This is a genomic window from uncultured Kordia sp. (assembly GCF_947496985.1).
Taxonomy (GTDB): Bacteria; Bacteroidota; Bacteroidia; order Flavobacteriales; family Flavobacteriaceae; genus Kordia.
In genome coordinates this window covers 634,386-692,056 of the sequence record NZ_CANMEZ010000001.1, presented here as the reverse complement: position 1 = coordinate 692,056, position 57,671 = coordinate 634,386, and the positions used below count along the sequence as shown (strand labels likewise).

Below are 57,671 nucleotides of genomic sequence, written 5' to 3'. Positions count from 1 at the left end.
AAACAAAAAACATTGAACATACAAAGTCAACTCAATCTATTTGAACAGAAATTAAAACGACACAAAATTAATTTTCTGAAACAAGACGAGCGTATTATTATAAAAAAAGCGAGTATTGATGTACAGCAACTACTTATATACTTTACAACGCCATTAATTTTAGGTATTGGTATTATTATAGGAATTTTGTTATTCATAATTTTTTATGGAGTTTACCTTCCAAAAATTCGACTTTTATACGGATTAGCTTTTTTGAGTGGTTTTGGACTAATAGGTTTTGCGTATGCTAGTTTAGGTCGTATTCGAAAAAAGAAACAAGAAAATCATGCTTCCAAAATACTTTTCGGCAGAAAATTAGTAATTGAAACCAAAACAAAAGACACAACATATAGTGCTGATAATGTAATAACTATAAAGAATAGCATTGAAATTCATGGAGACAATATTTTAACGGGAACGGTTTTTTTAATAGATAAAGAAGGAAATAAAATCACGATTCTAAGCTTAGAAGGCTTCAAAAGTAATCACTTACGAGACGATTTGGTATGGTTTGAAAATTTCTTCAAAAATTATTTAGAATTGAAACAATAAACAATTGAATTTTAATCTTTCAATATATATAAAAAGAGTATTGCAATTGTTAATCTGTATAGCAATTGTGCTACACTTTACGATCAAAGATTATTTCTATATCTCCTCACTTATCTTTTATGCAACTCCGCTTCCGCTAATTGTACTCGGATTGTTGTTTTTAGTACTGTTTATAAAGGCTTTCGCCAGAAAATACTATGTGATACTTGCTGTTATTTTAGCAATAATTTGGGTGAAAAATAATTATGCATTTACAACAACGACAAACACTTCTGAAGGGTTAGAAATTGTATTGTGGAATGGTTATCGAACGCAAAATTTTGTAAAAGCATTTAAAGTAAGTAAAACGATTCCGGATATTATGGTGTTGATTGAATGTGATGAACATGCATATGAAAAAATCAAAAAAGAATACAGTGAATATCATTTTTACTTTAATGACAAAGCGATCGGGATTTTTTCAAAAACACCTTTAAAAATTCTCTCAAAAACAACTTCAAAAAAGAATACAACTGTTGTACATTTTACCACAAAAAATCTAAATTTTTATGCTGTTGATGTTTCTGCAAATGTGAAATATTTTCGAAAACCAATGCTGGAAAATGTCGTTTCTCAAATCAAAACAGATGACAAAACAATCGTTTTAGGTGATTTTAACACACCATATGAGTCTTTATTTTTTAAAAATTTCAAAAAAAAATATCAGCATGCTTTTACTGAAAAAGGAAATGGATTTCGTGAAACTTGGTTTTGGAATATTCCATTGCTCTCCTTAGATCACATCTGGGTTTCACAAGATTTAGAAATTATAGAAATTGAAAAAATAAGCACACAAAAATCAGATCATTCTATGTTGAAAATGTACCTCAAAAACGAGACTTCAAAAAAATAAATTTGGAAATTTGAAAAATGATCTTCTATATTTGCAACCATCAAAACGTGACAAAACAAAAAACAAATTAGTAACAAAAACAGATAAAGTGCAAAACGTAAAACTTACATATCGAAATGATGCCGGAAACACTCCGACATACGACTTGGGTTTTACCAGTTGTATCTTTAAATAATATAGATATCAATTCATAAAAACCCGAGTCAGAAAAGGCTCGGGTTTTTTTATGCATACATTTTAGCATATGATCAAAATAGAACAAAAACATATCGTAACAATACTTGGAAACACGAAGCTATTGTTCGCATTAGAACCAAAATATTCTTTGGGATAAAGAATATATATACAGCAGTATAAAAGCTCGGTTCTACCTAAGAATCGGGCTTTTTGCTTTTAGTAAAACTCAGTTTTGAGAAGTTTCAAAACGTATAATTTAACAACACAATAAAAAACTAGAAATCGTGCAGAAACACACAAACAAAATAGTATGAATGTAATCACAAAGCAGTAGACTGTAAGCCTTATAAAAAGTTTTCAGTCTCTTAAAAAAATAACAACACTAAAAATTAAGAAAATGGAAACTTTATTTGACTTAGATATACACACAAAACAAGTATACATACCAAAAAAGAAACGAAAGCAATCAGATTTTATAAATATTATAAACTGTTTGTATCAAGATGCGACAAACGTACTTCTAGAAATGGATGGGAAATTAACTTCCTTGTATGCATACTATTTTTCAAGATTAAGTACGCACAAAAACATTGAAAGAAGACAAACATTTAAACGTTTACTAATTCATCTATACAAACAACGTTGTTTTCAAATCATAAGAGACAAAAAAAGTGTAGATATTCTATTCAAAATCAGCCTTAACGGAGACAGATTTGTTAGAAATCCAGAAGGTTGGAAACGAGAAGGATTGAATGAATTTCAGCAAATGGAGTCGTTGCTAAAGCATTGTTTTGAGTTGTATCCGACAGCAGATTTTTTAAGAGAAACATTTAAGACCATAAACTATACGCACATTACATGGTATTTAGATATCGCGTTAGGGAAAAGTGTATTTGACTTAGCAGGTTTTCCAAAAATGATGACTAAAAAAATGGCGCATGAGTTTACAAAGGTTGATGAAAAATGTAGTATAGAAAAAGCATTATCAATAGCAATTATAAAATCATACAAACCATCGGAAATGGTAGCACGATTATTGCTAAACTCTTCTTTGGTTTCCCAAGATTTAACGCAAGACAAATTCTGGAGAAGTGCGATAGAATTCTTTTGTAAATATGAGCTTTTAGAGCAGTATGAATTTTATGGAGTGTTAGATTATTTACAGCACATCAAAAACGAAGATGCTGAATTCTGTTTAAAAGGAAGATCATTAAATGGTTTAAAACGATTATCAGATGAATGGCACAGCGTCGTATACTTACAAAAAGTTAAAAAGCGAAAATTAGCTTGGAAAGCTCAAGAAATGGAACCTTTTGAGTACACAGATACAAATGAAGAAAAAGAGAAGAAGTATAAAATAAAAGAGTTGTGCACTTCCGTAGAATTATACATAGAAGGAATGAATATGGGACATTGCGTTGCTTCATATGATAGCTATTGTTTGAGTGGAAACAGTAGTATATTTTCACTATATGAATTTGCAGAAGAAGACAAATTGATAGAAAGATTAGTAACGTTGGAGATTAGTCCTAAAGACAAAAAAATTGTTCAGGCAAGAGGGAAATTCAATCAAAAACCTTCTAAAATAGCGTTAACCATTATAAAAAAATGGGCGAAAGAAATGGAATATGCTATCAATGAATACGCATACTAAAAATAAAAAATAGAATATAAATTTTAAAAAGCATAACAGATATATACCGATGAATTTAATCAAACAAATGGAGCGACTGTAAACTCGGGAGTGTGTTTTCAGTACCAAAATAGAATTTTTAACGCATAAAAAAACTAACATGCAACAGCAAAAACAAGTATCGAAATTTTTTACTGAAAACAACATTCAAAAGAGACAGTCATGGAAACATCACATATATACAGAAAACACAAATCGAAGTCCAGAAGATTAAAGGAAAAGCTTGAAGAAAAAGCCAAAGAAGCTGCAATACAGAAAAGCTTAAAAGCGCATAACAAAGCTAAAAAACTATTGTTTCCAAAATTGGTAGAAACAATTTATGAAGGCAAAAGGCATCTTCATTTTGAGTACAATACGTTAGCGTATATCTTGGATAACTTTTTTAGTTCATTAAACAAAAAAAGACAATCAAGAAGACGCGATGCATTTAAGAAAATTCTAGATCATTTATACAAGCAACGTTGTACAAAGCTATTGCGAAGTCAAGAACATTTACAAACAATTTACAACATTGCATGGTTTAGTTTGTCTTATGTAAAAGACATAGAAAGTTGGAAACGAAACAGTCATAATCCTGAAAAACAACTAAAGGATCTTGTAAGACATTGTTTTGCAAAATATGAAGTTCCAACATTTATGTATGAAGCTTGGTTAGACAACAATCGTAAATACATGATGTGGTTTATAGACTTGGGTTGCGGTTTAAGTGTTCGAGATCTTTCAAAAGTTCCAGTTCGATTAACAAAAAAAGGCGCACACTATTTTTTACAAGCGCCATCAAGTTACACCGTAGAAATGGCATTGCGTAGAGCGCAAGCATTAGCATTTGGAACGGACGAATTGGTTGCAGAACGTATTGCGTGTTCAGCATTAAGCAGAAACAACTTTGCAAATGAATCTTTTTGGGAAACGGTGATTCAGTTTTTTATGAAGCAAGCCATGTTAGATTTCAACAAAATGGGTGAAATCATAGATTATTTAAGCAACAGCATTTTGCTTGATCCTGAATATTCTATCAAAGGAAGAACGATAACTTCATTAACAAGACAATCAGATGAATGGCACGTACAACAAGCAATTCATGAAGTAAATTCAAAAGAATTATACACCTGGAATCCTTCAATAAGTAGTTCATTAATCGTGAGAACAAAAGAAGAGACAAATGTGAAACGCTATCGATTATTTGAACTCTGTTCTTCTAAAGAACTAATTGCAGAAGGAAGAAGAATGAATCACTGTGTGGCTTCGTACGCACGTTCATGCTGTGTGAAAGTGACAAGTATTTTTACTTTACGATGTGCTAGTTTCTTAAAAGGAGAAGAAACCTTAGCAACCATTGAAGTGGACTTAAAATCACAAACAATAGTGCAGGCAAAAGCACGATTTAACAAGCCAATAAAAGCGGCTGCTAAAAAAATCATGAAAGATTGGGCAACGCAACACGATCTAAAAATCGGGAAATGGCTTTAAAATTTAAGTTATGGCAAAATTAAAATTACGAGGCAAAGACCTCATAGCAATAGGATATCCGCAAAAAGGAAAGGCAATCAGTATCGCAATTGATGTGATGTTGAGACACTTTAAAAAAGATCGAAAAGACAAAGTATTACAACGTCTCAAAACGATTCTTAAAAATCCTGATAAATATTTAGGAGATGGGATTTTTGGCAAAATCGCTGAAGAACTCACAACCCCTGTACAAATTGAAGCAAAACAATTAGAAACAAAACGAGCGCCGTTTACCATATTTGGAGAAAACGGAATACAAGAAGAAGCAAAACATCAATTATATACAGCGCTAAAGTTACCTGTAGCAAAAGCAGGCGCATTAATGCCTGATGGACATGCAGGATATGGTTTACCAATTGGCGGTGTATTGGCAACAAAAGATTCGGTAATTCCGTATGGAGTTGGTGTCGACATTGGTTGCAGAATGTGTTTGTCTATCTATGATATTCCAGCTTCGTATTTGGATGGTCACAAAGATAAATATGTGAATATGTTGCAAGAACACACCAAATTTGGTGGATATGAAACACACAGGCGTATCAATGATCATGAAATTTTTGAGCGAACGGAATTTAAAGATATTCCAACCGTGAAAAAACTATTCAAGAAGGCGTATGCACAATTAGGTTCTTCAGGTGGTGGAAATCACTTTGTAGAATTTGGAATTGTAACCATTTCTGATGTAAACAATGAATTTAATGTTCCTATCGGGAAGTATTTAGGAATTCTGTCACATAGCGGATCGCGTGGTTTAGGTGCTAACATTGCAAAACATTATACAAAGTTAGCAATACAGCAAACACCATTACCAGGAGAAGCAAAAAACTTAGCGTGGCTCGATTTAAATACGCACGACGGACAAGAATATTGGTTGGCAATGAATTTAGCAGGCGATTATGCTTCGGCATGTCATCATGATATTCACAAGCGTTTAGGAAAAGCGTTAGGCACAAGACCGTTAGCAATGGTTGAAAATCATCACAATTTCGCTTGGAAAGAAATTGTAAACGGAGAAGAACTAGTTGTACACAGAAAAGGTGCAACACCTGCGCAGAAAGGTGTATTAGGAATCATACCGGGATCAATGACAGCGCCTGGATTCATCGTTCGTGGAACAGGAAATGTACATTCGTTACAATCGGTTTCACACGGAGCAGGACGCGAATTATCAAGGCGAAAAGCCAAACAAACCATCACACAAAGTGATATTAAAAAACAATTAAAAGATCATGGAGTAACCTTAATTGGTGGCGGAATTGATGAAGCGCCAATGGCATACAAAAACATTCATCATGTTATGGCAAACCAAACCGAATTGGTAGAAGTTGTCGGAAGTTTTACACCAAAAATTGTTCGCATGGATAAATAGTACACTTCGAGTGCCTCAGTGTACTCAGAATATAACTTAAAAGGGATAAAAGTAATGTAGATTGAGGTACTCGAAGTCTATATTATGTAGAGTTGCGTCTTCACTATAATACTAGGGAAACTAAGGTTCTCAAGGTTTCTCTAGTATTTAAATGAACGATGTGAAAAAAGAAAATTTAAAAAATAAAAAAACATACAATGGCACTAAATATAGCAGATCAATATTACCTAAAAGCAAAAGGCGCAATGGCAGGTTTTTGTAGTGATTGGGAAGAAGCGTGCGAATCCATTGGGTATGCGATTTCTTATGATGAAAATCATTGCCCATCTTTATGTTTATTAGGAAAAATACAAGCACAGTACTTGAATGATTATGAAGCAGCTTTTGGAAATTTTGACAAAAGTATTGCGGCAGACATCAATTATGTACAGGTATATCCAGAATATATCAAAGTTTTAATTTGGGCAAATGAATTGGCAAGAGCAAAGAAGCTTTTGGAGTTTGCTCGAAAAATTAAAGGTGTAGATGTAGCAGAACTATACTGGTGTGAAGGATACATTCATGAAGTTGAAAATAATTATAAACTAGGTATGAAGTGTTTGAAAAAAGCAAAAGCAAACATTTATAATGATGATTATATGTATTTCATCGAAAATGAAGAAAGACGTATTGAAGGCAAGCTTAAAAAAGCAAAAAAGAAGCAAGAATCAAAACGTAAAAACAAAACGAAATCTAACATGAAGTTTAGTTCGTTGTTAGATTAAAAAATAGAAATTATGGACAATCAATTTTGGGTACAAATTTCTTCGGGATCAGGTCCTGAAGAATGTTGCCTCGCCGTAAAAAACTTGACAGAAAAACTAACACGATTGCAAGAATTTACTTTTAATGTTATCGAATTAGCGGCTACGAAATACCAAAACTATTCATCAGTTTGGTTGCGAGCAACTGGCGATGCCGAAGACTTTAAAAACAATTGGCAAGGAAGTATTCAGTTTATTTTTAGAAGTCCGTATCGTGCGAATCATCAACGTAAAAACTGGTTTGTAAACGTACGCGTATATGCTGAACCGAAGCAGGTTTCTTGGTCACCAAAAGAAGTTCAAGTAAAAACAGCTAGAAGTTCAGGAGCAGGCGGACAACATGTAAATAAAGTGGAAACAGCAGTAAGTATTACGCATATTCCAACAGGAATTATGGTGCAAGCAAGCGAAGAACGCTCGCAATTTTTAAACAAAAAACTAGCATTTGCACGTTTGGACATCGCTATAAAAGCACAAAATCAAAAACAGCAAAAAGCGATACAACAACAAAAGTGGATGCAACACAAACAGTTGCAACGCGGAAATCCTGTGCAAGTTTTTAAGAAATGAAATTAACAAAGCTGTCTAAGAAGTTGAACTTTCGTCAAGCCGAACTTGATTCGGTTTCTCATAATCATTGGAAATTAATATGATGAGATTCTGGATTAAATCCAGAATGACGTTTTTAATTACTTTTTAGACAGCTTTATCAATTTAACGTTGTGGCTGCGTAAAACAAATATCCTCTCCAATATGAATTTTAGTTACACATAATACTGAAATAAATGTAGTTGTTCCTGGTAATCCACCTTTTACTACATTGGCATTTAATGTTGAAATTGAACGCTTTTTTAACTGCATTTTTTTTACACTTTTTTTCATGATCTTATAATTTAAGAAGTTTTGATTAGTTCTTGAACCTTTATCGCTAGTCAAGACTCTAGCCACTTGCAACATACAAGCAACTCAAAGAAATAAGAAAAGTGTAAAATATCAAAAGAGTTCTTCTCTTGATTTATAAATTACAGTACAAATAGTATATATAAAATAGACGATCGCTTAATAAATTCATACAAAAACTAATTGAAACAATAATATTCTTGGTGGTTTTGATTTCTATTAAGATTCCTATAACTTTAAAACTGATTGAATTTCAATAAAATAATAGGAGTTCTATCAATACATACATTGGAAACAAACTAAAAACATTCCGAAAATGAGCGAAAAAATAGGTCTAAAAGAAGCAATTTCAATTGGAATAGGTGGTATGGTTGGTGGAGGAATATTTGCAGTACTCGGATTAGCAGTAGCTTTGGCAAAAGGCGGAACTCCAATTTCTTTTTTAATTGCTGGACTTATTGCTTTTATAACGTCTTACAGCTATGTTAAATTATCACTTAAATATCCAGATAGAGGCGGAACTGTAAAATTTATAAACCAAGGATTTGGAGTTGGAATTTTTAGCGGAGGAATGAATAATTTGCTTTGGATAAGTTATATTATAATGTTAGCATTATATGCTTCTGCCTTTGGTTCTTATGCACCAAACTTATTTCAACTGACAAGTGATAAAGTTTTAGATTCTCATATTTATGCTTCCTCGATTATTTTATTGGCTACTGCCATTAATTATTATAGTATTTCCGTTGTTGGGAAAATAGAATCTTATGCCGTAATTATAAAACTAGTGATTTTGTTATCATTTGTTGGTTTTGGCTTGTATGGACTATTTGGAAATCCACATTTAGAACAATTATCTCCCGAACATTGGGAATCACCATTTAAACTTCTCACTGCAGGTATGGTAATATTTGTGGCATATGAAGGTTTTGAATTAATAGCAAATGCTGCTCCTGATATTAAAAACCCTACAGTAAATATTCCTAGAGCCTATTATTGGTCAGTTGTTTTTGTTATCTTTCTGTACATTATAATTGCCGCAATTACAGTGGGTTCTTTAGAATTTAGTCAAATTGCAACAGCTCAAGATTATGTGTTAGCTGAAGCAGCAAAACCTATGCTAGGAAAAATAGGATTTACTGTTATCACCGTTGCTGCCTTAATTTCAACTTTTTCAGCAATAAATGCTTCACTTTACGGCGGAAGCAAAGTAAATTATGAAATAGCAGAAGATGATGAGCTTCCAAAAGAATTTACGCGTAAGCTATGGAACCAACCAATAGGTTTGCTTATTACGGCTATTGCAACATTAATATTGGTAAATACGCTAAAGTTAGAAAGCATTTCTACAGCGGGAAGCGTTGGATTTTTATTAATATTTGCTATTGTAAATTGTACAGGTTACAAACTATCAAAAGAAATTAATGGTAAAAAAAGTATTCCTTTAATTGGTGCAATATTTTGTTTTGTAGCAATGATCGCTTTACTCGTTCAGCATTATGCTGTTAGTAAATCGGATGTTTATATTGCTGTAGGGATTATCATTTTTTGTTTTGTGATGGAATACCTATACAAGAAAACAGAGCGACATGAGGTATCCTAAACATTCTCATGCATATGTTATTTTTTCAAAATAATTACTCAAAAAAGATATTGCTACAACAGTTTACTCCTGCCATTCTGCAATAAAAAGATTGGTATCTCTTCCACCACCATTATTTCGATTTGAAGAAAAAGCTAACTTTTTTCCATCGTTTGAAAATACAGGAAAAGCATCAAAAGTTTCACTATGCGTAATGCGTTCTAAGCCAGTTCCATCAATATTAATCATATACAAATTGAATGGAAAACCACGCTTGCTTTCATGATTTGAAGAGAAAATTATTTTTTCTCCAGAAGGATGAAAAAATGGACTCCAATTGGCATTTCCTAAGTCGGTTAATTGACGCAAGTCGCTTCCGTCGGCATTACAAATGTATAATTCCATTTCTGTTGGCTGTACCAAACCTTCTGCCAATAAATCTTTATATTCTTTAATTTCTTCTTTTGTTCTTGGACGTGATGAACGGAAAATAATCTTTGTTCCGTCAGGCGAGAAAAAAGCACCGCCATCATAGCCCAATTCGTCCGTAATTTGTTTTACATCTGAGCCATCAATATTCATGGTGTATAACTCTAAATCACCACTACGTGTTGAGGTAAATACAATTTTGTCACCTTTTGGAGAAACCGTTGGTTCTGCGTCATATCCTTTTTCATGTGTCAATTGTTTTACAATATTTCCATCCAAATCTGCTACAAAAATATCAAACGAGTCATATACAGGCCATATGTACTTTCCGTTTTTACGTAATGGAACTTCAGGACAGTTATCATCTATCAAATGAGTAGACGAATAAATAATATGTTTATTATCAGGCAAAAAATACGAACAGGTTGTACGTCCTTTTCCTGTACTTACCATTGGTGGAATGTTGTCTTTAAAAGTTTCATCAATATTCATTAAAAACATTTGATCACAGGAAACATTCCATTGTGTATTATTCGATTGGAAAATCAATTGTTTGTCATCAAAACTCCAATACGCTTCAGCATTATCGCCTCCAAAAGTAACTTGACGAATGTCTTTAAAATACTTTTCTTCAGGATAAATTAAAGAGTTGTCAGAAACAGCTTTGATTTCTTCTGTAGGTTCAGTTGTTGTTGAAGTGGTCTTTTCTTTTGGAGTTTCTTTACATGAAAAAACAATGCAAAGTAAGATTAAAACAAAAATACGTGTCATCGAGTGGTAATATTTTGATAATTTTACACAAAAATAACTTTCTTATGTGCAACAAACCATTATTTGGAATTCTTTTTTTATTGTTGTTATGTTCTTGTAAGACAGAACGTACTGTGAAAAACCGTATCAAGCATGACATTGAAGTCTTAGCGGATGATAAACTAGAAGGAAGAGCCACAGGAACGATAGGTGAAATTACAGCTGCAACATATATTAAAGAGCGCTTTAAAGCTTTAGGAGTTTCGCCAAAAGGAACAGAAGGATATATGCAACCGTTTACATTTACACCAAAAACAGATCCGCATGCAGAAACTGAATATATAACAAATAAAAAGGACGGAACAATTACAGGAAGAAATGTAATTGGTTTTATAGATAATAAGGCTGAAAACACAATTATTATTGGAGCTCATTATGATCACTTAGGTATGGGTGGCGACGGTTCGCTTCACAGGGGCGATCCAATGGTCCACAACGGTGCTGATGATAATGCAAGTGGCGTTGCGGTAATGTTACATTTGGCAGATAAATTACTGGAAGGAAATACAAAGAATAACTATTTATTTATTGCTTTTTCAGGGGAAGAAATGGGCTTGTTAGGTTCTAATTATTTTGTAAAAAACCCAACGATTGATATCACAAAAGTGAATTACATGATTAACATGGATATGGTAGGTCGTTTAAAGAAAAACAAAAATTTAGCCATTTATGGAATAGGAACATCACCAATTTGGCAAAAAACCATTGAGGAAGCAAATAGTGAACATACATTTGATTTAAAGACAAATACTTCAGGTGTTGGACCATCAGATCATACTTCTTTTTATTTACAAGATATTCCTGTGTTGCATTTATTTACAGGGCAACATGTAGATTATCACAAACCTTCTGATGATTTTGAAAAGTTGAATTATGAAGGAATGCTTCAAATCTCGGATTACATATCCAGAATTATTTCAATAGTAAATCCGCAAGGAAAAATAGCCTTTACAAAAACGGTGAACGAATCTGATGACACACCACGATTTAAAGTAACTTTAGGTGTCATACCAGATTATTTATTTGATGGAAAAGGTATGCGTATTGACGGAATTAGCGAAAATCGTCCTGCACAAAAAGCAGGTTTACAAAAAGGAGATGTGGTTATTCAATTAGGAGAACATGAAGTAATGGATATGAAAACATACATGAAAGCACTTTCAAAGTTTGAAAACGGAAACAAAACTACTGTAAAAGTAAATCGTGATGGTGAAGTGATAGAAGCTGAGATTACGTTTTTTGAAAAAAAGAAAAAATAAACAGTAATTATAAATAGTGTTAAAACCTCTATTTTTTACAGTAAAAGATTACATTTTGTTTTTTTGTTTTAGTATATTGATGTATAAACCAAAATTTACTAAATCATGAAAAAGAAAATTCTAAATGTACAAGGAGCTGTTAAGCTTACAAAAAAAGAACAAATACGCATCAATGGATCAGGACCAATTGCTATATGCGATATGTTTGGTAACTGTCCTCCAGGATCTACATGTATTGGAGATCTTTGCTACACAGACGGCGGAGGTGGAGGAAATCCAGGAGGCGGATGCAATGAACCAAAACGAGTTTGCCAACCTTGGGAAGAAGGATGTGGGTGTGTGTATTTTTAATAGAAATATAAAATAAATAAGAAAGAGGCTTTATGCCTCTTTTTTCTATTTAAATCATCATAAACTATGGTAATGTATTTGGTACACTTGGATTGGTAGCATCATGTCCGTCAATTGATGTATTGGTACACGGCATCACTCCTGAAGTACACGATTGTAAGTTAGATGGACAAGGGTCAGAAGCACATTCTTGTAAATCTACTGTGGTTCCCGAAGGGTCAACGCCTTTTCCTTTAATAGTTTGTGCGTTTATTAACTGAGCAATCTTTATCTTATTCAATGCAAAACGTTTCATATTTTTAGAGGTTTTAAATTAATATCATTCTCAAATATTATATTTTTTTAAAATAGAACCAGCTATTGATGGAGATAATTTATGAATTGTCACGACTATTCTTGTCCTGTACATCCAGTGCTTTTATACATGAAGTCGGATCCATTCCTGTGGCACTTTTAAATACTTTTGAAAACGTTTCTCGTCGTGCATAACCAAATTCATTTGCAATTGCTTTAATGGAATATAGCCTAATTTTCCTATTGTTTTTTAAGGTAACTAAAGCTGTGTTGATACGAAGTTCATTCAAATAAGCTGAAAACTTTTTCTCTTTGTATGTGTTAATTACATGCGAAAGATAAGCAGTATTTGTTTTTAGTTTTTTGGCAACAGATGCCAAGGTACAGTCTACATTTAAAAACAGTTGTTTAGCTTCAAAATTTTTCAAACCTTTTAAAATCTGAGCAACGCCTTCGTCATTAATTGCTAAATCTGTTTTTTGCGTACTTCCTTTTGTTTTTTTCTTTGTTGCTTCAAGGTTTTCTAGCTGAATCAATAACGCATTAAAGTGTTTTGCGTTTCTCTTCTTATTTTGTTTATACAATAGAAAAAAGAACACAGCACACACAATTAAAATTCCAGAAATAATGTATAAATAACTAAGCGTTTTCCCTTGTTTTTTGCTTTTGTCATTTACCTTCTTAAGCGCATCTTTCAAAGCCAAAATATCATGATCTTTTATGATATGCTGAACAGATCTATTGGTACTATCTTTTTGTTGTGTAAATTTTTCAAAAAAATCAAAATTACGCGTAGCACTTTCAATATCTTTCTTTTGCAAATACATTTTTGCCAATTGATAATATACTTCTTCCAATTCTGGAGAAGAAAACTCTTGTGTGATAGCTAATTGTTTAAATTTTTCATAATTCACAATCGCAGAATCTACATTTTTTAACGCTTGGTAACATTTTGCTTGGTATAAATATGAAGTGATAAACTTTTTAGATTGTTTTATCTTTTTAACTAATGAATCCAAAAAAACAGCGCCATCAATAGATTTTTTGTATTGTTGTTTTTGATAATACACAATAATTGTATTAAACAGCAAATCGGTGTGCAAAGCAGGATGCGTATCAAAAGTGGTTTTTGTCAATCCTTTTTGCGTATATACTAAAGCAGAATCTGGTTTTTGAATTCTGAGATATGTATCTCCTAAAGCCAAATAATTTCTAATTTCTAAACGATTGTACGAAGCGTCATGTATTTCATTTATCGTTTCTAAATTCTGTTTAAAATCACGAATCGCATCCGCATAATCTTCTGTTTGCTTATTGATTAAAGCAATATTTGTGGTAATAACCAATTCGTCTTTAATGCTATTCATTTGCTGTGAAACCCCTCTTCCTTTAAGATAGAAATGAGTTGCAGAAGGGTATGCTCCTTCTTTAAAATAGATGTTTCCTTTTTGTACGAGGTTTTGCAACAGTAATTCCTTATTATTGTTTGGCATATTTGCTAAGGATTGATCTGTAAACGCTATTGCTGATTGAGTGTCGCCCAATTTGAAATATACATTTCCTTTTCTGTAAAATGCTTTTGCAATGCGTTGTTTATTGCTCCGTTTTAGTGCTACAATAGACAATGCATCTACATATTTTTTAGCTTTTGCAGGAGATGTATATGTAGATAGGTATAGCTTTTCTAACTCCTCAAAAGATTTTGTCGTTAACGAATCTGTTTGTCCTAATACACAGTTGAAACTAAGCAATAACAACATAGATATGAAAAAAGGTAATTTCATAATTGATAAGGTTTAACTTTTGGGGGAATTCTATAAAGTATGAAAAATACTAAATTCTAACTGAACACTAAGAAAACTACTCTTGAATTTCAACTGAACGTGTAGCTTCATTTCCAAATTCGTCTACAACCGTGATTTTATGAATTCCTTTCTTTGGTAGTATTTCCATTTCATGAATCGTTTGTGTGGTACCAATAAAGGCTTCGTCTACATACCAAAATACTTTTGTTTCTGGTATTGAATGTGCCAATCGTAAAACCAACGGATTTTTCTCTCCATCAAAATCTTTCGGAAGAAATACTTTTACAGCTTCCGCAGGATAGATAAAATCCATGCTTTTTTGCCCTTCCGAAGTACAATCGTTTCGATAGGGTGGTAAGGTTTTATATAATGGATTTTTACCTTGATAATAATATTCCATTAATGGTGGCAGTACAAACCAACTTTTATGTGTCATTTCGCTTAAAGGCTGGCAGGACGAATTTACCTGAAAATGTTCGTCTTTATCCAAATGAACCCACACATGATATGGACAAGGTTTCGTTTTTAATCCACTTCTTGGAATGAATTGTTGCTGTGCGTCTTCACACAATTCTGAAGCTCTATATCCGCTTTTTGAACAGATGGCAACTTCTTCTAATTCATCATACGGAACAGGAAACCAATCGCTTTTTGGTAATATATCAAATACATCAAACAAAATTGGCGCAGCTGTTGTAGTTCCAATTAATCCAGGACGACCTTCGCCATCAGCATTTCCGACCCAAACTCCAACAATATAATCTTTTGTAGAACCTATTGCCCAAGCATCTCTAAAACCAAAACTGGTTCCTGTTTTCCAAGCAATTTCTTTACTCGAATCAAAAAACTCCCAATTTTCTTCACCTTCTGGTCGATTTACTTCTTTTAACGATTCATAAGTAAGATAAATAGAGCCAGCATCAAAGATTGTTTTTTCTGTTGTCAAATCTCCAAAATCTATTTCTTCATCTAACAAAAAGGAAGGTTCGCAAAATTCATTTGTATAGTATTGACTAGAGTTGTCACCAAAATGATTTAAGGTAGAAGAGAATGCCGCATAGGTTTTGCATAAATCCCATAAATTGCTTTCTGCGCCTCCAAGTATTAATGAAAGCCCATAATGATCAGCATTATACGATATATCTTTCAGTTGTAATTGTTTTAAGTAATAATGAAATCTTTCCAATCCAAATTGTCGCAACATCCGAACTGCTGGTACATTTAATGAACGTGCTAATGCTCGTTTTGCTGTCACAGCGCCATCATAAGATTCATTAAAGTTTTTAGGATTGTAGTTTCCAATTTTTGTAGGTACATCAATTACCAAAGTGTTTGGTAATAAATCACCTGCATCCAAAATTGCCGTGTATAGAAACGGTTTCATAATGCTACCTGTACTTCTAGGTTTATGAATAATATTTACATCTTTTTGATGTGCATTATCTGTTGGCGTATTACCAACATACGCTACTACTTTGCGCGTTTTTACATCCAATACTAATACAGACGCGTTGTATATTTGATTTTGCTTGAGTTCTTTGTAATGCTTTGCTACAATTGCATTTGTTTCTTGTTGTACATGTGATTTTACAGAAGTTTGTATACGTTTTCCTTTCTGTGTCTCGCTTATTTTATTGAGTAAATGTTTAGCAGTTTGTGGCAACGCATAAGGTTTTTGTGGAAGTGGCTCTTCTATTGCCAATTCATAGGTAAGTTTGTCTATAATTTCTTGATCGTATAGTTTTTTGAGTAAGCGATCCCGTTTTGCTTTCAGTCGAGCTTGATTTTTCCCAGGGAATATTAAACTTGGCGCATTTGGCAAAACTGCTAAAGTAGCATTTTCTGCCCATGAGAGTTGTTGTGGTCTTCTTCCAAAATAACGCCAAGAAGCAGCGTCTAATCCAACAACATTTCCACCGAAAGGTGCGTGCGAAGCATAAAAATTTAGAATGTCTTTTTTGGAGTGTCTAAATTCTAATCGTGTAGCAAGTATGAGTTCTTTTAATTTTTCTAAATAGGTGCGTTTTTGCCCTTTTCTAGAGAGTCGAATTACTTGTTGTGTTAGTGTACTTCCACCACGTTTTACTTCGCCTGATTCTATGTTTTGCCATAACGCTTTCGCGATGGATATTGGATTGAATCCAGGATGATTGTAAAAGTATTCATCTTCAAACTGAACAATACATATGTTGAACTTCTCAGGAACGGAATCGAGTTGTGGAAATCGCCATTGACCATCATCGGCAATTTTCGCGCCAAGCAATATACCTTCACGACTTTCAATTACGGTTGAAGTTGGAGCTTTGAAGAGTGTTTTTGGCAAACAAAAATAGTACGAAATTAATAAAACAACCAGAATAATAGTTTTGATTTTATGTTGTTTAATCTTCTGTATTATTCTGGTTGTCATGTATGTTTTTTTATTTAATATAATAGATATGTCCCTGACGAATTGAAGTTTAGATATAATTGTACAAGTTGGTCTACACCAGTACGTGTTATGTTTTCTCCTTGGTAATCAATAGATCCGTCTACTAAATTGTCTCCATAAGTTACATCTCCTATTCTAAATGTAACACCAATTGTAGAACTACTGCTACCAAATGGATTAAGAAATGCAAATAAACTATCGGTAGTTGTATCGTAGGTCATATTTACGCTAGAAAATGTGACATTAATTGACTGAATGGTATAGAATATTTGGTTTGAAAAAATTTGTATTTCAATTCTGTATAATCCGTTGCTTGGTACAACAAATGCACCTCCGTTTAATACTAAGTCTCCACTAGAAAATCCTTGTGCTCCATATACAACACTTTCATTCTGCGCTCCTAGTACTTTGAATTCTGTTCCTGCTGTAAAGTATTTAATTCCTACAAAACTGTTTTCAAAGCCAGGAAAACCATTTCCAAATTGTAGTGCAGTTGAAGCGTCCCAACCATTGAAACTTCCATATAAATATAATTGTGTTGGCGTCGTTGAAGGAGCATTAGAAGTAGGTAAAGATAATTGTCCATTATTATTTATACCTAAGTCATAAACGGTTCCATCAGGAGATGTAAGTTGTACGGTTGCTCCGGGTTGCGTTAGTGTAATGTTTCCACCATTGTACTCCAAACCATTAGGAGTTTCTGTAAACTTGCTTCCGTTTTTGGCATATAATGCATACGGAACACTTAATAGTTGACTGGTTCCCATAATAGTGTAGTTGGAGCCGCCAGCGATATCTATTTCGGTTTTTATAAAGTACGATCCATTACTCCAATCAACGGCAGAAAAATCATCTGAAGTTGATCCGCCACCAATCATAATTGCTAGTAATCCGTTTGTATCTGTAGTTACTGTATGTGTTTCTGTATATGCAGCTGTTCCAGTAGCTGAGGTTTGTAAAATGCTAATTCGCATTCCGACATTTACTTCAGTAACTAAATCTCCGTCTGTATTTCTAACAACTGCTTGGTAATTGATTAATTCAGGTGATTGTGCAAATGTGGTAAGCGTAATAAATAGTGTTACTATAAAAAGTATAGTTTTTTTCATTGGTATTGTTTTTAATCTCAAAATAATTGGTTTTAATGATTTGACACGAAGGTCGTGAAAAAATATATATGACCGAATGATTATCGTGTAAGCGTTATAAAAAAACTACAAGTGTATTATTTCTTTGTAAAATCATACTCACGCTCAACTTTACAGATTTTTACATTGTAATACGCATACCAGTTTTTGATGCCTTTTTGTTGTGCAATCAAGTGATTTGTATGTTGTTTCCATTGTTGAATGGCTTCCAGGCTTTCCCAATAACTTACCGTAATTCCGACAGCATTTCGAGCGCTATCAATACTGATAAATCCTTTTTGTTGTTTGGCTAATGTTTCCATTTGTTCTGCCATTTCCGCATATCCTTCTGTAGTTTCTGTTTGGATAGAGGTAAAGATCACCGCGTAATACGGTGTAAATTCTGAATTCATAGTTTGTGTATACTTATAGTTTTATCGGACTAGGGAAAAACTTCCTTTAAAGGCAAAACCGTCTGCCATTTCCATTTTGTACCAATACTCATTGCTTGGCATTTGTTTGCCTCTGTAAGTTCCGTCCCAACCTTCTGTTTGTCCTGGTCTAAAATAGTAGATGAGTTTCCCGTAACGATCAAATATATACATAATAGCCGTTTGCTGAACTGCTACGGAAATTCCGCGAACGTTCCATGTATCATTTGCGAAGTCGTTGTTTGGTGTAAAAAACTGAGGAAAATAAATATTAGTAATGTCTACAATAGTGTCATAACAATCTGGGTCTACATAGAAGTTGCTGATACTTCTACAGCCAACATCATTGCTAACAGCTACAAAAATTTCTTGTAAGCCACTATTTGCAAAGAAAATTGGATTGATGGCTCCTATGTTTGCTTCTGCATTATTTTCTGTGAGATAGAATATTAGTGTGTAGTTTGTATTTCCGTCCAAAACAACCTCATTGTAGATATCATTTAGGTTAAAATATCCGTTGGTATTGCTATCAATATAACAATCAGTAAGTAAACGTGCGCTTGGCGTATTGACAAATTGTGGCACTTGAGGATTTGCAATTATTTGTACTGTAAATTGAGTTGTTTCATAGCAACCATTAGAGGTGTTTTCTGCACGAATGTATAGTGTAGCCTGATTGGTTGTTAAACTATAATTTGGATCAATTTCGTTTGTATTATCCGTTGCATCCACCAATGAAGTATGATACGTTACAGTTGCAGTTTGTGTTACATTTTGCAATACTTCAGTTTCTACTAGTGTTAAATCGAATATATTATTATTTTCTCCTTCACATTGAATCAAATTGCTTGGTGTGGTAATTCCCAAACCTTGATTGATGGTAATTTCAAAATCTGTAATCGCAAAACAATCATTATTCGTATCATCTACTCGTACATATATGGTTTCCTGATTAGCACTTGGCGAGTAATTTGTACTAATTGCATTTGTACTTGCTTCCGCATTTGCTAAACTCGTGTAATAACTTACCGTAACAGTTTGAGTTGTGTTTGCTAATACCGTTGTTTCCACTTCCGTGAGATTGAAAATGTCGTTGTTTACACCTTGACATTGTATGATATCATCAGGTGTATTTATTTGTATGCTTCCGCCAAGATTGATATTAAATTGCGTTGTAGCAAAACAGTTATTGTCATTATTTTCTACACGAACAAATATAGTTTCTTGCCCTGGTAAAATTTGATAATTGGTAGCAATAGGATTCATACCCATCTCAGCATCAGTTAACAAAGTATGATACGAAACTGTCACAGCATTTGTATTGTTTTGAAGTAACTCTGTTTCTACATCTGTTAGTGTAAATGTATCACTTCCTTGATCTACACATTGAAATAAATCACTTGGAGTTTCAATCATTGGGCTTGTGCTGAGCAACACATTAAACTGTGTAGTAGAATAACATTCATTGTCATCATTTTGCACACGTACATAGATTGTTTCTTGCGCTGTAGTTAGTTCATAACTTGTACTTAATGGATTTATATTGTCATCTGCATTCGCTTGTGAAGCGTGATAGGTAACTGTAACCGAATGTGCTACATTTTGAAGCAACTCCATTTCCACATCTGTTATGGTAAACATTGGATTTCCATTTGTATCACAATCTGCTAAATTGGTTGGTGTCGTCAGATCAGGAATATTGTCATAAATAACAATATCTACTTCAATAATTTCAAACGTTCCAGTAAGTGTATTTTCAACTCTAATATAAATAGTTTGTCCGCCTTGTTGAGTATTAGTCCATGTGTCTGGTAATGGATTTTCGGCATTTGTAGCATCATCATTAGATGTATAGGAAGAAACTTCATAATCAAACGCTTCGTGCAATCCTGCAGCGCCATACCATGAACCATATTGAGAATTATTGTTTAAAACTGTTGTAAATGTAAATGTATCTAAATCAATTTCATATAATTCATTCGTAGAAACTCCATATAAAGTTCCTAGCTCACTGGCAAGACCAAAAGTTCCACCAGGAATTTGCCCTAAATCAATATGTGATACATAATTAAAATCACTATCAATAGTTACTTCATACAAACGAACTTGTCCAGAAATATTCCAAGAAATGTACATTTTACCATCAAGCACTACAAAGTCGCCACTTGGAGCGCCGTTTACAAAATTGTGCCAAACATATGCCGGACCTGATTCGTCACTATCATATCTGTATACAGAACCACTATTAAATCCACCATAATATAAATTTCCTTGTGTATCAAATGATAAGGAATTTGTAGAAGGAATAGAGCCTAAATTTGGCAGTGAAATTGTGGTACATCCTGTTTGATTCAACTCAAAAATTGTATTAAAATCGGTTGCATAAATGACACTATTTTCATCCACTGCAATATCTGAAAGCGAGTTCGGCATGTCGCAAATAACATCTGTTGTAATGGTTCCGGAAAGATTGTTTAACTGTATAATGTGTCCTGTAGAAGTACAAATAACAACGGCTGCTTCAATAGTAGCGCCATCATAATTGGATAAAATATCATTTTGAATATCTAAAATATTCAATTCTGAAAACCCATCTTCATCACAAATTACATATTCAATTGGATCCATCATCATTGCTGCAGATGTTTCTGTTGAATTTGTCTTATGATTAGAACTTACCGATAGTGATAATATTCCAAGTACAACTATTAGAAATACTTTTGTTTTATGCATGCCCCAAACCTATTTACCTGATATAAAGGTACTAAAAGCTTTTTTTATATTCGTTATTCTTATGTTATTTTATAATATCAATCCATCGTCCTTTGGTACGGATAAAATATTCGTTGTCGTACATCGCTTCTGCTTGAATACCTGGTAAGTAGTATTTCCCTAAATAAGATGCGTTGAGTAACACATTGAATGTTTTGGATTGTTTGTAACCTAAATCAAAATAGAAGTTAACACGATCATCTCTAATATCGATATACCTTGCTTCACTTGATGAAACATTTCCATAATCTGTAAAACGTGTGTTTACAATTTCCCAACCTGAAGGGAATATTTCTGTTAAAGCAATATCCTGTAATTTACTCGATTGATCATTTGTAATTGTCACAGAAGCCATAAAATCAGTTCCTTGCGTAAGCCTCGTTACATCAATTGGATTTCCATTTTTGTCTTTATACGCTACGCGAATTGTAAAGTTTCGCTTTTCAGCCAATTCTTCTCCTAAAGGTAATTTTCCAGCATTTAACACACGTACAAACAATGTATTATCGTCTTTGTTTTCAATCTGTAAGCTATTAGTGCCTTTGATTACTTTTAAACCGCGTTGTGCAATAGCTTTAGGTGTTTTGATGTTTTGATTGTTTTTTCCATTTAAATGGAATGAAATATTGATATCTTTTCCACCATTTTTCGTTACCATTTTACCCATAGAAAGTAAACAATACGCCGTTGTTTGTGTACTCATCCAACGACTGGAAGAGAGACGTTGTGCAATACTTTTTGCAAAATTAATAGTTCTTTTATCGTCTAAAATAACCATTGTTTCCATTGCCATTGCTTTGTTTCTAAACATAGAACCGTAGGAATATCTATTGTAATCTTTGGTTTCTGTAAAGTTGATAGATGTAGTTTTAATGATACGTTCCGCGGCTTCTTTTTGTGAAGCTAAGGCATACGCGGCAGCCAATCGCCATTTTGTACTATTTGACAATCCTTTGGATTCACGTAAACGGTTCATAGAAGCTAAATCAGGATGACCAGCCAAAGCCAATGTGTATAAGCGATACGCTTGTGCCAATTCAGAATTGTAGTAACCTCTTCCGTCAGATGAACGCCATGAGCGTGCTTTGTTTTTCTGATATTTTAGCCATTGACTCATAAATGAAAGTGGTAATCGATATCCTTTCTTTTCAGCTTCAATCATAAAATGGCCAGAATAACTTGTTCCCCAATCATTAGCTTCACTTTCTCCAATCCAATAACTCATGCCGCCATTTGGACGTTGAAAATATGATAAACGTTTGATTCCTTTTTTAATATTATCTTGAATTTGATTTTCTTTTTCAGATGATAAATCAAAAATATCAGCTAAGTATAATTGTGGAAATACACTGGATGTTGTTTGCTCAACACAACCGTGCGGATATTGTATTAAATATTCCATACGTGCTGTAAAATCCATTGGTGGCAATGTAGAAAATTCTACAGTTGCTTCATTACTTCCTGCTACGCCAAATGTGTCAAAACTAAGTGTTTCAGTTGTTTTCCCTTTTAGTGTAAGCTCGTGCATTTTTGTGCTGATCGGATTTGGGTTTTCTACATCAATTTCAACTTTGTAGGAAGCTTTTTCCCCATTCCCAGTAGCAATTACTTCAATGGTTTGTATGCCTTTTACCTGATTTACATCTAAATCAAAATACACCATTTTTTCGTCAGGTCTGTCAAACGTAAGTGATTGTGTAGCACTGCCGATTACAGAAATTCCGTTTTGTAATTTTAGCTGTAGCGAAACATTTTTCACTTTGTTTTCCATAGCAAAAACCGTTACCGGTAAGGTTACTTTTTCAACTGGACTCAATTTTCTTGGTGCAGTTGCTAAGACCATTAATGGTTTTTTTACTTGTGATGATTGTTCTGCATTTCCATATGCTTCCGTTTTAGGATTTCCGGCAACGACCATCGTACGAACTGCACCAATATAATTTGGCATGTCAATTTTATGCGATTTTGTTTCGCCTGCTTTTAAATTGAAAGGACCTAAGTATTTGACAACAGGTTTAAAACGGTTCGCTTTTTTGTTTTTAGCACCATTTCCGCCATCGCCACCACCAATAGCAAATACTTGATCAATGCTTCCGCTAAATGCACCAATAACATCATCATACATATCCCAAGTTCGTACGCCGAGCGCTTGTCGTTGGTAAAATGTATCCCAAGGGTTTGGTGTTTTAAATCGAGTTAAATCAAGTAAGCCTTCATCTACAACAGCTAAGGTGTATGTCATTGCTTTCTTGTCTGTTTCACTCACTTTTACAGTAAATGATTGTTCTGGACGAAGTGTTTTAGGAACCGAAAGTTTTGGTTTTAGAATCGTTGCAGGGTTTTCTACCATTATTGGAATAACTCCATATAAACGAATTGGTAAATCGTTAGAGACATTATTGTGCTTTTGTACCAATGATATATTTACAAATACATTTGGCGCCATGTCTTTCGTTATCGGAATTGTAGTAGAGGTTTGTTCTTTTTCAGTTTTTACCCACTTTGTACTGAGTACTTCTGTACCGTTTTCAATACTTACCAGAGCTCTTCCTCCTTTTCCTGACGGGAATGTAATTGTAGCAGTTTCGCCAACATTATATTTTTCTTTATCCGCAGAAAAGATCAGCATTTTTGCCATTTCAGAGTTTCCAGTGGCATTTGTACGCCACCAGTTTTTATAGAAATACATTGTTTTTCCAGAAGCGTGTCCACTTTTAGGATCGTATATGCGAATAAGATAACGCCCGCGTAATTCGTCAGGAATGTTTAGCTTAAAAGATCCTTTTCCGTTTGTATTTGTGTTGATTTTAAAAGTTTTATAGTGTGAATGATAATCACTTCCCGCATAGGAAGAAAGATCTTCATACGAAGAACTCCACCACCAACGCCAATGAATTTGATAAATTTTCACTTCCAGTCCATTACGCTTGATCGGATTTCCTTTGTCATCTACAGTAGCAACTTCAAAGGTTTGTTCTTCATCCGTGTAATACGATCCATATTGTTTTGGATCAGGCGCACGCATTCCAACAAAAGAAATGTATGGTGCAAAGTTTTTAGAAAAAGCATCTATGGAATAGTCGCCACCATTTTCAAACACACGCGTTAAGAATGATGCTCGTAACATACCAGGTGCTTTGTTGGTGACGTTTATTTTTTTAGAAATACTAGCAATTCCATCTGCATCTAATGAACCGTCAAACATGGTGAATTCTTCAGTATTAAAATTTCTAGTCGGGTCATTAAATTCATAATTCGGAAATTTCTCAAAGGCTGTTTTGGTACTGCTTAATTTTATGCTGACTTCTGCACGTAAGTTTTTAGCAGGTGCGCCATGTAACCAAGCAGCTTTTAGATTACCTTCAATTGGATGTGAATTGGCAAGAATTTCTTCTTCAAAATCGATATTTATTTTTAATCGATTTGGCTTTACGGTTTCTATTTTTAAATTTTTAGTAAATCGAACACCACCAACACTTACTGTGGCATTCCAGTTTCCTGTTGGTGCTTCTTTTGCTGTAGGAACTGTAAATTTGTAAAACTGATATACACCTTCTGTAGCAATATTTTTATAAACTAATTTGCCTTGTGCATCAGTAACTTCCATTTTTACAGGATGATTTTTAGGCAATGGATTTCCAATATCATTAAGTATAAATGCTAAGTGTAATGAATCGCTAGGTCGCCAAACGCCTCGCTCACCATAAATGTATCCTTTTAGTCCTTTGTTGATTTCTTTTCCAGAAACATCAAATTTACTCATGGAAAGTGCATTTCCATCGTTGAGTTTTACATAGGTAACCTGATTATTTTTTGAAACAGAAGCAAAGTATGCGTTTTTATCAGCATCAATAATTGTCAATCCGTCTGCATCTGTACGTCTGGAAGCTATTTCCTGTTGTTGATAGTTGTATAAAGTAACTTTTGCATTTCCGACTGGATCTGTAGAAATGATATCGCTTACTGCAAAATAATAAGATTTGTTTTCTCCTCTTTTTACAATAACTCCTAAATCAGAAGCCAATACATTAGCTGTTAAAAAACGCCTTTCTAAATAGTATGAATCTGTACAAGCATTATCACGATCGCTCCAATTGTATCGGTAATCTCTGAAATTGTACATACGATTATCCCAATATTCTTCTTCGTTTTCGTCTTCTTCTGCACGATTTTGATAATGGTAATTTTCAGCTTCTTCCTTTGTATCGTTGTTATCGCAAGTATATAAAGCATATTCACGCTTAAAACCAATTTCTATTTGATAAATGGCGCCAGGCGCAGCGTTGAATAGTTTTGATAAATCAATTCCATAGGTTTTCCATTGTCCGTCATTATCGTTTTTATTTTCAATAAGATTGATAGTCTTTTTAGCAACACGTCGTCCAACTCTTCGAATACTATATCGATCTACATTGCTAATGTCATTGTCTTGTAAAAACTGTAATACATTGTCTTGATATATTTTGATAACACGTACATCAACTGATTTTAAATTGACAGCCTGAAAATTATATGTTAAGTCTTTTGAGTTTGGCAAAATCACACCTGTACTAACAGCACGTAATGCAGGTTTTTGTTGTTCAAACGAAACACGTTTTGAAAATGGTTTTTTCAGTTTGAAACCTTCTTTGTTTTTAATGCCTGGGAAAATTTCAAGTTGTACATTTCCTGTAACTCTATTTTCAGGATATACATGTAAAATGTTTCCATCAATTGCGAATGTGAGAGACGATTGATTTTGAACTGAAACCAATCCGTCAAAGTTTTGATTTTTTAATAAGGGATCAGAAAAATTAATGCTAATTTTCTGTTCAGGACTTTGTGAAATATTCAATTCTACAACGGAAAAATTATTTTGTCCAGCAATAGTATAGTTTCTTTTTCCAGAAGATTTTGCAATAATTGGTTTACCTGTCCATGAAATTGTTATTTCCGAATCATCAATAGGTCTGTTTATACTGTCAATTGTAAATTCGTATGCGTAGTTGTTAAAAAGATTTTCATTCCATTTTATTGCTAATTTTTTACCGTTTTGCGTTGCCGAAATTAATTCTGGAAGTTTTTCTTTAGGAATGGCATCAGCAGATTTTATGACACCATTTAGATATTGCCATTCTTTAGAATATGATTGCAAATCGTTGGTGACAACAAGAAAATTTGGAGTAATGGTTCTAAAAGCAAAGGTGTATTCTTTAAACTCAGCGGGCATGTCATCATAAATCTTACCTAAGTTTACTTGAACATTATATTCGGTATCTGGTTTTAATGAAGTTTCAGGAGTAAAACGCAGTGTTTTGTTATTTTCAACCGTGAGTTTTCCTTTTGTTTTAGGACTAATTGATATTAGATTGCTAGGCACTTCTTGATTTGCTTGCCAATCGGTTACTTCCTTTTGAAGTCCAATAATAATAGATTCTTTTGTGGAAACCGTTCCTGCTGTGGTTTGATAAATATAATCTCTAAATTCAAAAATATTATCAGTTTCAGGAATTCCTTTTTTACAAGAATACAGTCCAATAAATACAAACAGAAAGATGAAAATAGTAGAAGTGCGCATGGTGATTTTTTTTGTAAAATAGACAGACTTTTTCATTGAAATAGTACTTAATTAGTATTCGTTGGTATGTATCTAGTATTCGTAAAAAAATAAACGATTTGTGTTTCTTTACAATTATTTCTTTGATGGTTTACTCTTGGTAAATTCCGACAGTTACTGCTCCGTTTTCGTCAACCATAGCTCTATACATTCCGGCAGTATTGAATTCGGCAACTAAGTTTCCTTTATGATCAATAGCAATGATTCCTCCAGAACCGCCCATTTTTTTTAGTTTGTTTTGAACTACTTCTTTTGACGCTTCTTGCAATGACAAACCTTTGTATTCCATCAACGCTGAAATATCATGAGCAACTGCAGCTCTAATAAAATATTCTCCATGACCTGTTCCTGAAACAGCACAAGTATTATTATTTGCATACGTACCAGCACCAATAATTGGAGAATCGCCAATACGACTCCATTTTTTATTTGTCATCCCACCTGTGGAAGTTCCAGCAGCTAAGTTTCCATTTTTGTCTAATGCAACGCAACCAACAGTTCCGTATTTATAATTGTTAATGTATGGGTCAATATAAGCAGCTTTGTCTTTTATATCTTTATTTTTTGCTTTAAGTAACGAATTGTATCTTTTCTCTGTATAGAAATAGCTCGTATCTACCGTTTCTAAACCTTGTGTTACAGCAAATTCTTCTGCGCCTTTTCGGGCAAGTAATACATGTTCTGAGTTTTCCATGACTTTACGTGCTGCCGAAATAGGGTTTTTTAAATTTGTTACACCAGCAATCGCACCAGCATTTAGAGTTTTTCCATCCATAATAGAAGCATCCAATTCGTTTTTTCCATTATTTGCAAATACAGCTCCTTTTCCAGCATTAAATAATGGTGAGTTTTCCAAGATATGAATGGTTTGTTCAACGGCATCTAAACTTGTTCCACCATTTTTTAGAATTTCATACCCTTTTTTAGCAGCTTTTTCTAAGGTTTCTTTATACTGAATTTCTAGTTCTGGAGTAAGATTCTTTTTTAAAATAGTTCCTGCGCCACCATGAATAACTAAGCCAAAACTGTTTGTAGGGTTTTCGTCTGTTTTAGGTGTTTCTTTTTGTGAAGAATTATCTGCGCAACTATTTAATAAAAAGGTGAATAGGATAAAAATAAGAGCTGTTTTTTTCATTGGTAAAAATTGATTAGTGCTTTAAAATTACACAATTTCAAACGGAAAAGTGTTGGTTTTTGGAGAATTGTTTAAAAAACTTGATGCCATAAAAAAGCTTCAAAAGAATACACTTTTGAAGCTTTTACATACTAAATTCTCAAAAATTAGCAGCCTGTAATTCCTGCCATTGTAATGAATGAATCACAGAAACAGTTTGTGTTTGCCGAAGGACAATCAATAGTTGGTGGTGGGCAGTTTGCCGTAGCACAACCATTTGTACCTGGAGGACAACCAGTAGTTGGACAACCAGCGGTACATTGCATTGATTCAAAAGAATCGCAAGGATTTGATCGTGCTGTTCCACCACCTCTAACCATATTTGTTTGGTTAAATGATGCAACTTTAGACTTCTTAATATTTAATTTTTGAGATAAATTCTTTTTTTTCATAAGTTTCTTTTAATAATTATTGAATTAATTAAGCTTCACAAATACGAACTGATTCTAACCCACAAGCCAAGTCTAATGTTCCTGGACATGGAATGTTAATAGAACCACAGTTGCCTTGCCAAGAAGGAGGACATGTACATGCAGTGTATAATTCACTATACCAAGTACAATTAATCAAGTCTTGTGTAAATTGACAAGGAAAATTGAGCGATATAGGAGCTGGTGCTGCTGCGCCTCCATTTAATTTAGAAACGGATGATTTTTTTAATGATAGATTTTTTAACTTCTTTTTTTTCATGATTTTAAGTTTATTTGGTTATATGTAGATTACACTTCGCAAGCAATTCCTCTGGAAAGTTCACAATTTGTTTCCCATGAAGGTTCGCAATGACATGCAGTTCCTAATTCACTTTCCCAAACAGTAGTTGTACATTGAAATAGATCTATTGTCAATACACAATCTCTAATATTTCGAGTTAGTTGAATTGGAATAGGACCTAATGCGCCACCATTTAGTTTAGAAACGGATGTTTTTTTAAGTGCTAATGATTTTAATTTCTTTTTTTTCATCACTTTAAGTGTTTACGGTTATAGCTCACAAGGGATATTGAATGATTTTTCACATGGAAAATTGAACGATTCACAACCAATTCCTTGAGAAGGTGGGCAACAAGCTGAGTATAATTCACTTATCCAAGTTGTTGTTGTACAATTAACCAAATCAATAGTCAAGGCGCAATCTCTAATGTTTCGAGTTAACGGAACAGGAGCTAGCGCTCCACCATTTAGTTTAGAAATGGATGCCTTTTTTAGCGATAATATTTTTAACTTCTTTTTTTTCATGATAATTAAATTAATGGTTTATGCTTCACAAACATCTTTTGATGGTACTGGGCAGATAATTCCCCAAGATGGACATTCAACATTTTGTGTTGGAATACATTCACATTGTGTGCGTAATTCGCTTAGCCAAGTGCAATTGAATACGATGGTAGGTTCGCAAAAACAAGTATGATGTGATAATGCTAAACCTCCTTGTACACTAGCTAAATTTGAAATTTGTTTTTTCCCTAAAGCTAGTTTTCTGTTAATTTTCTTTTTTTTCATGATATTCTAGTATTTTTAATTAAAAAAAAAGATATAGAATAATACAGTTAGTAATGTACGGTTTTACCTTACTTAACACTTGTAGGTCAGTGAATTACTGTGTTATCTGTATGAGGATGATAACGGATCACTAAAAAAATTGTAATTTTAAAATCTAAAATTCTACGTATAATGGGAATACAAAAACCGTTTAATCTCAATCAATGGATTGAAGAAAATAGAGACTTATTAAAACCACCTGTAGCCAATAAAAATTTATACAAAGAAGCAGGTGATTATATTGTAATGATTGTTGGCGGACCAAATGCTCGAAAAGATTATCATTATAACGAAACAGAGGAATTATTCTATCAATTAGAAGGTAATATAGAAGTACATATTCAAGAAGATGGTCAGAAAAAAACAATGAAGTTAGGGCCTGGCGATATGTATTTACATCCTGCAAACGTGCCACATTCACCTGTTCGTTTTGAAAACTCCATCGGACTTGTAATTGAGCGAAAGCGAAAAGGAACTAATTTCATGGATGGTCTGCAATGGTATTGTGATAATTGTAATCATAAATTACACGAAGTGAAATTTCCATTGTTAGATGTTGAAAAAGATTTCTTAGGGCACTTTAAAACATTTTATGCGTCGCAAGATTTGCTTACTTGTGATAACTGTGGAACTGTAATGCCAGTTGATGAACGATTCACAGCTGATGAAATGTAAAGTTATTTTTATACTCAGTTTTTTAATGTTTGCATTGTCATGCGAATCTACATTGACTGCGGAAAAAATTATCAAGAAATCGTTGGAAGAAGCACATGGAGGTATTGCCAATTGGGAAAAAATTAATCGTGTGTTTTATGAAAAAACTACAATTGTATACGACAGTTTAGGAAACATAGAAAGTTCTACAAAACAGAAGTTTCAAACGGTAGTGCAGCCTGATTTTTTCTCAGAAATGTTTTCATATAACGAAAACATTCGTAAGCACATGATACTAAAGGATGAAAAAATTCAACTTTTTATCAACGGTGAACCACAAGTGGAAATAGAAGCGTTACAAAAAGCACGTAAAGAACTCATAGGAGCACATTATGTATTGTGGCAACCTTATAAATTACTGACAGATGATGTTGAGCTCACTTTGCAAGGAAAAGTATTTTTAGAAGACCAAACAGAAGCATATAAAATAAAGGCAATGTATCCAAATAGTAAAACTGTTTGGTGGTATTATTTTGATACAAATACATTCTTGCTAAAGGAAAATTTAGTCAAACATGGAACAACATATAGTCAGATAAAAAATATAGCACATGAAGGTGATACTGGGTTTCAATTGCATAAAAAACGAGAAAGTTATACCATTGATAGTACAAAAAACCAAAAATACCTTCGCGCAAGCTACACATATAAGATTACTGACTTGAAGTAATAAACAATTTACGGAAGAATGAAGATTGCTAGAATTGTGCTATCTTCGCAAAAATTTAACAAAAGAATTAAAAAAAGTTATAAATAAATGGAAGCAGTGACTACTGATTTTGGAATCAAAGAAGCTTTAGCAACGCTAGGCTTAAAAGATATCAACGAAGGAACATCAACAGGTTCAGAAAATTTTTCTAACGGAGAAATTATTGAATCATACTCTCCAGTAGATGGAAAATTGATTGGAAAAGTAAAGTCTTCAACAAAAGAAGACTATGAAAAAGTGATGGAAGCTGCTACTTCAGCTTTTAAAACATGGAGAACAATGCCAGCACCGCAGCGTGGAGAAATTGTACGCCAGTTTGGAGAAAAATTAAGAGAGAAAAAAGAAGCTTTAGGAAAATTGGTTTCTTATGAAATGGGTAAATCATACCAAGAAGGTTTAGGAGAAGTTCAAGAAATGATTGATATCTGTGATTTCGCAGTTGGATTATCACGTCAGCTTCACGGACTTACAATGCATTCTGAGCGTCCAGGACACAGAATGTATGAGCAATATCATCCATTAGGAGTTGTAGGAATCATTTCTGCATTTAACTTTCCAGTAGCAGTTTGGGCTTGGAATACAGCTTTAGCTTGGATTTGTGGAGATGTATGTGTTTGGAAACCATCTGAAAAAACACCAATGTGTGGAGTAGCTTGTCAAAATATTGCTGCTGAGGTTTTTGCTGAAAACAACTTGCCAGAAGGAATTTGCTGTTTAGTAAACGGTGATTATAAAGTAGGAGAATATCTTTCTAAAGACACTCGTATTCCCTTAGTTTCTGCTACAGGTTCAACGCGTATGGGTAAAATAGTGGCGAAAGAAGTTGCAGGACGTTTAGGAAAATCTTTACTGGAATTAGGAGGAAACAATGCAATCATTGTTACACCTGATGCAGATATTAAAATGACTGTTATTGGAGCTGTTTTTGGAGCAGTTGGAACAGCAGGACAACGTTGTACATCAACACGTAGATTAATTATTCATGATTCTATCTATGATAAAGTAAAAGATGCAGTAGTTGCTGCTTATGGACAATTACGTATTGGAAATCCATTAGATGAAAATAATCATGTTGGACCAGTTATCGATAAAGATGCTGTAAAAGGATACCAAGCAGCTTTAGAAAAAGTGGTTGCTGAAGGTGGAAACATCGTTGTTGAAGGTGGTGTTTTAGAAGGCGAAGGATATGAAAGCGGATGTTATGTAAAACCAGCTATTGCTGAAGCAGATAATTCATTCGAGATTGTTCAGCATGAAACATTTGCACCAGTTTTATACTTATTGAAATACTCTGGAGATGTAACCAATGCTTTAGAACTTCAAAATGGAGTTGCACAAGGATTATCATCTGCGATTATGACAAACAACTTACGTGAAGCAGAACGTTTCTTATCTGTTGCAGGATCTGATTGTGGGATTGCCAATGTAAATATTGGAACGTCTGGAGCAGAAATTGGTGGTGCTTTCGGTGGAGAAAAAGATACAGGTGGTGGACGTGAGTCTGGATCTGATGCTTGGAAAATATACATGCGTAGACAAACAAATACAATCAACTACACAACTGAATTGCCATTAGCGCAAGGAATTAAGTTTGATTTGTAGGATAGAGATTAAAAACAAAACTCATAAAAAACTCGCTTTACAAAGAAGCGAGTTTTTTTGTTTTTTATTGAAATATTCAATGATTGAATTCTTTTTTTTGTGTCATCTGAAACTCTATTCGGAATCATATGTCTAGCTGAATCAAATTTGGCTAGAGGTTGTCAGTTATGAATTTATTTCACTAAACAGCACAGCCAACCAAAAATGCGATAGCTGAGCGAATATGAAGCTACATCATTCCGTTGGCTTCAACCCATTTGAATCTTGTAACATCTTCTGGTATTGCAACACGTTCTGCAATACGTGCCATACGATCTGGCAATTTCATTACATAATTTCTAGCTTTCTCAGCAGCATCGTTTAATCCGGTTAATTTATCAATTTCCCAGTATGCATTCAACTTTCTTAAAATATCAATATAATCATGAGTTGTATACACACCTAAACGTTGCGCGGCATTAGAAAAGTTCTCAAAGGCAGTTCCAATAGCTTCTCCTGATTCACGAACAAATTGTGCAGGCATTACAATCTTTTTTCGCATCATATCTTCAAACGCTAGCATCATTTCACTTGGATCATAGTTAAAGATTGTTTTCACAAACTCTCTATATGCCAAATGGTGTCTCATTTCATCACCAGCAATGATATTACACATTTTTCCAAGCAATACATTTCCTGATTTCTTAGCCAACTTTCCAACACGCTTGTGTGAAATATTCGTAGCTAATTCTTGAAAACTAGTATATACGAAGTTTCTATACGGATCATTTGCAGTTCCGATATCAAATCCATCGTTAATCAAATGTTGCGTTGTAATTTCAATTTCGCGCATATCTACACGACCTGATAAATACAAATATTTGTTTAGGACATCACCATGACGATTTTCTTCTCCTGTCCAATGGCGAATCCATTTTGCCCAACCATTATCTCTGCCATTTTCTCCATGTTGATTGATTCCTTCAACATCCATTAACCACGATTCGTAGGTTGGTAAAGCTTCTTCTGTAATAGTATCGCCCACAAGGACAACCCATAAATCATATCCTATTTCTTTAGCTTCTTCTCTAATTTGATGAACTTCATCAAAGAAAGTTTCTTTTTGAGAATTTGGTAAAAAATCGGTAGGCTGCCATATTTTTTCTGGCGGAATTAGGTATTTATCCATGTAGCTATCGATTTCTTTCTCGATAGTTTGCATGACTTCTAAACGTATATTTTTTATAGACATTGATGGTTGTTTAATTTTGCAAAAATACCACTAAATATCAACATTTACCTTGCATTTTCAACAATTAACACCTTTATAGTCAATAGAATTTTGATAGTATTGAGAAAATAGACACTATTTGTTGCGCCCTTTTTCGTTTGGATATAATTCAGGAAGCGGATCACTTTGCCAAAATTCTTTCGTATTTATATCTAAAATTGATAGTTTTCCTGTAAAAGCAGCGCCTGTATCAATATCCCACAAATTATGTGCTTTCATAGGCTTGTCTGTTCCGTAATGAATGGTTGGTGTATGACCAACATAAATTTCATTGTACAACGATAATCTTTTAGGTCCGTATTGCGCTCTTTTGATGTTTTCAATGCCAATCTCATCTACTAAAACCGCTGTTTCTATAAGTGTTCTATCAAAATAAAAATTCTTTATGTAAAATTCTTTTTCCACACCATGCATTGATGTGAATCCTGCATGCAAAAACAATCGATTTTGATCATCCAATACATAATTTTCAAGCTGATTGTAAAACGTTATATGTTGTTCTTTATCAAAAGAAATACGATCATAACTTTCAATGGTTTCTTTTCCTCCGTGTTGATACCAAACATCGTTTACATAGCCGTCTAGCAACCATTCATGACACCAAACATCATGATTTCCACGAATGAAAATACATTTTTGTTTTTTGTTTAAGTCGATTAAAAACTCAACAAGCTCAGCAGATTCACTCCAGCCATCTACATAATCGCCCATAAAAATAAGCGTATCCGAAGTGGTCACATTTGCACGTTTTAAAACTTGTATCAACGCTTTTAGTCCTCCGTGAATATCTCCAATAACGAATGTTTTCATGAATTTTTATTTACAGGTAAAAATACTATTTAATTTAACGAATCTAGAATTAATTGATATTTGATAACTTATTAATAATTTCATCTAAACTACTATAACCTGAAAGTGATATTATTTTGTCTTTTAGCGCTATTGGAATACTATTAATACCTATAAAAGCACCCATTATTTGACCAGCAATGGAACAATTTGTATCAGTATCTCCACCAACAGCTATTAATTCTTCAAAAATACTTGTTACAGATTGTGTTTTTATTTTTTGAGCTGCAAAAATTGCTAATGGAATCGAATTTACTACATAGCCATTATTTCCAAGTTCGCCAATATTGGTAATTGATTTGTGCTCTAACTTGTGTAATAGTAATAATCGATCTTTTACATTTGTATCTGGTAATTGTGGGATGATGCATTCAAGTAAAGAACTATGCTGCCAAGAATTTACTATCATTTCTTTGATGCATAAAACAATAGCTAAAGCGCCAACATAAGCTTCTTCATTTTGATGAGTAATATAGCTTATCTCTCTGATTCTTTCTCTAGAAATGTTTTTTAAAAAGGCTACAGGAGCTATTCGCATTGCACTTCCATTTCCTGCAGCAAATTCTCCTTTTCTTCCTGTTTGACTCCAATGAGATCCTGCATTTAATTCTTGTAAGGCTTTCAACGTAGAAGCTCCGATTCCATTGATGCGATTTTCATTGTAATATTTTAGAAAATACGTAACCAATGTTTTCGGAGCCACAGTTGGATCTTCCAAAATAGCTTCGCATGTTGCTAAGGTAAGTTGCGTATCATCTGTAAATTGCCAAATTTTAGTTTTTTTTGGTTCTTTAAAAAGATGAAAGGCCTTTTCATCAGGAAGTGTTTGATTTTCGTAAGCACTTCCCCAAGCATCTCCAATAGCACCTAATAGAATACTTCCTTTAAATTGATTTATAACAATATTTTCAATCATAAACTATTACATGTGACCTTTTAAAATACTATAAAACTCATTTAAAAATGCATCGCTTGTCATTCGAAATGGAATGGCTCTTTTTTTATTTTCAGTAAGTTTTGTAATATTATTGTTTTCCAAATTAACATCTAATACGTAACCACCATAATTAAGAGTTTGCTTTACTAATGCCAAAGGCAATGACGTTGCTCCCGAAGTTCCAATTACGACTAAAACACCAGTGTTTTTAGCAATTCTTAAAGTAGAATCTACTTTGTATAAACGTTCATTGTAGTATTCGTCAAACCATAAAATATTTGGACGTAAAACCGCGCCGCATTTTGGACATTCGAGCTTTTCCCAAGTTTTATCTGTCAATTCCTCATCAATACGATCAATTACAATGTATTTAGGGTATAGATATATAGCTTTAGAACATTCCAAAGAACAACGAACCGTTCGCATGTTTCCATGAATTTCAAATACTTTGTTTCCAGAATTGCCACCACGTTGATGCAATCCGTCAATATTTTGTGTGATGATTGAGAAATCTTCTGGAATTAGTTTTTCAATATCTGCCAATAATGTATGCGAATCATTTGGTAGTGCTTTTTCAAACATTCCTTTTCGGAATAAATTAAATTGCCAAACCTCTTCCTGATTTTTACTAAAATATTTAAAGGTTCCAAATTCTTCTGGTTTGTGGAATTTAGTTCCTTTTACCCAGATTCCGTCCGAACCTCTGTATGTTGGAATTCCGCTTGCTGCAGACAATCCTGCGCCTGTTAAAAATGTGATTTTATTTCTTTTTTCTTTTTGAAAGTTCTCTTTCAATATTTCTTTTAAATTTTCCATGATTCCTTTTTTAGGAATTTAATCTGTACATAATATCTGTTCGAAGTACGTATTTTGTCCCGTTTTTTAAAACGGCACCTTCATGGCGTAAACCGTGTAAAAATAATAGCGCACTTCCTTTTTTAGGGCGAATCGTTGTTCCGGATCGGAACACAGTTTCTCCTCCTTCAAAATCATCGTTTAAATAGATTAAAAAGCTATATTGACTCGCTTCTGTATCGTTTCTGCGATAGCTTCCGTCTCTGTGCATTTTAAATCGATGTCCTTCTTCATATTTATAGAATCGTAGCATTTCGTTTAAACCAAAAGCATAACTATATCCTATTTGTTGTGGAACATATGTTTTTACTTTTTCCCAAAGTATATTGGCATATACTTCATCTTTATACATGACACGTAAGTTGTTTCGAACCATCGTCATTAATACTTGCTTTCCATGCATATTTACTTTGGCTTCTTTATAACCTATTTTTTCACTTATGAGAACCATTTCATCACATTCTTCATGCGATAAAAGGTTGGGAACAACGTATACGTGATCTTCTAGTTTTTCCATGATTTTGATATATAAATTGGTTTCATGTGTGATTCTAAATCAAATTCAGAATAACGTCAGAATTCAATAAACTTTGTTGGTACTTTATCTGTTAACCAAACACCATTTTCCGATTGATAGAATGTATAATTCTGCGCATACATTTCACCACTTTTAATAGTTAAAATGATTGGTTTTCCGCGCCTGCTTCCTACATTGGTGGCAGTTTCTTTATCTTCGCTCAAATGCACATGTTGCCGTGTGCCTTTAATGAGTCCTTTATCTTGAATGGATGTGATAAACTTTTCAACTGTTCCATGATATAGATAGCTTGGTGGTTTTTTAGGTTGAATTCCTAAATCGATATTCACAGAATGTCCTTGACTTGCTCTAATCATTGTTTTATCTTCATTGAAAGTAAAACGTTTTTTATTATTCGTGGCAACCACATATTCTAATTCCTCCATGGAAAGCGAATAGGGTGCTACGTTTATTTTTTTAAGTAAAACGACAACCGAAGTCCAACCGTTTTCATCAAGTGTAATTCCTAGTTTATCAGGATTGTGTCTAAGTATATAACTTAGAAATTTACTAATACTTTTATTTTTTTTACTCATTGTATTCCAATTTTTTGACCAATTTCAGCAGGAATCGGATATATTTTTTCCGAAGGAAGCAATCGTTTGGCTTCTTTGTACTTTCCTGCTTTTCGCAATTGATTTATTTTTTTAACTACTGGTGTATAATCGTCAATACGTTCAATCCATTTTTCATTGAAATCATTAATTAGAAATCGACTAATTCCAACTTGAATGCTGCGAATTTCTAATTTTCCACCTTTTAAGGTTCGTTCAGGATCCCATTGAATATGAACTTTTGCTGTGTCAAATTGTTCTTGCCATTGAGAGGCACTCTTATAAATATTCAAATCAGGATGTGTTAATACACCAATAGTTAAAAGGTGTTCCCAAGCTTCTCGTTTGAGTTTAATTCCTACTATATACTCCTGATTCGATTTTGTTCCATAATTGCTACGTTCCATCAACCATAAAAAAGAAGGCTTTATCCAAGTCATTCTGTTGAAAGAGAATGGTGCTTCAAAACGATTATTTTTGATGGCAGGCACAGCAATTTTTTTATTGTATGCTTGATATACTGTAATCGTTTTACCGTCAAAATGCGCTCTTATTTGTTGATAATTTGATTTCATAACAATTGTAATTTTCGTTGCAATTCGTCACCTTCTGGTACAAAAGGCCGTTCGGCAGGAATCATTAATTTATCTAGTTGATTCGATTTTACAAATTCATATTGTTCGGCTACAAACCCAGAAATATCTTCTATTTCAATAATATCTTCTTTTGCGTACGAACGGATGAATTCGTTTCGAATACCAATTTGAATCGCTCGTCGTTCTAGTTTTGCGCCATATGGATCATGATCTGGATCCCATTGCAAGCGCACATTAGAATTTTGAACAGCTTCTTTCCATGTTTCTTGTGATTCGTATAATTCAGGTTTGAACGAAGAATGTACGGCGTTTTCCAAATATTTTTGAAAGGCCTCCCGTTTTAAGTGAATTGCTAAAACAATTTCTTGTCCAACTTTCGTTCCCCAACCATTTCGATACATCATCCAAAGAAAGTTAGGTTTGATCCATGTCATGCGTTCCAAACTAAATGGTCCGCCAAAAAATTGATTTCTTGCAGCGAAAAGCCCAATTGCTGGTCGATACGATTGATATACGATTATTTTTTCATCATCGTGTTGCGCCATGATGTGATGACCGTTTTGTGGCCATTCGTTATGTTGAGTTATATAGTTTTGTATGTTTAATTTCATGTGTTCTAATTCTTTTGATAAAACTGACTTTCACGCCAATTTTCTACCTTGTTTTTCCAGTCAACTGGAATGTTTTCATCTTTTGTATTCATAATGGTAATTGCACCAACAATTGCACAAATAGTATCTCTATCGCCTAAAGCAGAAACTGCTCTCCAAATTGCTTCTTTAAAGTTTGTTTGATAATGCGCTGCAATCCAAATTGAAATTGGAACTGTGTCTTGCGCAATCATTTTTACACCATTTCCTAAAATTGAAACTACGGTTCTAATATCATAATTTGGAAACACCGTAAGTGATTTTCTGATCTTAGAAGTTGTGTCGCAATTTGGCAATTCAACAACTATTTTTTTGATAAATTCGTTTGGTTCAAGCGTTTTATTCTCTATCAGTAATTGCGTATTGATCGCAGTCGCAATTGCAACAGCCATTGCGCCAACACAACCTTCTTCGTTTGCATGTGTGATTTCAGACGATAGAAAAGCTTGTTTTTTCATTTTCTTTAAATCATCATAAAAATATGCTCCGATTAAACCTGCACGCATTGCACCACCATTTCCCATAGAACCCATTCCGCTAAAAGCTGCTTTTGAAACCTCTTTCCAATTTTCGCCAGCTTCAATCGCACGCATGGTTCTGTGCATGGCAGGTCCGTAACCTCGATTAAAATCTAAATGATAGTTTCTAGCGAATGCTTTCGCAATAAAATCTTGATTGATTTCCCCAAACATTTCCAATGATGTATAGATTGCAATTGCCATTACCGTATCATCTGTGAACTCCCAATTTGTTTGTGGAATCTCACGAAAGTGGATAGCACTGTAAACAGCGCCTTCTGGACCAAAGAAACTTTCGCCAAAAGCGTCACCAATACTATTGCCAAGTAATGATTTTTGTGCTAATTGTAATCTATGTGTGTTCATTTTTTAATAATTTGTGATAAATCTCGTAATTCTCCTGATCGAAACAACAGAAATAGAGTTCATCAATGGTACTTTTATGTTTGTGTGCTGCAACCGTTTTGATTGCAATTTCTGCGGCTAATTGTTTTGGAAACCTATAAATTCCAGTACTTATATTTGGAAAAGCAATGGTTTTGATGTTGTACTCAGTTGCCAAATCCAAACTGTTTTTATAGCAATTTGCTAATAATTCTTCTTTGTCTTTTCCGCCATTATTCCAAACAGGACCAACTGTATGAATTACATAGCCAGAAGGTAATTTCCCAGCGGTTGTAATGACAGCTTTTCCAGTTCTACAGTTTCCTTGTTGTGCTCTAATTTGTTTGCAAGCTTCTAAAATTTCAGCTCCACCTTTTCTATGAATAGCGCCATCAACACCGCCGCCGCCAAGCAATGATGAATTGGCAGCATTGACAATAGCATCAACTTTTACGGTTGTAATATCAGCTTGAATAATTTGTACTTTCATTTTAATTGATTGGCTCTTGCGCCAATATGTTTTTAATAGTATTTCCAATAGGTATTCGATATACAGGAATTTTAATATTGTACTGCTGTATGTGTTTTTTAATTTTGTTGTCTATTTCATATTGATCATATCGTGATGAGAAATGTCCTAAAATCAGTTTATCAATGTTTATATTCGCAATCATTTCAAAAACTTCATATAATGAGCTATGTTTGTTTTTCCACATTTTAGTATTGGTTTCTTCTTTAGTTAAAAATGTTGCTTCGTGTATCAACACTTCACTATTGTGATAACGATCGTAATCATCAATTGGCGTATCTGCTGAATAGGAAAGTATGTTTCGTTTGATTTCATTCGTTAGAAAACCATCTCCACGTTCTTTCTTTATATTTATGAGTTCATCCTTATGTAAATTCGCAAATTCCGATTTGAGTTTCCGTTTGGTTTCAAATACTTTAAAACTTAGACTTTTTAATAAACCAGGTTGTACTACATGACCATTTTCAATGGCTTCTACTTGAATGGTGTTTTTTGTAGCAATGATTGATTTATCTTCTATTTCTTGCCAATTTGTTCCTGTATTATGCGGATCAAACTTGGTAAAAAACTCTTTTAAAAACGGAAATGAACCTGAATCTTTTGGATAGTAAATCGTAGGTTTTAATCCTGCAAATAATTGATTGAATTGTAATAAACCTGTCAAGTGATCTCTATCGGCATGAGAGATAAATGCATGTTTTATCTTTCCTGCTTTTCCCAATAAACTAGAACAAACACCATCGCCTGCGTCAAATAATATTCCTAATTCTTCTATAAAATACCAAGTAGCATATAATGCCGTTGAGTATCCGTGTATAGTGAGTTTCATTTTTTTATTTAATTTAAAAATAACCTTTTAGCTCCTGTTTTATTCGTTCTTTTCTTTGCTTGCCCAAAGAAAATGAACCAAAAGAAACGGCACTTTTATGAGATGTTTTTACTTCTTTTCCTGAAGAAGTAAAACCGTACTTTAACTCCTAAATTTCTTCCAAGGTTTCAGAAATTTTTAGCGGAGTTAAACCACTACATTGCATAAAAGGTAACTGACTCTTAACAATTATTTTTTGGTTAATTGCTCTCTAACTTCCATTAAGGCAAAACCTAGTAAATTTTGTCCTCTCCATAAGTTCGGATTGTTTACTTTTTCATTGTTCTGACTCATTCCAATTCCCCAAATACGATCTCTTGGACTGGCTTCTACTAAAATTCTGTTTTTTGTGTTGCATAGAAATTGTTGTAAATTTTTATGTTGTGAAAATTTATGATAATTTCCTTCAACAACACTATTGAATTTATACTTATTCCAAATGATAGGATCAAAGTTTTTGACTTTTCTTCCTAGTTTTTTAGCATCATGTGGATGATGTACGGTTAAAATTTCTTTTCGAATTTCAGTATCGTTAAAAATACGCGCTTTTTCAGCCATCATATAGTGTTCAGCAGTTTTATATACTTCTTTATTTACGATAAATTCAGCTTCCCACCATTGACTGAAGCAGCTTTTGGTAATGCTTCCATCTTTAGAAGGTTGATATCCCCAAAAAAAGAGGAATTTTAACGTCTCCTGTTCGTTGAAGCGTTGTTGTATTTGTTGTAATGTGTGTTTCATGTCTTTTTGTTTTGAGTGCTAAAAATGTCACATCGAGCGCAGTCGAGATGCTATATATTACAATTTAAACCAGAACTATTTACATCTCAATCATCGCGTAAGCTTTCATGGAAACGGTCAATTAGATTGTAAATGTCATCATAACGGGCTAATTGAAATTTCCATGTTTCCGGAATGGCATTAAAGCCATAATATAATCCAGCTAATCCGCCAGCAATTGCGGCAGTAGTATCGGTGTCTTCTCCTAAGTTGACAGCTTTTAAAACGCATGTTTCATACGAATCGGTTGTTAAAAAACACCATAAAGAAGTTTCTAACGAATGCAATACATAACCGCTACCATTTATATGTTCTGAATCGTATTTTGAAATATCTTTTTGTAAAACTTTATGGAAAATATTTGCTTCTTTTTCATTAAAACCTTCTGATTTGATAAAAGCATTTACCATTTCTTTAACTTGAATATATGCTTGAAATTTCTCAATTCCTTTCAATAATAATAAGCAATATTCTACATATATAAAGCATGCTAAAACTGCTCTGAAATGTCCGTGTGTAATAGATGATACTTCTTTTACAATTTTATAGCGTTCTTCTATATTTTTAATAGTTCTCAAAAAATATACAAGCGGAAGTGTACGCATTAATGAACCATTTCCATTATCTTCTTCAAATAGATTTCCAGAAAAATATGCAGATTCACCATTAACAATTCTTGCTAATGAATGCTTAGTTGTTCCGCCAACATCAAACACTTTGAAATGTGCGCCCCAATATCCTTCCTGATACCATTTTACAAAGGTTTTTCCTATATTTTCAATATCATAGCCATTCGATAAACTTTCTGTAAGGCATAAGGTAAGAGAAGTATCGTCAGACCAGGTTCCTGGTGGTTGATTCCAGCACATATAGCCCATCATGTCTTTTACAGGATTTCGTTTTAAACGATCTCTAGACGAGAACTCAACTGGAACACCCAAGGCATCACCTGTGGCAACTCCAACTATTCCTCCTTGTAAGCGTTCTAATAAGTTCATAATTTCTGTTTTTATTGTGATCGTTTATATTTTGATGACTTCCAATGATTTTTTCAAAAGGAATAAAGTCTAAAATCAAATATAATTGAATTCATATTAGCGTTATTTGTACGCAAAAATAGAATGCTTTTTTTGTTTTACAAATTATTTTGTGTAAAATTTACATTAATTTAGTTTTTAAACTAAGAAATTTAGTGATAGAAAAACAGTTTTTAAAACTTTTAGTTCATAATGGCGTATTGTTTTCGCGTGAAGGATGGAGGCTTTGTTGAAGCTCTTTTGTGAGTTCTGTAGAACGAATAAAAAGCGACTGCCGAGAGCCAGACCGTTTACGGCACGCCCAAATTATTTGATATCAAACAAGAAACCTTCTTTTTGAAGCTTGAAGTATTGTTTTTTGTTGAATTTGAACAAATTTGCAGGTCTTCCACGTCCTTCGGAGACTTTTTCGTCGAGTTCTTCAAGAATTTCAAAACTCATAATTTTTTTACGGAAGTTTCTACGGTCTATTTTTTTCTCTAAGATAGTCATGTATAATTTTTCCAAATCAGAGAATAAAAATTTGGTTGATAATAAGTCAAATCCAATAGGTTCGTAGGTTAATTTACTACGTAATCGTGCCTTGGCTTTGTCTAAAATTATATGGTGATCAAAAGCGAGTTTAGGTAATTCGTTGATGGGAAACCATGCCACATCTTGCGCGTCAGTGTCTGCTTTTATTTCATGATGTGAAGGTTTTACTAATGCAAAATAGGCTACAGAAATTACCCGATTTCGAGGATCACGATTCGGTTTTCCGAACGAATACAATTGCTCTAAATAATCAATTGTTACATTAGTTTCTTCTTGTAATTCACGTTCTACGGCAGTTTCTAAGCTCTCATTTTCTAACACCAAACCACCTGGTAATGCCCATGAGCCTTGAAACGGAGCGACTTTTCTTTTGATAAGAAGTACGTTCAATTGATGGTCTTTATACCCAAATACTACGGCGTCAACGGCTACACGAATGTTTTGCATCATGGTACAAAAGTACAAATTAACTGTATTTTATTTTTCGTAAAATTCGAATAGTAGCCTTGTAAAGTTCGTAAATGTCTTTATCATAGGTTTTTAAGAAAGGTTTCGCAGCAGTTAATTTCTTTTTTGCTTCATGAAAACCGTTTAAATAACAAATCATATATGTTGCGGGTAAATTTCGTAAATCGAGATCTTCGTTTTCAGTAAGTTGATTTTTTTTACTTAGCTTTTCTAAAATTGCATTATTACTATTGTAAATATGATGCAAGGTTTTTTTCTCAAATTGTGGCGCTTCAAAAATCAAATCGCTATCAATTGCGTACATTCCATTGGGTTTAAATGTAATGGTTTTTTTCTCTAAAGGATAGTATTTGTATTTATCTTGAAGTCCCAACGGAACATATTCTATAATCGTGAATTCGTCTTCTGTAAATGTGATTTCGACTTGATCTAACGCAGAATAAAACAACTTTACTTGTTCGTTAATCATTTCAATATCAACTCTGGAGTAAAATATTTTGTCTTTCTTTTTTTGTTTGATTCCTGCCCAACATACCACAAATTGTTCTTTGAATACTTGATAATGTGATTCTAAATTTTCATGTTCATTATTAATAAAATTAATCACACTGTCTAATGTCAACTTTATGTTGTTTTGTGCATTATTTTCAATGGTTTGAACAATTTCAGAATTTACATCTTTGATTTCAATGTCAAACATTTTTGGCATAGAAATACTGCCGTCGCGCATAAAAACGGAACCGCCATAATATTTCCAAATATTCTTGCGTAGTGAGGTAATTTGATCGTTTGGACGAATGGTTACTAAACCTACCACTTTTCCTATAGGTAAGTGTGAAAAGTAAATGTTTTCATATTGTACCATTGGTGGATTTGCCAAATACGCATTTACTAAATTCTGAATTTTACTATCGTCAAAAAAGTCGACTCCGACAATTTTATTGTCTTCATCTTCCACGCCAATTACGATAAATGAATTGTTTTTCGGATTGCTATTGGAAAGTGCACAAATATGTTTCAGAAACTTTGCTTTTCCTTCTTTTTCACCAATATTCAATTTTCGCTTTTTGTCATAAAAACTATTCTCGTCATTGTGAGCGAGTAAATTTTTAATCAAAAGGCGTTTATTGATCATAACAATGTGAGTTCTCTTTGAATGTTTTTTCTAGCATTAGCTTCCCACAAATCATAATACTTTTCTGAGTAATAAATTTGTGGACGCTCTAGAAAATGCTGCAATACGTTCTTTCTTCCTTTTTTATACATGAAATTTGGAAACATGGAATATTCTTTGCGAATTTTTTGAGTATACGACTCATAGGTTTCCCAAGCTGTTGCCAAAATTGCCAAATCCCAGTCCAAAAGATAGGCATTATCTTGATTTTGATCATTTATGATTTCATGTTTTTTTGTGGAAATGATCAAATTTGTGCAATTTTCTATTCTTTTCAGATCAATTTTAAGGTTTTTTAATTGATTTTTGGCAAATTTTGCACTTTTCAATTCATTGTTGCTTTTGGTTGCTTTGTATACAATATCATGATACCAAATGGCAAATTGTAGCATATCATAATCTTCTAAATCAGCCTGATCAGTTGAAGCAAAATGCAACATATGACTAATATGATTCAAGTTGTGATAATGACGTTTTTGTTCACTATACGTATCTCTAATTTCCTCCCAGTGATGTTCTAAAAATAGACTGTCATCGGTATATTTAGATGTGAGTTCTTTCCAAAATGTATACAGTCTGTTATGCATTATGATTTCTTAACAATCGTACTAGAAGCTTGCGCCGTACACATTACCATTAAATCAGCAACATTTACATGCGCAGGACGTGATACAATAAAGTATGCAATTTCTGCAATATCTTGTGGTTTTAATGGTTGATAGCCTTGATATACTTTATCAGCTCTATCATCATCACCTTTAAAACGAACATCACTAAATTCAGTTTCTACCAATCCAGGATTGATTGCACCCACGCGAATTCCATGTGCATTTAAGTCAATTCGCATTCCTTGATTCAGTGCGTCTACAGCATGTTTACTAGCGCAATATACATTTCCATTTGGATAGACTTCTTTTCCAGCCGTAGAGCCAATATTTAAAATATGCCCATTTTTTCGTTCCACCATTTGTGGAATAATAGCATTGCTTACATACAATAATCCCTTTACATTAATGTCTAGCATAGCGTCCCAATCGTCCAAATTTCCATTTTGAATTGGATCTAAACCATGTGCATTTCCTGCATTATTGATTAAAATGTCAATCGTTTGAAAGTTTTCTGGTAACGAAGCTACAGCAGCTGCAACCTTTTCTTTAGCACGCACATCAAAATTTAAAGTAAAAACGTCTGTTTGCGAACTTAATTCTTCTTGCAATTCATCTAAACGTTCTTGTCGGCGTCCGCAAAGAATCAAACGAATACTATGTTTTGCAAATTCACGTGCAATCTCACGTCCTATTCCACTTGTTGCACCTGTAATAAAAGCTGTTTTTTTCATATTCATTTCCCGTGAAAACGGGAATCTATTTTAATTAATTCTAATATCTCAATACTCATATCTAACAATTGTGAAACTACGGAACTTTGTGTCCCTGACTTTCTACTAACAGTGTAAACCAATCTTCTAATGATAATTCAATTTCTGTTGCTTTGACAGCATTGGTAATTCGCTCAGGCGTTGTGGTTCCTATTACAGGGTGAATGCCAGCAGGATGTTTTAAAATCCACGCCAAGACCAACTGATCTTTTGTTGCGTTATATTTTTCTGTGAGATTGTCTAAAACGGTATGAATTCTATTTATTTGTTCATTTTTCTCTCTAAACACACTTCCAAGTGGTTGCCAAGCCATTGGAATGATTGAATGTGTAATCATATGATCGAGTGTTCCATTATGCATGGCGTCAAAATCGGTCAATGAAAACTGTATCTGATTAGCCGTAATGGTATTTTTTGTATCCACCATTGTCATTTGTGATGGTGTAAAGTTGGAAACGCCAAATTCTTTGATTTTTCCTTGTGTTTTGAGTTGATCAATTGCTTTGGCAATTTCGTCAGGATGCATCAACGGACTCGGTCTGTGCAATAACAACAGATCTAAATAATCGGTTTGTAAGTTCTTTAAAGAAGTTTCCGCTGACCAAATTATATAATCTGCTGAATAGTCATAATGTTTAATGGTGTTCTGACGATTTTCCGCTTCATATTGAATACCACATTTTGAAATAATTTCTATGCTTTCGCGATCAATTCCGCTTTGCGCGAATGCGTTGCCAAAATCAGCTTCTGTAGTATAACCACCATAAATATCAGCGTGATCAAAGGTGGTAATTCCAGCATTCTTACAATGATGCATCAGGCCAGCCATTTGTGAAGCTAAAAGTTGTTTTCCCCAACTTCCCCAAGTCATGGTGCCAGCTATAATTCTTGAATAATTTGTATGCACAGTATTTTAAGTATCTTAAAGATTTACTGTAAAAGTACAAATTAGATCGTTAGATTTTCTTAGATTTTCAGAAAGTCTGTATAAATATTTTTAGAAAAATTATTTCCTATATTAAGTTGAATCGGTTTCAATGTAGTATAAAGTTGAGTGTAAAAAATATGAAATTCTGATTCACATTTCGACTCTGCTCAATATTCATTTGTAATGATAAATGCGATGTTAAAATATGGTTGCTTTAATCTTTTTCCAGAGTTGTGTTAGAATAAATCCAGAAGCTAATGCAACAATTGTTAAAGTTATGGCATAGGTGTAATCGCCATAAATCCAATAGCCTGTTGCAAACATAATACTGTAAATAAAAACCATAGCAACTAGCATCGCTAAAATACCAGAAGGCACATTCCAAGGTTGTGTATCAGTAACAATTTCAACATTTGCTTCTTTTGCATCTGCAATTGTTTTATTCCAACCAGGTCCGCCAGGTTGTATTTTTTTGTAAAAATTGAATAAAGTCTCTTTCGTCTCTGGTTGTGTTGTAAAAGTGACTGTTAACCAGATAATTGTGGTAATTAGTACAACTATTGGAAATTGAGCATAACTTGGCATAATTCCTTCAACAGTATAACCATTTTGATCTAGATGTGTAAATAAGATTTTTCCAACAATCGTCATTTTAAACAACATAGAAATGACACCAGAAGCTACCATTGCTGAAATTTCACTCCATGCGTTAATTCGCCACCAAAACCAGCGTAAAATAAAAATCAGTCCTGTTCCTGCACCAAACATGATGATAATGTCAAAAAGTTGTCGTGCATTTTGTAAAAACAATGCAAAAATAGCACTCAAAACCATTAAAATAACTGTGGAAATTCGTCCAACATTTACCAATTCTTTTTCAGAAGCTTCTTTATTAATGGTTTGTTTGTAAAAATCATTTACAATGTATGATGATCCCCAATTTAAATGTGTTGAAATGGTTGACATATATGCGGCCACCAAGGAAGCTAATACTAAGCCTAGTAAGCCGCTTGGTAATTTTGTCAACATCGCAGAATAGGCTAAATCGTGCCCTAACTTATCAGTAGGGATATTTGGAAATGCTTCTTGAATGCTCGCAATATTTGGAAAAACAACCAATGAAGCCAATGCTACTAAAATCCATGGCCATGGACGTAATGCATAATGCATAATATTGAAGAAAAATGTAGCGCCAATCGCATGATTTTCATCTTTTGCAGCTAACATTCGTTGTGCAATATAACCACCACCGCCCGGTTCGGCACCTGGAAACCATGAACTCCACCATTGCACTGCTAACGGAATTATGATTAAAGTGATAAGAATTTCTTTATTGCTAAAATCTGGAAAAATATTGAGTTTATCAGCTACATTTTTATGTGTCATTAAATTTTCTAATCCGCCAACTTCAGGAAGTGTTACACAGTAATATGCAGCTCCAATTGCGCCAGCCATTGCTACAAAAAATAATAGGAAATCGGTATATACAACGCCTTTAAAACCTCCAATAGCACTAAAAACTACCGTAATTGCTCCTGCGTATAATACAGTTTCCCAAGGTTCCAACCCGAGCATGACACCACCAATTTTTATCGCGGCAAGCGTAACTCCAGCCATAGCAAATACATTGAAAACCAATCCTAAGTACATTGCGCGAAAGCCTCTGAGAAATTTGGCTGGTTTTCCGCCATAGCGTAATTCGTAAAATTCAATATCTGTGGAAACATTCGATTTTCGCCAGAGTTTTGCATACACAAAAACTGTTAATAATCCTGTAATTAGAAAAGCCCACCACATCCAGTTAGATGAAACTCCATCTTTACGAACAATATCTGTAACAAAATTTGGTGTATCTGTTGAAAATGTAGTGGCAACCATAGAAACTCCTAAAATCCACCACGGCATGCTTCTTCCTGATAAAAAATATTCAGATGTATTTTTTCCAGAAGTTTTAGAGACATAAATTCCAATTCCTAAAACAATAGCAAAGAATCCAAAAATGAAGCTATAATCTAATGTTGTTAATTCCATAAAAACAGTTTAAAAAAGCACAATATAATTCGTAAAATTGCAAAACGAGCACTTTTAAGTTATCAACAAAAAAATGAGATCGTTAGATTTCAATTTAAGTTTTGAGTTTTAAAGGCTTCAATATATAAATTATCCTAAATATTTTAACCAATTATTAACAGCAATAAAGGAATTATTTTAACAATTTGCATCGTTAAAATGTGATTAGTAAATTCACGCCACAAAAAAGTACCTAAATGGAAGAAACAATTGATATTAGAGCTATTAATGAAAAGATAGAAAGAGAGAGTGCATTTGTAGACCTACTTATGTTGGAAATGAACAAAGTAATTGTCGGACAGAGGCACATGGTAGAGCGTTTGTTGATAGGGTTGTTAGGACAAGGACATATTTTGCTAGAAGGTGTGCCTGGTTTAGCAAAAACATTAGCCATCAATACGCTAAGTAAAGCTGTTCAAGGAAGTTTTAGCAGAATACAGTTTACGCCTGATTTACTTCCTGCAGATGTTGTAGGAACGTTGATTTATAATATGAAAGACAACGACTTCTCTATCAAAAAAGGACCAATCTTTGCAAATTTTGTATTGGCAGATGAGATTAACCGTGCGCCAGCAAAAGTGCAATCGGCATTGTTAGAAGCCATGCAGGAAAAGCAAGTTACTATTGGTGATGAAACGTTTATTTTGGATAGACCTTTCTTAGTAATGGCAACACAAAACCCTGTAGAACAAGAAGGAACATATCCGTTACCAGAAGCTCAGGTGGATCGTTTTATGTTGAAAACGGTGATTGATTATCCTAAAATGGATGAAGAACAATTGATCATGCGTGCCAATTTGAAAGGAAGCTTCGAAAAAGTAAACCCTGTAGTTTCTGTGGAGCAAATCTTAAAAGCACAAGAAGCTGTACGTGATGTGTACATGGATGAAAAAATTGAGAAATATATCTTAGATATCATTTTTGCGACACGTTATCCTGAAAAATATAAATTAGAAAACTTAAAACCATTAATCAGTTTTGGAGCTTCGCCTCGTGGAAGTATCAACTTGGCAACGGCTGCAAAATGTTATGCATTTATCAAACGAAGAGGATATGTAATTCCTGAAGATGTACGCGCTGTAGTACATGATGTATTGCGTCACAGAATTGGAATTACGTACGAAGCAGAAGCTGAAAATATCACTTCTGAAGGAATCATTAATGATATTGTAAACGAAATTGAAGTACCGTAGATAGTTGACTTCGTTATTCCTGCGAAGGCAGGAATCTGCTAATTAAACTAAATCGGATACTTAAAAAAATTCTGCATCAAGTGTAGAATGTCCAGTAAACTGAACAATGGATACAAAAGAGTTACTTAAAAAAGTACGAAAAATAGAAATCAAAACGCGCCGTTTGAGCGATCATATTTTTGGAGGAGAATATCATTCTACTTTCAAAGGAAGAGGTATGACGTTTAGCGAAGTGCGTCAGTATCAGTTTGGTGATGATGTACGAAATATTGATTGGAATGTAACCGCACGCTACAACGAACCTTATATTAAAGTGTTTGAAGAAGAGCGCGAACTGACAATGATGTTGATGGTAGATGTTTCAGGATCTGAATTATTTGGAACGAATACACAATTTAAAAATGAAACTATTACAGAGATTTCAGCAACATTGGCATTTTCTGCAATGCAAAACAATGATAAAGTTGGTTTAATTCTGTTTTCAGACGAAGTAGAATTATTCATTCCACCCAAAAAAGGGAAATCACATGTATTGCGAATCATTCGTGAACTGTTAGAATTTACACCAAAAAGTACTAAAACTGATATTTCGCAAGCGTTACGATTCTTATCAAGTGTAATGAAGAAGAAAGCAATTGTTTTTATGTTGTCAGATTTTATTGCAGACGATTACGAACAAACTTTGAAAATTTCTGCAAAAAAGCACGACTTAACAGGAATTAGAATTTACGATAAACGCGAAGAGGAAATTCCAAACCTAGGAATTGTACAAATGCAAGACAACGAAACAGGTGAGAGTATGTTGGTAAACACAGGTTCAAAAACGGTTCGTACAAACTATGCAAAATACTATCAAGAAAAAGTAAACTACTTCAAAGAACTATTTTCAAGAAGTGGAGCAGGCGTTATAAGTACACGTGTTGACGAAAGTTACGTAAAAAAACTATTAGGATATTTTAAACGAAGAGGATAAGCGAATGATGAATACAAAATTAAAAAGATGTACTGTGTTGTTTTCGATTGAAAAATTGAAAACCTGCTTTTTCGTGTGCGCAGTTCTTTTTTCACTCGTTGTTCAAGCACAAAAAGTTGTAGCTGTTGTAGATTCTACACAAATAAAAATAGGAGAAGAAATAAAGCTTTCAATTATCGTAGAAGCAGATTCTACAGCAAGTGTGGTATTTCCGCAAGAAGCAAATGAATTTCTTCCTTTAGAATTGTTAGAAGCTTATAAAGTAGATACTTTAAAGAAAGATGCGAAATATAACCTAACAAGAAAATACGGATTGACACAGTTCGATTCTGGAAAATACTACATTCCAAAACAAAAAATACTCATCAACAAAAAACCATTCTATACAGATTCAATTCGTATTGCTGTGGCAGATGTTCCTGTAGATACATTAAAGCAGAAAATGTTTGAAATCAAAGAATTAGTTTCTGTTGAAAAAGGAAGTAGCAATTGGTGGAAGTGGTTTTTAGGAATTCTAGTATTGTTAGCATTATTTGGAGCTTACTTTTATTACTTTGTATTTCAGCTGAAAGCGAAAGAAAAGAAAAAGAAGAAAAAAGAAATTCCACCATATGATAGAGCTTTATTACAATTAAATGAATTGGATAACTCCACTCTATTATTAAAATCAGAATACAAAAATTACTATTCAGAATTAACAAACATTATACGTCAATATATAGAAGAAGAAGTTCGAATTGATGCCTTAGAAAGCACAACCGCTGAACTTATTCGAAAAATTGAAGCACAAAAACAAGCTGGTTATTTAGATTTAAAAGAGGAAACAATTAAAAGTCTAAAAAATGTATTGCAAACAGCCGATTTGGTAAAATTTGCCAAGTCTAAACCAGATGATGCTATCATAAAAGCAGATCGTAATTTGGTAGAATACATTGTGGTAGAAACCAAAGAAGCAATACCAGAAGTATCTGAAGAAGAACTTAGAAAAGACGAAGAATACAGGTTGCGATTGCTGGAAGAACAACGTAAAAAAAGACGTTTCAGAAATGCAGTTATTGGAGTTGTTGCCATGATTATCACATTTGGTGGGCTCATTGGATATGCAACACTATCATATGTAAAAGAAAACACATATATCGGTCATTCAATGGATGATTTGGTTGATGGTGAATGGATTACAAGTGAATATGGTGCTTCAGGATTTACCATTGCAACACCACAAGTGTTAAAGCGTGTAAGTCCTATCAAAAAACCAGACAGCATTCAATCGCCAGTAAATTCAGAAATATTTCAATATCAAAGTTATTTAGCACCATTTGCAATCAACTTAGAAACACTGACATTTACAGAAAAAATAGAAATTACAGCAGATCAAATTACAGAACAAATTCTAAAACAATACGAAGCCGCTGGTACTACAGACATTGTCGTAAAATATGATGAATATGAATCGCCACGTGGCGTAAAAGGTGTAAAAATGTATGGAAGTGCTACATTTAATGATGTGCAGAATCCATTAGGAACATCGCAAAAAAGAGCGTACGCAGTATATGTGTTTGAAGAAGGAATTGGCGTGCAAATTTTACGCTTAATGTATGCTGTAGATGATGAAGAAGGAAAAAAAGTATTGGATAGAATACTCAACTCAATAACACAAATAGAAGAACAACAATGATGTTAGAAAATTACAGTTTTGCACATCCACAATTCTTTTGGTTGTTATTGGCGTTGCCACTAGCAATCGCTTGGTATATATGGAAAAAACCAAAACAAATGGCATCGGTAAAAATGTCAAGTTTACAAGGTTTCAAAGCTACACCAAGTATTTTGCCAAAATTAAAACCAATATTATTTGGATTGCGTTTACTAGCAATTGTTTCATTAATCATTGCTATTGCGCGTCCGCAAACTAAAGAAGTGTCTACACGTGTCAAAACCAATAACGGAATTGATATCGTAATGGCAATTGATGTTTCGGCAAGTATGTTATCGCGAGACTTAAAGCCAGATCGATTAACAGCGTTGAAAAAAGTAGCAGGAGAATTCATTGACGGACGACCAAGTGATCGTATCGGATTGGTTGTATATGCTGGAGAAAGTTTTACTAAAACACCAATTACAACGGATAAAAATATTATTCAAACTGCTTTAAAAAGTATAAAATATAAAACTGGTGAATTAGTTGGAGGAACTGCTATTGGTATGGGATTGGCAACTGCTGTAAACCGATTAAAAGATAGTGAAACCAAAAGTAAAGTGATTATTCTATTAACAGATGGAGTGAACAATGCTGGATTCATAGAGCCACAAATTGCTTCTGAATTAGCAATTGAATATGGCATAAAAGTATACACCATTGGAATTGGAACCAACGGAATGGCATCCACGCCTTTTGCATTAAACCCGGACGGGACTTTAATGTATAGAAACATGGAAGTGACCATTGATGAAGCATTGCTAAAAACGATTGCTTCAACAACAGGAGGGAAATATTTTAGAGCAACGAATAGTAAAAAATTAGAGCAGATTTATGACGAAATTAATAAGCTCGAAAAAACAGAAATAGAAGAATTCAGATACACTAATTATGAAGAAGAATTTAGAATTTTTGTACTGTTTGCAGGACTCTTGCTATTGTTAGAAATTGTATTACGAAAAACACTATTCAGAAGTTTTATCTAAATCATGAAAACAAAAGGAGTCATCATATTAGGAAGTGCCCGAAGTAAAGGAAACACACATACCATTGTTTCTAAACTTCAAGAAAAAACAGGTTTTGATATCGTAGATTTAAAAACATATCAAATCAATCACTTTGCGTATGATTTAAATAATGAAGATGATTTCAATGCGCTATTTAAGGAATTAACGGCAAACTATGAAACGTTTGTATTTGCAACACCAATCTATTGGTATACGATGAGTGGTGTAATGAAAGTGTTTTTTGATAGAATATCAGACTTTCTATTTGAAGAAAAAGAAATAGGAAGACGCTTGCGACAAAAACGAATGGGCGTCGTAAGTTGTGGATCGGATCAAGAAATAAAAAAAGGTTTTAAAATGCCTTTTGTAGAAAGTGCAAACTATTTAGGTATGGAATATATAGGACATATTCATACATGGATTGAAGATAAAAAAATAACAGAAGATGTGCAGCAACGTATCACAAACTTTGCGAATCAATTGATGGAGAAATAACATGTTAGAAGAAAAAAAATATTTTTACTTACTCATTATCATACCAATTGCGGTATTGGTATTTATACTCTTGCAACTCTGGAAACGAAGTGCACAGCGTAAATTTGCTGATAAACAATTGTTAGAACGATTAAGTCCTGAAAAATCTATTTTTAAACCAATTTTAAAATTGGCAATTTGGTGTTTGGCAATTGCATCGTTAACACTTGCGCTAGTCAATCCGAAAATAGGTACAAAACTAGAAACGGTAAAACGTGAAGGAGTTGATATCGTATTTGCTGTAGATGTGTCTAAAAGTATGTTGGCAGAAGACATCTCGCCAAGTCGATTGGACAAGTCAAAGCGTATTGTTTCTGAAATCATCAACAAACTTGGAAGCGATCGTATTGGAATTATTGCGTATGCAGGAAGAGCAGTGCCACAATTACCAATAACTACAGACTTTTCAGCGGCAAAAATGTTTTTAGGAAACCTAAACACTAATATGTTATCATCGCAAGGAACGGCGATTGATGATGCCATTCGTTTGGCAAAAACATACTATGACGATGTAGAACAAACTAACAGAGTTTTGGTAATAATCTCTGATGGAGAAGATCATACAGGTGGCGCAGGAAAAATTGCTGAAGAAGCAACCAAAGAAGGAATCAAAACCTATACAATTGGTGTCGGAACACAAAAAGGTGGCCCAATTCCAATAAAAAGAAGAGGAATTACAGAATCGTATAAGCGCGATCTGCAAGGTGAAGTTGTTATTACGAAACTGAACGAAAAAACATTACAAAGCATTGCTTCGGAAGGAAATGGTGAATATATTGACGGAGCAAATACAGAAGCAGCAGTTGAATTTATCACGAATCGATTGAGCGCTATGGACAAAACAGAATTTGAAGCAAAAAAGTTTTCTGAATACAAGGACCAATTTCAGTGGTTTCTTGGACTAGGAATCTTTTTATTACTGTTAGATATATTTCTATTAGAAAGAAAAACAGCGTGGTTACAAAAGTTGAATTTATTTAATGAAAAAGGATCATGAAATGAGCCATCACAATTAAGTTGATATCAACTTAAATGACTATTGGCTAATTCCTCTGACCTTAACAAAACAATGAAGTATTAACAGATGAAACACTTAAAAAACATATTTATTCTACTCTTTGCAGTTTCGGTTGCATTTGCGCAAAACAAAGAAGCGGAAGAAATCAAGCAAGAATCAAATCGATTTACATACAAAGCAAACAAAGCATTGCAAGAAAATAGTTTTTCGGACGCTGAAGCGGAATACAGAAAAGCAATTTCAAAAGACTCTGAAAATGCAACGGCAAAGTACAACTTAGGTAATGCATATTATAATAATGAAAGCTATACGGAAGCTTTCAATAGATATAAGCAAGCTTCTGAAGTTGCTTTGACAAAAGCTGAAAAACACAGCGCGTATCACAATATGGGGAATATCTTCATGAAAAATAAAGAATACGAAAAAGCGGTTGCAGCATATAAAAATGCACTTCGTAACAATCCAACTGATGATGAAACGCGTTACAATCTGGCTTTAGCCAAAGATATGTTAGAGAAAAATCCTCCGAAAGACGATCAAGATAAAGAAGACAAAGACAAAAAAGATCAAAAAGAGGAAGACGAAAACAAAAAAGATCAGGACGACAAAAAAGATAATAAGGATAAAAACGAAGACGAAGGAGATAAAGAGAAAGATAAAGGAGGAAAAGACGACAAAGACAAAGACGGAGAAGGCGATAAAGAAAAAGAGAAGAACAAAAAGGACAATAAAAACGATAAGGAAAATGCTGATCAAAAAGACGATAAAAAACAGCAACAGCAGCCAAAACCAAATCAATTGTCGCCACAACAAATAAAAAGCTTACTGCAAGCCATGAACAATGCTGAAAAGAAAACGCAGGATAAGCTGAATGAGAAAAAAGGAAAAGTGATCAAAGTGAAAGCTGAAAAAGATTGGTAATCGGTCACTATATATAAACGGAGAAAAATTCGTTACAATACATGAAAACAAAAACATACATAGTTACATTTATTTGCTTGCTATTCGCAAGTTTCTTGTCGGCTCAGGTTACGTTTGAAACCAAAGTGAGTAAAAAGAAGCTAGGCGTTAACGAGCGTTTACGTGTAGACTTTGAAATGGACAGAGATGGAGACAACTTTACGGCGCCAAAATTCAACGGGTTTCGTATCACCGCAGGTCCAATACAATCCATGAATCATGTATGGAATAATGGGCAAAAATCATTCTCAAAAACATACACATACTTCTTACAGCCAACAGCTGAAGGGAAATTTACCATCAAACAAGCAAAGGTAGAAATTGATGGGCAAATTTATAAAACACAGCCTGTATCTGTTCAAGTAACAAAAGCGGTTGCAAAACCAAAAGATGGAAGCAATTCTGATTATGTAATTTCGGAAGGATTGCACTTAGTTACTGAAATTTCTAATGGAAAACCATACTTAAATGAGCCTGTAACGGTTACATACAAATTATATGTAAAACCAGGAATCAACGTAAGTGATTACAGAGAACTAGGAAAACCAAAATTTAATAACTTTTGGAGTCAAAATATTGAAACACGCATCAAAGCTGAAAGCGGAACGTACAAAGGAGAACAATATTCTTATGTAGTTTTAAAACGTTTTGTGCTATATCCGCAAAAAACAGGAAAACAAATCATAGAACCATTCTCAATTGATGTGCAAGTATCTGTGCCTACACGAAGAAGAACAGTCTTTGGAAGACAATATGAAAAAGTGCATAAAACAATT

The 57,671-nt window shown here is 33.7% G+C and carries 55 protein-coding genes (1 of these 55 only partly in view); 21 read left to right on the top strand and 34 right to left on the bottom strand.

Features of this window, described 5'->3' with window-relative positions; all coding sequences use genetic code 11:
- Positions 1 to 12 precede the first annotated feature (12 nt).
- From Q0828_RS03200 to prfH, 7 genes are all read left to right on the top strand, one after another.
- Positions 13 to 591 (top strand): hypothetical protein, encoded by a 579-nt coding sequence (locus Q0828_RS03200; protein ID WP_298417619.1) that lies wholly within the window; start codon positions 13 to 15, stop codon positions 589 to 591.
- 4 nt (positions 592 to 595) lie between these two features.
- On the top strand, positions 596 to 1,483 hold the full coding sequence (locus Q0828_RS03195; RefSeq protein ID WP_298417617.1) for an endonuclease/exonuclease/phosphatase family protein: 888 nt from the start codon (positions 596 to 598) through the stop codon (positions 1,481 to 1,483).
- A 574-nt stretch (positions 1,484 to 2,057) separates the two neighbouring features.
- The gene (locus Q0828_RS03190) at positions 2,058 to 3,314 is read left to right on the top strand and encodes a PcfJ domain-containing protein (RefSeq protein ID WP_298417615.1); all 1,257 of its coding nucleotides are present in this window, start codon (positions 2,058 to 2,060) and stop codon (positions 3,312 to 3,314) included.
- 201 nt (positions 3,315 to 3,515) lie between these two features.
- On the top strand, positions 3,516 to 4,823 hold the full coding sequence (locus tag Q0828_RS03185; RefSeq protein WP_298417613.1) for a PcfJ domain-containing protein: 1,308 nt from the start codon (positions 3,516 to 3,518) through the stop codon (positions 4,821 to 4,823).
- A gap of 10 nt (positions 4,824 to 4,833) precedes the next feature.
- On the top strand, positions 4,834 to 6,231 hold the full coding sequence (locus Q0828_RS03180) for an RtcB family protein (RefSeq protein ID WP_298417611.1): 1,398 nt from the start codon (positions 4,834 to 4,836) through the stop codon (positions 6,229 to 6,231).
- A 197-nt stretch (positions 6,232 to 6,428) separates the two neighbouring features.
- Positions 6,429 to 6,995: a hypothetical protein gene (locus tag Q0828_RS03175; RefSeq protein WP_298417609.1), complete on the top strand. Its 567-nt coding sequence runs from the start codon at positions 6,429 to 6,431 to the stop codon at positions 6,993 to 6,995.
- A gap of 12 nt (positions 6,996 to 7,007) precedes the next feature.
- A complete protein-coding gene (prfH, locus tag Q0828_RS03170; protein ID WP_298417607.1) occupies positions 7,008 to 7,604 on the top strand; it encodes a peptide chain release factor H in 597 nt (198 codons plus the stop codon).
- Positions 7,605 to 7,748: 144 nt separating this feature from the next.
- On the opposite strand, the gene Q0828_RS03165 is transcribed toward prfH, so the two are convergent.
- Positions 7,749 to 7,916 carry a hypothetical protein gene (locus Q0828_RS03165; protein WP_298417606.1) on the bottom strand — a complete coding sequence of 56 codons (168 nt, stop codon included), beginning with the start codon at positions 7,914 to 7,916 and terminating at the stop codon, positions 7,749 to 7,751.
- Positions 7,917 to 8,250: 334 nt separating this feature from the next.
- Between Q0828_RS03165 and Q0828_RS03160 the strand changes: the two genes are divergently transcribed.
- On the top strand, positions 8,251 to 9,537 hold the full coding sequence (locus tag Q0828_RS03160; RefSeq protein ID WP_298417604.1) for an APC family permease: 1,287 nt from the start codon (positions 8,251 to 8,253) through the stop codon (positions 9,535 to 9,537).
- 63 nt (positions 9,538 to 9,600) lie between these two features.
- Here Q0828_RS03160 and Q0828_RS03155 read toward each other — a convergent pair whose 3' ends face one another.
- Positions 9,601 to 10,716, bottom strand: coding sequence for a hypothetical protein (locus tag Q0828_RS03155; protein WP_298417602.1), 1,116 nt, complete (start codon positions 10,714 to 10,716; stop codon positions 9,601 to 9,603).
- A gap of 44 nt (positions 10,717 to 10,760) precedes the next feature.
- On the opposite strand from Q0828_RS03155, the gene Q0828_RS03150 reads away from it, so the two are divergent.
- Both Q0828_RS03150 and Q0828_RS03145 read left to right on the top strand, forming a co-directional pair.
- A complete protein-coding gene (locus Q0828_RS03150) occupies positions 10,761 to 12,014 on the top strand; it encodes a M20/M25/M40 family metallo-hydrolase (protein WP_298417601.1) in 1,254 nt (417 codons plus the stop codon).
- Between the two features lie 105 nt (positions 12,015 to 12,119).
- Positions 12,120 to 12,365 carry a hypothetical protein gene (locus Q0828_RS03145; RefSeq protein WP_298417599.1) on the top strand — a complete coding sequence of 82 codons (246 nt, stop codon included), beginning with the start codon at positions 12,120 to 12,122 and terminating at the stop codon, positions 12,363 to 12,365.
- A 64-nt stretch (positions 12,366 to 12,429) separates the two neighbouring features.
- Here Q0828_RS03145 and Q0828_RS03140 read toward each other — a convergent pair whose 3' ends face one another.
- The 13 genes from Q0828_RS03140 to Q0828_RS03080 all read right to left on the bottom strand — a co-directional run bounded on the left by Q0828_RS03140 (position 12,430) and on the right by Q0828_RS03080 (position 29,494).
- Positions 12,430 to 12,660 (bottom strand): hypothetical protein, encoded by a 231-nt coding sequence (locus Q0828_RS03140; protein WP_298417597.1) that lies wholly within the window; start codon positions 12,658 to 12,660, stop codon positions 12,430 to 12,432.
- Between the two features lie 79 nt (positions 12,661 to 12,739).
- Positions 12,740 to 14,443, bottom strand: coding sequence for a helix-turn-helix domain-containing protein (locus Q0828_RS03135; RefSeq protein WP_298417595.1), 1,704 nt, complete (start codon positions 14,441 to 14,443; stop codon positions 12,740 to 12,742).
- Positions 14,444 to 14,519: 76 nt separating this feature from the next.
- Positions 14,520 to 16,874 carry a penicillin-binding protein 1C gene (gene pbpC / locus Q0828_RS03130; RefSeq protein WP_298417593.1) on the bottom strand — a complete coding sequence of 785 codons (2,355 nt, stop codon included), beginning with the start codon at positions 16,872 to 16,874 and terminating at the stop codon, positions 14,520 to 14,522.
- Positions 16,875 to 16,888: 14 nt separating this feature from the next.
- A complete protein-coding gene (locus Q0828_RS03125) occupies positions 16,889 to 18,004 on the bottom strand; it encodes a hypothetical protein (protein WP_298417591.1) in 1,116 nt (371 codons plus the stop codon).
- A gap of 116 nt (positions 18,005 to 18,120) precedes the next feature.
- Positions 18,121 to 18,435 carry an antibiotic biosynthesis monooxygenase gene (locus Q0828_RS03120; protein WP_298417589.1) on the bottom strand — a complete coding sequence of 105 codons (315 nt, stop codon included), beginning with the start codon at positions 18,433 to 18,435 and terminating at the stop codon, positions 18,121 to 18,123.
- A 21-nt stretch (positions 18,436 to 18,456) separates the two neighbouring features.
- On the bottom strand, positions 18,457 to 21,186 hold the full coding sequence (locus tag Q0828_RS03115) for a T9SS type B sorting domain-containing protein (protein WP_298417587.1): 2,730 nt from the start codon (positions 21,184 to 21,186) through the stop codon (positions 18,457 to 18,459).
- 64 nt (positions 21,187 to 21,250) lie between these two features.
- Positions 21,251 to 26,782, bottom strand: coding sequence for an MG2 domain-containing protein (locus Q0828_RS03110; protein ID WP_298417585.1), 5,532 nt, complete (start codon positions 26,780 to 26,782; stop codon positions 21,251 to 21,253).
- A 130-nt stretch (positions 26,783 to 26,912) separates the two neighbouring features.
- Complete coding sequence (locus Q0828_RS03105; protein ID WP_298417583.1) at positions 26,913 to 27,956, bottom strand: isoaspartyl peptidase/L-asparaginase family protein; 1,044 nt, start codon at positions 27,954 to 27,956, stop codon at positions 26,913 to 26,915.
- A 146-nt stretch (positions 27,957 to 28,102) separates the two neighbouring features.
- On the bottom strand, positions 28,103 to 28,387 hold the full coding sequence (locus tag Q0828_RS03100) for a hypothetical protein (RefSeq protein ID WP_298417582.1): 285 nt from the start codon (positions 28,385 to 28,387) through the stop codon (positions 28,103 to 28,105).
- A gap of 28 nt (positions 28,388 to 28,415) precedes the next feature.
- A complete protein-coding gene (locus Q0828_RS03095; protein ID WP_298417581.1) occupies positions 28,416 to 28,685 on the bottom strand; it encodes a hypothetical protein in 270 nt (89 codons plus the stop codon).
- 29 nt (positions 28,686 to 28,714) lie between these two features.
- Positions 28,715 to 28,957 (bottom strand): hypothetical protein, encoded by a 243-nt coding sequence (locus Q0828_RS03090; protein ID WP_298417580.1) that lies wholly within the window; start codon positions 28,955 to 28,957, stop codon positions 28,715 to 28,717.
- An 18-nt stretch (positions 28,958 to 28,975) separates the two neighbouring features.
- Complete coding sequence (locus tag Q0828_RS03085) at positions 28,976 to 29,230, bottom strand: hypothetical protein (RefSeq protein ID WP_298417579.1); 255 nt, start codon at positions 29,228 to 29,230, stop codon at positions 28,976 to 28,978.
- Between the two features lie 18 nt (positions 29,231 to 29,248).
- Positions 29,249 to 29,494, bottom strand: a complete 246-nt coding sequence (locus tag Q0828_RS03080) for a class I lanthipeptide (protein WP_298417578.1) — start codon at positions 29,492 to 29,494, stop codon at positions 29,249 to 29,251.
- A 171-nt stretch (positions 29,495 to 29,665) separates the two neighbouring features.
- Here Q0828_RS03080 and Q0828_RS03075 point away from each other — a divergent pair, with 171 nt between their 5' ends.
- From Q0828_RS03075 to Q0828_RS03065, 3 genes are all read left to right on the top strand, one after another.
- On the top strand, positions 29,666 to 30,208 hold the full coding sequence (locus tag Q0828_RS03075) for a 3-hydroxyanthranilate 3,4-dioxygenase (protein WP_298417576.1): 543 nt from the start codon (positions 29,666 to 29,668) through the stop codon (positions 30,206 to 30,208).
- A gap of 25 nt (positions 30,209 to 30,233) precedes the next feature.
- On the top strand, positions 30,234 to 30,917 hold the full coding sequence (locus Q0828_RS03070) for a hypothetical protein (RefSeq protein WP_298417574.1): 684 nt from the start codon (positions 30,234 to 30,236) through the stop codon (positions 30,915 to 30,917).
- 87 nt (positions 30,918 to 31,004) lie between these two features.
- Positions 31,005 to 32,558, top strand: coding sequence for an aldehyde dehydrogenase family protein (locus Q0828_RS03065; protein ID WP_298417572.1), 1,554 nt, complete (start codon positions 31,005 to 31,007; stop codon positions 32,556 to 32,558).
- A gap of 229 nt (positions 32,559 to 32,787) precedes the next feature.
- Here the strand turns inward: Q0828_RS03065 and Q0828_RS03060 are convergent, their stop codons facing one another.
- The 19 genes from Q0828_RS03060 to Q0828_RS02970 form a co-directional block, all read right to left on the bottom strand.
- Positions 32,788 to 33,789, bottom strand: coding sequence for an acyl-ACP desaturase (locus Q0828_RS03060; protein ID WP_298417570.1), 1,002 nt, complete (start codon positions 33,787 to 33,789; stop codon positions 32,788 to 32,790).
- A gap of 114 nt (positions 33,790 to 33,903) precedes the next feature.
- Entirely contained in the window at positions 33,904 to 34,638 is a 735-nt protein-coding gene (locus Q0828_RS03055; protein ID WP_298417568.1) for a metallophosphoesterase, read from the bottom strand.
- A 49-nt stretch (positions 34,639 to 34,687) separates the two neighbouring features.
- Entirely contained in the window at positions 34,688 to 35,593 is a 906-nt protein-coding gene (locus tag Q0828_RS03050) for an ADP-ribosylglycohydrolase family protein (protein WP_298417567.1), read from the bottom strand.
- A 6-nt stretch (positions 35,594 to 35,599) separates the two neighbouring features.
- The gene (locus Q0828_RS03045) at positions 35,600 to 36,430 is read right to left on the bottom strand and encodes a Sir2 family NAD-dependent protein deacetylase (protein WP_298417565.1); all 831 of its coding nucleotides are present in this window, start codon (positions 36,428 to 36,430) and stop codon (positions 35,600 to 35,602) included.
- A gap of 10 nt (positions 36,431 to 36,440) precedes the next feature.
- The gene (locus Q0828_RS03040; protein ID WP_298417563.1) at positions 36,441 to 36,986 is read right to left on the bottom strand and encodes a 2OG-Fe(II) oxygenase; all 546 of its coding nucleotides are present in this window, start codon (positions 36,984 to 36,986) and stop codon (positions 36,441 to 36,443) included.
- 56 nt (positions 36,987 to 37,042) lie between these two features.
- Positions 37,043 to 37,582 (bottom strand): RNA 2'-phosphotransferase, encoded by a 540-nt coding sequence (locus tag Q0828_RS03035; protein ID WP_298417561.1) that lies wholly within the window; start codon positions 37,580 to 37,582, stop codon positions 37,043 to 37,045.
- Positions 37,579 to 38,175: a DUF4291 domain-containing protein gene (locus tag Q0828_RS03030; RefSeq protein WP_298417559.1), complete on the bottom strand. Its 597-nt coding sequence runs from the start codon at positions 38,173 to 38,175 to the stop codon at positions 37,579 to 37,581. Before Q0828_RS03030 ends, Q0828_RS03035 begins: the two co-directional genes overlap by 4 nt.
- Positions 38,172 to 38,807 (bottom strand): DUF4291 domain-containing protein, encoded by a 636-nt coding sequence (locus Q0828_RS03025; protein ID WP_298417557.1) that lies wholly within the window; start codon positions 38,805 to 38,807, stop codon positions 38,172 to 38,174. The genes Q0828_RS03030 and Q0828_RS03025 overlap by 4 nt, the downstream gene beginning before the upstream one ends.
- 5 nt (positions 38,808 to 38,812) lie before the next feature.
- Positions 38,813 to 39,730: an ADP-ribosylglycohydrolase family protein gene (locus Q0828_RS03020; protein WP_298417555.1), complete on the bottom strand. Its 918-nt coding sequence runs from the start codon at positions 39,728 to 39,730 to the stop codon at positions 38,813 to 38,815.
- Positions 39,717 to 40,238, bottom strand: a complete 522-nt coding sequence (locus tag Q0828_RS03015) for an O-acetyl-ADP-ribose deacetylase (RefSeq protein ID WP_298417553.1) — start codon at positions 40,236 to 40,238, stop codon at positions 39,717 to 39,719. Before Q0828_RS03015 ends, Q0828_RS03020 begins: the two co-directional genes overlap by 14 nt.
- 1 nt (position 40,239) lies before the next feature.
- Positions 40,240 to 41,106, bottom strand: a complete 867-nt coding sequence (locus tag Q0828_RS03010; RefSeq protein ID WP_298417551.1) for an MBL fold metallo-hydrolase — start codon at positions 41,104 to 41,106, stop codon at positions 40,240 to 40,242.
- Positions 41,107 to 41,334: 228 nt separating this feature from the next.
- Positions 41,335 to 41,886 carry an NADAR family protein gene (locus Q0828_RS03005; RefSeq protein ID WP_298417549.1) on the bottom strand — a complete coding sequence of 184 codons (552 nt, stop codon included), beginning with the start codon at positions 41,884 to 41,886 and terminating at the stop codon, positions 41,335 to 41,337.
- Between the two features lie 86 nt (positions 41,887 to 41,972).
- Positions 41,973 to 42,923, bottom strand: a complete 951-nt coding sequence (locus Q0828_RS03000; RefSeq protein ID WP_298417547.1) for an ADP-ribosylglycohydrolase family protein — start codon at positions 42,921 to 42,923, stop codon at positions 41,973 to 41,975.
- 345 nt (positions 42,924 to 43,268) lie between these two features.
- Entirely contained in the window at positions 43,269 to 43,943 is a 675-nt protein-coding gene (locus tag Q0828_RS02995; protein WP_298418213.1) for an NUDIX domain-containing protein, read from the bottom strand.
- A gap of 19 nt (positions 43,944 to 43,962) precedes the next feature.
- A complete protein-coding gene (locus Q0828_RS02990; protein ID WP_298417545.1) occupies positions 43,963 to 45,099 on the bottom strand; it encodes an ATP-binding protein in 1,137 nt (378 codons plus the stop codon).
- The gene (locus Q0828_RS02985) at positions 45,096 to 45,725 is read right to left on the bottom strand and encodes a hypothetical protein (protein WP_298417543.1); all 630 of its coding nucleotides are present in this window, start codon (positions 45,723 to 45,725) and stop codon (positions 45,096 to 45,098) included. Before Q0828_RS02985 ends, Q0828_RS02990 begins: the two co-directional genes overlap by 4 nt.
- On the bottom strand, positions 45,725 to 46,477 hold the full coding sequence (locus Q0828_RS02980) for an SDR family NAD(P)-dependent oxidoreductase (RefSeq protein WP_298417541.1): 753 nt from the start codon (positions 46,475 to 46,477) through the stop codon (positions 45,725 to 45,727). The genes Q0828_RS02985 and Q0828_RS02980 overlap by 1 nt, the downstream gene beginning before the upstream one ends.
- Before the next feature lie 76 nt (positions 46,478 to 46,553).
- Positions 46,554 to 47,423, bottom strand: a complete 870-nt coding sequence (locus tag Q0828_RS02975) for an aldo/keto reductase (protein WP_298417539.1) — start codon at positions 47,421 to 47,423, stop codon at positions 46,554 to 46,556.
- A gap of 219 nt (positions 47,424 to 47,642) precedes the next feature.
- Positions 47,643 to 49,475, bottom strand: coding sequence for a sodium:solute symporter family protein (locus Q0828_RS02970; protein ID WP_298417537.1), 1,833 nt, complete (start codon positions 49,473 to 49,475; stop codon positions 47,643 to 47,645).
- Between the two features lie 236 nt (positions 49,476 to 49,711).
- Between Q0828_RS02970 and Q0828_RS02965 the strand changes: the two genes are divergently transcribed.
- The 8 genes from Q0828_RS02965 to Q0828_RS02930 form a co-directional block, all read left to right on the top strand.
- Complete coding sequence (locus Q0828_RS02965) at positions 49,712 to 50,707, top strand: MoxR family ATPase (protein WP_298417536.1); 996 nt, start codon at positions 49,712 to 49,714, stop codon at positions 50,705 to 50,707.
- Between the two features lie 106 nt (positions 50,708 to 50,813).
- Complete coding sequence (locus Q0828_RS02960; protein WP_298417534.1) at positions 50,814 to 51,680, top strand: DUF58 domain-containing protein; 867 nt, start codon at positions 50,814 to 50,816, stop codon at positions 51,678 to 51,680.
- A 73-nt stretch (positions 51,681 to 51,753) separates the two neighbouring features.
- The gene (locus Q0828_RS02955) at positions 51,754 to 53,355 is read left to right on the top strand and encodes a hypothetical protein (RefSeq protein WP_298417533.1); all 1,602 of its coding nucleotides are present in this window, start codon (positions 51,754 to 51,756) and stop codon (positions 53,353 to 53,355) included.
- On the top strand, positions 53,355 to 54,362 hold the full coding sequence (locus Q0828_RS02950) for a VWA domain-containing protein (protein WP_298418212.1): 1,008 nt from the start codon (positions 53,355 to 53,357) through the stop codon (positions 54,360 to 54,362). The genes Q0828_RS02955 and Q0828_RS02950 overlap by 1 nt, the downstream gene beginning before the upstream one ends.
- 3 nt (positions 54,363 to 54,365) lie before the next feature.
- Entirely contained in the window at positions 54,366 to 54,878 is a 513-nt protein-coding gene (locus Q0828_RS02945) for an NAD(P)H-dependent oxidoreductase (RefSeq protein ID WP_298417532.1), read from the top strand.
- Between the two features lies 1 nt (position 54,879).
- Positions 54,880 to 55,914 carry a VWA domain-containing protein gene (locus Q0828_RS02940; RefSeq protein WP_298417530.1) on the top strand — a complete coding sequence of 345 codons (1,035 nt, stop codon included), beginning with the start codon at positions 54,880 to 54,882 and terminating at the stop codon, positions 55,912 to 55,914.
- An 87-nt stretch (positions 55,915 to 56,001) separates the two neighbouring features.
- Positions 56,002 to 56,856, top strand: coding sequence for a tetratricopeptide repeat protein (locus Q0828_RS02935; protein WP_298417528.1), 855 nt, complete (start codon positions 56,002 to 56,004; stop codon positions 56,854 to 56,856).
- Between the two features lie 41 nt (positions 56,857 to 56,897).
- On the top strand, positions 56,898 to 57,671 hold the start of the coding sequence (locus Q0828_RS02930; protein ID WP_298417526.1) for a BatD family protein. Its footprint extends 996 nt past the window's final position; the window shows 774 of its 1,770 coding nt (coding positions 1-774); it begins with the start codon at positions 56,898 to 56,900; the stop codon falls past the right edge of the window.

Coding starts and splice junctions, on each gene's coding strand:
- Q0828_RS03005 (WP_298417549.1), bottom strand. CDS start 41,886: ATGAAACACACATTACAACAAATACAACAACGCTTCAACGAACAGGAG.
- Q0828_RS03155 (WP_298417602.1), bottom strand. CDS start 10,716: ATGACACGTATTTTTGTTTTAATCTTACTTTGCATTGTTTTTTCATGT.
- Q0828_RS03135 (WP_298417595.1), bottom strand. CDS start 14,443: ATGAAATTACCTTTTTTCATATCTATGTTGTTATTGCTTAGTTTCAAC.
- Q0828_RS03065 (WP_298417572.1), top strand. CDS start 31,005: ATGGAAGCAGTGACTACTGATTTTGGAATCAAAGAAGCTTTAGCAACG.
- Q0828_RS03095 (WP_298417581.1), bottom strand. CDS start 28,685: ATGAAAAAAAAGAAGTTAAAAAATCTATCATTAAAAAAATCATCCGTT.
- pbpC (WP_298417593.1), bottom strand. CDS start 16,874: ATGACAACCAGAATAATACAGAAGATTAAACAACATAAAATCAAAACT.
- Q0828_RS03075 (WP_298417576.1), top strand. CDS start 29,666: ATGGGAATACAAAAACCGTTTAATCTCAATCAATGGATTGAAGAAAAT.
- Q0828_RS03145 (WP_298417599.1), top strand. CDS start 12,120: ATGAAAAAGAAAATTCTAAATGTACAAGGAGCTGTTAAGCTTACAAAA.
- Q0828_RS02940 (WP_298417530.1), top strand. CDS start 54,880: ATGTTAGAAGAAAAAAAATATTTTTACTTACTCATTATCATACCAATT.
- Q0828_RS02950 (WP_298418212.1), top strand. CDS start 53,355: ATGTTAGAAAATTACAGTTTTGCACATCCACAATTCTTTTGGTTGTTA.
- Q0828_RS03165 (WP_298417606.1), bottom strand. CDS start 7,916: ATGAAAAAAAGTGTAAAAAAAATGCAGTTAAAAAAGCGTTCAATTTCA.
- Q0828_RS03185 (WP_298417613.1), top strand. CDS start 3,516: ATGGAAACATCACATATATACAGAAAACACAAATCGAAGTCCAGAAGA.
- Q0828_RS03020 (WP_298417555.1), bottom strand. CDS start 39,730: ATGAACACACATAGATTACAATTAGCACAAAAATCATTACTTGGCAAT.
- Q0828_RS03000 (WP_298417547.1), bottom strand. CDS start 42,923: ATGAACTTATTAGAACGCTTACAAGGAGGAATAGTTGGAGTTGCCACA.
- Q0828_RS03160 (WP_298417604.1), top strand. CDS start 8,251: ATGAGCGAAAAAATAGGTCTAAAAGAAGCAATTTCAATTGGAATAGGT.
- Q0828_RS03120 (WP_298417589.1), bottom strand. CDS start 18,435: ATGAATTCAGAATTTACACCGTATTACGCGGTGATCTTTACCTCTATC.
- Q0828_RS03025 (WP_298417557.1), bottom strand. CDS start 38,807: ATGAAATTAAACATACAAAACTATATAACTCAACATAACGAATGGCCA.
- Q0828_RS03060 (WP_298417570.1), bottom strand. CDS start 33,789: ATGTCTATAAAAAATATACGTTTAGAAGTCATGCAAACTATCGAGAAA.
- Q0828_RS03180 (WP_298417611.1), top strand. CDS start 4,834: ATGGCAAAATTAAAATTACGAGGCAAAGACCTCATAGCAATAGGATAT.
- Q0828_RS03090 (WP_298417580.1), bottom strand. CDS start 28,957: ATGAAAAAAAAGAAATTAAAATCATTAGCACTTAAAAAAACATCCGTT.
- Q0828_RS02970 (WP_298417537.1), bottom strand. CDS start 49,475: ATGGAATTAACAACATTAGATTATAGCTTCATTTTTGGATTCTTTGCT.
- Q0828_RS03045 (WP_298417565.1), bottom strand. CDS start 36,430: ATGGAAAATTTAAAAGAAATATTGAAAGAGAACTTTCAAAAAGAAAAA.
- Q0828_RS03040 (WP_298417563.1), bottom strand. CDS start 36,986: ATGGAAAAACTAGAAGATCACGTATACGTTGTTCCCAACCTTTTATCG.
- Q0828_RS03105 (WP_298417583.1), bottom strand. CDS start 27,956: ATGAAAAAAACAGCTCTTATTTTTATCCTATTCACCTTTTTATTAAAT.
- Q0828_RS03140 (WP_298417597.1), bottom strand. CDS start 12,660: ATGAAACGTTTTGCATTGAATAAGATAAAGATTGCTCAGTTAATAAAC.
- Q0828_RS02980 (WP_298417541.1), bottom strand. CDS start 46,477: ATGAAAAAAACAGCTTTTATTACAGGTGCAACAAGTGGAATAGGACGT.
- Q0828_RS03125 (WP_298417591.1), bottom strand. CDS start 18,004: ATGAAAAAAACTATACTTTTTATAGTAACACTATTTATTACGCTTACC.
- Q0828_RS03010 (WP_298417551.1), bottom strand. CDS start 41,106: ATGAAACTCACTATACACGGATACTCAACGGCATTATATGCTACTTGG.
- Q0828_RS03110 (WP_298417585.1), bottom strand. CDS start 26,782: ATGCGCACTTCTACTATTTTCATCTTTCTGTTTGTATTTATTGGACTG.
- Q0828_RS03030 (WP_298417559.1), bottom strand. CDS start 38,175: ATGAAATCAAATTATCAACAAATAAGAGCGCATTTTGACGGTAAAACG.
- Q0828_RS03190 (WP_298417615.1), top strand. CDS start 2,058: ATGGAAACTTTATTTGACTTAGATATACACACAAAACAAGTATACATA.
- Q0828_RS03150 (WP_298417601.1), top strand. CDS start 10,761: ATGTGCAACAAACCATTATTTGGAATTCTTTTTTTATTGTTGTTATGT.
- Q0828_RS02935 (WP_298417528.1), top strand. CDS start 56,002: ATGAAACACTTAAAAAACATATTTATTCTACTCTTTGCAGTTTCGGTT.
- Q0828_RS03115 (WP_298417587.1), bottom strand. CDS start 21,186: ATGCATAAAACAAAAGTATTTCTAATAGTTGTACTTGGAATATTATCA.
- Q0828_RS02960 (WP_298417534.1), top strand. CDS start 50,814: ATGGATACAAAAGAGTTACTTAAAAAAGTACGAAAAATAGAAATCAAA.
- Q0828_RS03175 (WP_298417609.1), top strand. CDS start 6,429: ATGGCACTAAATATAGCAGATCAATATTACCTAAAAGCAAAAGGCGCA.
- Q0828_RS03035 (WP_298417561.1), bottom strand. CDS start 37,582: ATGAGTAAAAAAAATAAAAGTATTAGTAAATTTCTAAGTTATATACTT.
- Q0828_RS02945 (WP_298417532.1), top strand. CDS start 54,366: ATGAAAACAAAAGGAGTCATCATATTAGGAAGTGCCCGAAGTAAAGGA.
- Q0828_RS03055 (WP_298417568.1), bottom strand. CDS start 34,638: ATGAAAACATTCGTTATTGGAGATATTCACGGAGGACTAAAAGCGTTG.
- Q0828_RS02990 (WP_298417545.1), bottom strand. CDS start 45,099: ATGATCAATAAACGCCTTTTGATTAAAAATTTACTCGCTCACAATGAC.
- Q0828_RS03100 (WP_298417582.1), bottom strand. CDS start 28,387: ATGAAAAAAAAGAATTTATCTCAAAAATTAAATATTAAGAAGTCTAAA.
- Q0828_RS03050 (WP_298417567.1), bottom strand. CDS start 35,593: ATGATTGAAAATATTGTTATAAATCAATTTAAAGGAAGTATTCTATTA.
- Q0828_RS03070 (WP_298417574.1), top strand. CDS start 30,234: ATGTTTGCATTGTCATGCGAATCTACATTGACTGCGGAAAAAATTATC.
- Q0828_RS03085 (WP_298417579.1), bottom strand. CDS start 29,230: ATGAAAAAAAAGAAGTTAAAAATATTATCGCTAAAAAAGGCATCCATT.
- Q0828_RS02965 (WP_298417536.1), top strand. CDS start 49,712: ATGGAAGAAACAATTGATATTAGAGCTATTAATGAAAAGATAGAAAGA.
- prfH (WP_298417607.1), top strand. CDS start 7,008: ATGGACAATCAATTTTGGGTACAAATTTCTTCGGGATCAGGTCCTGAA.
- Q0828_RS02995 (WP_298418213.1), bottom strand. CDS start 43,943: ATGCAAAACATTCGTGTAGCCGTTGACGCCGTAGTATTTGGGTATAAA.
- Q0828_RS03015 (WP_298417553.1), bottom strand. CDS start 40,238: ATGAAAGTACAAATTATTCAAGCTGATATTACAACCGTAAAAGTTGAT.
- Q0828_RS03080 (WP_298417578.1), bottom strand. CDS start 29,494: ATGAAAAAAAAGAAAATTAACAGAAAACTAGCTTTAGGGAAAAAACAA.
- Q0828_RS02985 (WP_298417543.1), bottom strand. CDS start 45,725: ATGCATAACAGACTGTATACATTTTGGAAAGAACTCACATCTAAATAT.